The sequence below is a fragment of the Marinactinospora endophytica genome (assembly GCF_054780875.1).
In genome coordinates, this window is the sequence record NZ_BAAGVM010000004.1 from 113077 (window position 1) to 170747 (window position 57671).

Annotated in this window: 15 protein-coding genes (1 of these 15 running past the window's edge); 11 read left to right on the plus strand and 4 right to left on the minus strand. The window is 72.3% G+C overall.

Annotation, left to right across the window (positions count from 1 at the left end):
* The 5 genes from ACYVHU_RS09450 to ACYVHU_RS09470 all read left to right on the plus strand — a co-directional run.
* Positions 1-40385 carry the 3' portion of an ADP-ribosyltransferase gene (locus tag ACYVHU_RS09450; RefSeq protein ID WP_498948118.1) on the plus strand. The gene continues 4282 nt to the left of window position 1, outside the view, so 40385 of the gene's 44667 nt are visible here — the last part of the coding sequence; the start codon falls outside the window, past its left edge; its stop codon occupies positions 40383-40385.
* Between the two features lie 50 nt (positions 40386-40435).
* Complete coding sequence (locus ACYVHU_RS09455; RefSeq protein ID WP_144390074.1) at positions 40436-40948, plus strand: hypothetical protein; 513 nt, start codon at positions 40436-40438, stop codon at positions 40946-40948.
* 134 nt (positions 40949-41082) lie between these two features.
* The gene (locus ACYVHU_RS09460) at positions 41083-42726 is read left to right on the plus strand and encodes a hypothetical protein (RefSeq protein ID WP_078761493.1); all 1644 of its coding nucleotides are present in this window, start codon (positions 41083-41085) and stop codon (positions 42724-42726) included.
* Between the two features lie 112 nt (positions 42727-42838).
* Positions 42839-46168 (plus strand): right-handed parallel beta-helix repeat-containing protein, encoded by a 3330-nt coding sequence (locus ACYVHU_RS09465; RefSeq protein ID WP_078761494.1) that lies wholly within the window; start codon positions 42839-42841, stop codon positions 46166-46168.
* A 588-nt stretch (positions 46169-46756) separates the two neighbouring features.
* The gene (locus ACYVHU_RS09470) at positions 46757-47842 is read left to right on the plus strand and encodes a type I restriction endonuclease (protein WP_432936691.1); all 1086 of its coding nucleotides are present in this window, start codon (positions 46757-46759) and stop codon (positions 47840-47842) included.
* A gap of 39 nt (positions 47843-47881) precedes the next feature.
* Here ACYVHU_RS09470 and ACYVHU_RS09475 read toward each other — a convergent pair whose 3' ends face one another.
* Positions 47882-49369 (minus strand): carboxylesterase/lipase family protein, encoded by a 1488-nt coding sequence (locus tag ACYVHU_RS09475; RefSeq protein WP_432936694.1) that lies wholly within the window; start codon positions 49367-49369, stop codon positions 47882-47884.
* Positions 49370-49590: 221 nt separating this feature from the next.
* Here ACYVHU_RS09475 and ACYVHU_RS09480 point away from each other — a divergent pair, with 221 nt between their 5' ends.
* Complete coding sequence (locus tag ACYVHU_RS09480) at positions 49591-50343, plus strand: protein phosphatase 2C domain-containing protein (protein ID WP_078761497.1); 753 nt, start codon at positions 49591-49593, stop codon at positions 50341-50343.
* Positions 50344-50614: 271 nt separating this feature from the next.
* On the opposite strand, the gene ACYVHU_RS09485 is transcribed toward ACYVHU_RS09480, so the two are convergent.
* Positions 50615-51034: a hypothetical protein gene (locus ACYVHU_RS09485; RefSeq protein WP_498948119.1), complete on the minus strand. Its 420-nt coding sequence runs from the start codon at positions 51032-51034 to the stop codon at positions 50615-50617.
* Positions 51035-51385: 351 nt separating this feature from the next.
* Positions 51386-51856, minus strand: a complete 471-nt coding sequence (locus ACYVHU_RS09490; RefSeq protein ID WP_498948120.1) for an ATP-binding protein — start codon at positions 51854-51856, stop codon at positions 51386-51388.
* A 201-nt stretch (positions 51857-52057) separates the two neighbouring features.
* Here ACYVHU_RS09490 and ACYVHU_RS09495 point away from each other — a divergent pair, with 201 nt between their 5' ends.
* The 5 genes from ACYVHU_RS09495 to ACYVHU_RS09515 all read left to right on the plus strand — a co-directional run bounded on the left by ACYVHU_RS09495 (position 52058) and on the right by ACYVHU_RS09515 (position 56531).
* Complete coding sequence (locus tag ACYVHU_RS09495; RefSeq protein WP_498948121.1) at positions 52058-52915, plus strand: helix-turn-helix domain-containing protein; 858 nt, start codon at positions 52058-52060, stop codon at positions 52913-52915.
* On the plus strand, positions 52912-53127 hold the full coding sequence (locus ACYVHU_RS09500) for a DUF397 domain-containing protein (RefSeq protein ID WP_498948122.1): 216 nt from the start codon (positions 52912-52914) through the stop codon (positions 53125-53127). Before ACYVHU_RS09495 ends, ACYVHU_RS09500 begins: the two co-directional genes overlap by 4 nt.
* A gap of 232 nt (positions 53128-53359) precedes the next feature.
* Positions 53360-54169, plus strand: coding sequence for a Clp protease/crotonase-like domain-containing protein (locus ACYVHU_RS09505; RefSeq protein ID WP_498948123.1), 810 nt, complete (start codon positions 53360-53362; stop codon positions 54167-54169).
* A gap of 151 nt (positions 54170-54320) precedes the next feature.
* Entirely contained in the window at positions 54321-55376 is a 1056-nt protein-coding gene (locus ACYVHU_RS09510; protein ID WP_498948124.1) for an ABC transporter substrate-binding protein, read from the plus strand.
* A 198-nt stretch (positions 55377-55574) separates the two neighbouring features.
* Positions 55575-56531 carry a quinone oxidoreductase family protein gene (locus ACYVHU_RS09515; protein WP_498948125.1) on the plus strand — a complete coding sequence of 319 codons (957 nt, stop codon included), beginning with the start codon at positions 55575-55577 and terminating at the stop codon, positions 56529-56531.
* 7 nt (positions 56532-56538) lie between these two features.
* Here the strand turns inward: ACYVHU_RS09515 and ACYVHU_RS09520 are convergent, their stop codons facing one another.
* Complete coding sequence (locus ACYVHU_RS09520; protein WP_498948126.1) at positions 56539-57513, minus strand: LLM class oxidoreductase; 975 nt, start codon at positions 57511-57513, stop codon at positions 56539-56541.
* Between the last annotated feature and the right edge of the window lie 158 nt (positions 57514-57671).

Sequence of the window (57671 nt, forward strand, 5' to 3'; positions counted from 1 at the left end):
ACCACCTGCTCGGCAACGAGCTGCTGGAGCGCAACCGGGTCCGGCTGGACGTGCCGGACTCCTCGGGCCACACCGGGATCGACGCCGTCCTACAGCGGTTCGACGGGCACCTGACCGATGATCTGCGCGCCCGCCTGGCGTCGGACTACGCCAGAAACCCCTATCCCTTCTTCAGCGAGCGCGGTCACACCGTGCGCAGCGGGAACGATTCGGCCACCCTGAAGCTGCGCTCGGCGAACAACGACTGGCGCCGGTCGGATGACGTGCGCGTCCGGCCGGACGACTCGGTGCCGGAGCTCGCCAACGCCGACACCGCCGGCCGGGAGATCAGCCACACCGGTAGCCGGACGGCGGGCTCCCGCCGCACCCTGGGCGGCGGTGCCTACATCAACCCCATGCTGCCCATTCCGGACATGACCGTGGGGCCCGCCGTCAGCCCCGCGCTCGCGCTGGCGTTCAACCGGCCGACGGCGAGCGAGACGGTCGGTCAGGACACCTCGACCAAGACCGAGACGTCGGTCGGGGGCGGGCGGCACACCTACACGACCGACCTGGTCGCCGAGCTGTCCCGTGGCCCGGACGCCACCGACAGCGACAGGGATGGCGGCACGCCCCTGCGGGACATCCACCGGACCGACGTCCCCAACGGCCTGAACATGACCGTGGAACTCGGCGACCGCGCGTCCGAGGCGCCGGACCACATCAGGCTGCACGACCCGTTCGCCTCCGGCACGCGGCCAGACGGGGCTGGCGACATTGGCACCCGGGCGCCGGTCGGCCACACCGGGAAGGTGAACGGCGTCTTCCACGTCCCCGCCGAGGAAGGCGCGGGCGGCCCCCGGACGACCATGGCCGACTGGGTCGCGGACCACATCAACCAGGAGCGGCCGTCAACGGCGCAGCGGCTCAAGGACACCCTCATTCCGGATGCCCTGCGCAGCCACGCCAACGATCCGCGCCGCGCCGACCGGGTGCGCGAGCAGCTTTCCGACGACGCGCTGCGCGACCTGATGCGGGACGCCTCCCAGGGCCCCGTCTACTTGGAGCTCGTGGACAACCGCGGGCGGCCCCGCATCGCCAAGATCTGGACGGTCCCCACGGACCTGACCCGGATCCCGGACGCGCCCGCCAAGCTGGACGTCAAGGACACGACCAGCTCGGCGACGACGACCGACAGCAAGCTCACCCGCAGCGACGTCTTCAGCCCCGGGCTGGGTTTCGGCGCGGTGCTGCAGACGGTCGGCAGCCTGTTCCGGATCGAACTGCCCATGTTCGACTACCGGCACGACCGCCAGCGTGGCCTCGGCAACTCGCGGCAGTCCGGCGCCACCACCAGCATGGCCAGCGAAACCAGCGACTCGGCCATGTACCACGTGAACCGGAACTTCTACGTGCAGTTCGACGGGGAGGACACCGCGCACCGGTTCACCGGGAGCACGGTCGAAGCGCTGGGGATCGACGACGCCCAGCTGCTCGCCGACCCGCATCGCAACGACGCCGACGCCCGGGAGCGCGCGAAGCACGTCCCCGCCTACCCGCACCTGCGGCGGGACAAGCCCGAGCACCTGGGCGGCACGACCGTGCGGGGCATCACCTGGCGGGACGGGAACCGGTACGCCAGCACGCCGCCGGCCGACGGGACGGACGGGGCGGCCGGCCGGGACGGCTCCGGGGGCACGCCCCCGCCACGGACGGTGTTCGACGCCTACGCCCAGCAGGTGCTCGACGGGATCGCCCGCACGTACCCCGGCCTAGTGATTCCCGACCTTGGGCGGCCGAGGGACGAGTTCGCGTACCGGCCGGCGGGTGAGCACGATGACGCGTTCTTCTCCCGGGAGAACCACTTCCGCCGCAGCCACCCGGTGGCTGTGTACAACACCCTCAAGGTGCTGGACGCGATTTCCGAGCAGAGCCTGTCCGACCGGGCCCGGGCCGACGACTGGTTCAACCAGGGCGTCGACATCCACCTGTACGAGACCGCGCGGTTCAACCCCGACCTCAGCAACTTCGACCCCCGGGACCCGGACAAGGAGGGCTGGCTGCGCAACCACACCGTCACCGTGCGGCTGAAGGCGACCCCGCGCGACCGGGAGTTCGGCGGCACCGTCACCAAGAACCACACCACGGTCTCGACCGAGGGGAGTTCCGGGCGCAAGCGCCACGAGGAGCACAGCCGGTCGCACACGGGCGGGGCCCGGGTCCGGGCGGTGTACCGCGACTACTCGGGGCAGGACGCCCGGGGCATGCCGTCCGCCCAGGGCGGTATCGGGATCCGGGGGCACGTCACGCACACGTCCAGCCGGGGCCTCGACACCGGCGGTACCGACAAGAGCGCCGCGGAGTTCAAGGACAAGGGCGACACCGACGTCTGGCGGTACCAGCTCGACCTGCACGCCGAGATGGGCAAGTTCCGCAAGTTCGACGACCTCCCGCCGGACCAGCGCGAGGTGCGGACCGGCTCCGCCCGCGACATCTTCCGCTCACCGGACGAACGCGGCCCCAACCGCTACGACGGCCACCGCGTCAACCTCATGACCGACGCGAACGGCCAGCCCGTCCACCTCACCGCCCGCATGGAGCTGGAGGCCCCCGCCCAGCTCGACCCGCACGCCAGCGAGACCGAGCCCACCCCCCGGCGCACGCGTGCCCAGGATGACAGCACCGGCCTGCAGCGCGACCAGGCCCGCAACTTGATCAACGGCGGCCGGCCGGCCGCCCCGGCCCGGACGCCCCAGGCCGCCGGTCTCGACGCGGTCCCGACCTACACCCAGAAGATCAGCACCACGGTCGATGACGTCGACCTGCGGCAGCGGCTCTACGGCCTACTGGGCAAGGCCCCCGGGCTGGCCCGCTACCTGAAGGAGCAGCCGGCCTCGCACGACTTCCTGCCCACGCACTTCTCGGACGACGAGCTCGCGGCGCAGGCCAAGCACCTGCTGCCGCCCGCCTCGGGGCACCGGGCACGGAACTGGATGCGGGACTTCGTCTTCAGTGGCCGGCACACCACGGCGCTGTTCGCCGACCGCACCGGCGTCACCTTCTACGACCCGCGGCCAAACTCCTCCATCAGGATCCGCTCCCAGCACAACACGAACCTCAACCGCTCCCAGGGCTCCTCGTGGACCGGGGGCGTGGAGACCGAGGTTCGTGCGGCCGGCAACCCCAACCCGTCCGCCGAGAGCCTGCGCGCGTCCCAGGGGCAGGACCAGCTCCGCGCCAACCAGGCGAACGCGCCCACCATCCAGCCGATCTGGAACCCCCTCACCAAGTCGTGGACCACCGGCACCAGCACGGCCGACTCGGCGACGTACTCCCAGAAGCGGAGTTTCGAACCGCAGGGCGGCGCCATCCCGTACACCGCCGACCTGAGCATCACGAGCGCGGCGGAGATCCGGAAGGACTGGGATCTCGCGCTCAACGTCGCCCGGCACTCCAGCGGTACCGACTTCCGTGGTATGCGGTTCACCGCCGACCGCGCCGAGTTCGGTTACGTGCCGGCACGCTCCGCCTACCAGGCCGGTCTGGTCAACGACCGGTACGTGCCGCCCGCGGGTAACGAGACCACCGGCCGGGCCATGCCACATATCAACCCGCACCTCGACACCAGCCGGTTCCGGATCCGCCCCGGCTTCGAGGGGCAGGGCACGCGGCTGAGCAGCACGCCCCGGCCGCCGGATTCGGGGACCGGTCCCGTCTCGACCGGTGTGCAGCTCGACGCCCGGCTGCGGCAGGACAACTACGGACTCACCGGCGAGAGCCGCGAATCCGTCCTGGCCGAGATCACCGCGCACGTCACCGGCCGCCGTGCGCCCAAGACTCTCGACGTGAAGCTGTACCACCTCGAAGGACTGGCGAACAACAAGATCGACCACGGCACGGTCAAGGTCGAGACCGTGCGGGAAAGCCCGGTCATCACCGACCTCGGCGGCAAGGGCAAGTTCGGCGAGGACACGGCCCTGTCGGCCTCGCGGAGCGACACGGATTCCGGGTCACGGAGCACCGGAACCCAGATCGAGGTGTCGGGTATGACCCCGGCCCCCTTCCCTGGCCAGGACCAGCCCGGCAACCTGCCCGACGACCTGCCCCGCAACCGGTTCATCAACATGGCGCCGGCCCCCGGCTCCGGGGTGTCGTCCAGCACGAGCCGCACGGACACCACGACGGGCAAGACCGACACCACCTCGACCACCGAGCTCACCGGCCCCTACGCCATCGCCGAGACTCCCGAGCACATCAAGCTGACGGTCAGTTACGGCGGCCGTTCCTTCACCATCGAAGGCGACCACGCCACCGTCCAGGAGGCCTTCGAGGCCGCTTACCTCGACGTGCTGCCCGACCGCCGCGCCGGGGAGACCGAGGGCAGCGGCCGGCCGGTGACCACGCCCGCTCTCCCACCCCGGGTACGCAACCCGCAGGGCAACTTCGATAACGCGATCCCGGCCTGGCGTCCGCAGCCGCGAGAGGGTGCCGAGGCGCCGCCGGACGCGACGCTGACGCCGCTGACCATCCAGGATCACGGCCAAAGCGTTGTGGACGCGAGCTACGTCGCGGTGGCCCGCGCGCACGGCTGGCCGCACACCGGCGCCCTCCGGCCCGCCGACATCCAGCAGGCCAAGGAATTCGTCTACAAGAAGACGGGCATCCGCCCCGACAACGACCCCATCGCGACGACCATTCACGAGGACTCGCTCCGGGGCTACCTCAACGACGCCAAACGCGGCAACGGTGTCGGGCTCATCGACATTGGTGGCGGCACCAAGTGGCGGCTCGGCGCCCACCCGCACATCGACCGGGCCACCGTGCTCGACGTCGCCGTCGAGTCCTCCACCACGGACTCCCTGTCCCGGGGCACCTCCCGCGCGACCGCCGCCGGCACGACGACCACGACCAGCGGTGCCGTTCCGGTTCGCCCGGTGGGGATCACCTCGCCGGCGCCACCGGAGAACGACCCCACCGCCAGCATGCCCTACACGGTCGAGGCCGGGCAGGCCGGCTTCAACCCCAGCCACGAGCGCGGTGGGACCCGCACCGAGACCGTCACCGACACCGACCACGCGGTGCCCGGCCCGGACGCGAACTCCAAGCGCTCCTACCTGGTGTCCATCCCGGTCGACTGGGTCGTCTCCGCCGTGGTACCCCACCGCGCCGTCCCCGGATTCGGCCGGCCGCCCACGCAGGGCATGGCCGATGCCGCGTCGACCATCACCACCTGGGTCAGCGAGGCTGACGCCCGCGCTCTGGGCCTGCTCGACAACGTCCCCGCGAAGCCGTGGGACCGGGTCGCGGACGCCCAGGAGAAGCTGGGCGACGCGGAGAAGACCTACTACGAAGCGCGGGCCAAGCTGCCGCCGCTGGTCCGGCGGCTGCTCGACAACCCCGGCGACGAGGACGCGCGCACGGAGTACGCGCTCGCTGAGCAGGAGTACACGAAGGCACGGCGGAAGTTCGAGCAGCGGTTCACCGCCTGGCGGGACGCGCAGGACCGTGCCCGCGCCACGATCGGCAACCCCGAGGCGGGCCTGACCGGCTTCGAAACCCCGAGGTCGAGTGAGTCGCCCAACGTCTCCGGCACCCCCACCCCGCTGCGGGAGACGCCACCCGGCAACTCCGGTGCCGGCACTTCGACCACGACCTACTTCCCGCCCCCGAACCCGGCCACCGGCCGCAGCGGGAACAATGTCACCGTCATGGCGGTGCAGACCGGCCCGGTCACGCCGCCGCCCCGCACCACCACGGGCAGCCTCCCGCCGGAACCAGGCCCGGTGGAGTCGGCACGCAACCGCGTGGGCGACGCCCAGGCGAACGTCGTCCGGTTCGAAACCAACCTGGAAAACACGCGCAGCGAGCTCGGCCTCGCCGACGACGACCTGTCCTACCTCGGCGGGCTGATCGAGGCCGCCCAGCTGCGGGTCACCGCCGCCCAAGCCGAGATCGACCTCGCCCAGGCCCGCCTCCACGACGCACGCGGCAGCCGCAGCGGCACCGAAACCGCACGGGCAGAGATGGCCCGCGCCCAGACCGAACTCGACCGCGCGAACGCCGACCTCGCCCAGGCCCGCGACCACTACACCCAGGCCGGCGGCACCTACCGCCCCGACGGCACCCCCGACACCCCCACCCAGTTCACACCCCCCACGGCCACCGACGGCACGCCCACCCCGCCGGCCACCGCGGACAGGGGGAGCGAGACGGAGACCGCAGCGGCCGTCCCCACGTCACGGGACCAGGAGCCCGCCCTCGCGGAGTGGCGGAGCAACCCCACGCACCAGGTGAACCCGGCATTCATCGAGCCGCCCGCCGTCCCATTCCTCACCACGCCGCAGCCCGGCACCGTCGATCCGCTGCTGCAGAGCCAGATCGCCGCCGCGCTCGGGCAGCACATGTCGTCCGGCCTCCACCCCGGTCACGCGTACCCGATTCTGACCGCGTTCTACGACCACCACATCAATGGGGTGCCGATGCCCCACGTGGTCGCCAGGTTCACGGGCAACCCCGATGCCTACGCATCGATCGAACAGGCACTGCGCCACCAGTGGGGTCAGTGGCAGGGCTCCGGCCACCTGTTCTGGGCGTTCGACGCGCTCTACCAGTCCGGTGGCGTCTTCGTGCCCCGCAACTTCTGGTCCACACTGCTGCCCCCGCCACGCCCCCCGATGCCCAGCGGCGGCGAGGGCAGCGTGGGCATGACCTACCGCACCAACCGTCTCTCCGACGAGGAAGCCGGCTTCTTCTCCATCCGGGAGCTGGAAGGCCAGGACCGGGGCAGCCGTGTCCAGGACCTGCTCCCCCCGCACGAGGTCGAGGCCGTCCGCCGCTACGCCCGTGACGATTTCGACTTCGTGAATAGCGCGCTGCGCGGCCTGGACTACCTCCCTGATGCGGACCGCCCAAGTCTCCTCGACATGGTCGTCAATCTGGACAGCGCGCTCTCCCATCGGCCGTTCCCGCAGTCGTTCATCATGCAGCGCGGGGTCAACACCGACTTCATCAACATGCTCGGTGGCAACGTCGACAATCCGGCCGCCATGCGCAATCTGGTGGGCCAGGTCTACACCGACCCCGGCTACATGTCGGGCTCCCTGGGGGCCACCAGCCCGCTGGAACGCGATGTGTACATCGCGATCCGGGTGCCCGCCGGACACAACGGTCTCAGCACCATGCCGTTCGTGGAGACCGCCGCCGGGGAACGCGAGATCCTGCTGCCGCGCAACACCACGATGGTTCTCCACGCCGCCTACCAGGCCGAGGCCGTGCAGCCCGGGAGCGGCGAGCGGAAGCCCATATGGTTCCTCGAAGCCGAAATCGTCCCGCCCGGCTGGCGGCCCGGCCCCGACTGGCGCCCCTCCCCCTACGGCGACGTGCACGAGGGATACCAGGAAGGCTCCACCCGGGACTCTGACTCCGACCTCGACGACTCCGACGACGACGTCAACGTTTACACGGTGCTCACCGAGCCGTCCCCGGCCACCGTGCCGGCCCCGGAGCCCGGTGGCCGGGCGGTCGACGTGCCGCAGGCCCGTGCCGCCCGGGCGCAGGCCGACGTCGTCCGGTTCGAGACCGGTCTGGAAGCCGCCCGCAGCGAGCTCGGCCTGGCCGACGACGACCTCTCCTACCTGGGCGGACTCGTCGAGGCGGCGCAGCTGCGGGTGACCGCCGCCGAAGCGGAGATCGACCTCGCCCAGGCAGAGCTGGCCGACGCACGCGGCGGCCGCATGGGCACCGAAACCGCACGCGCCGACCTGGCCCGCGCCCAGACCGAACTCGACCGCGCGAACGCCGACCTCGCCCAGGCCCGCGACCGCTACACCCAGGCCGGCGGCACCCTCACCCCCGACGGCGCCCCGGTACACACCGCGCCCACGGTCCCCGGAAGCACGACGCCCGCGCCGGCAGCCGACGGCACGTCCATCCTGTCCCAGCTCACCTCCGCGCCGAGGGCCCCGCTCACCCCCGGCGACCTTCCACAGGCCCCGGATAGCGATCCGGTGATCGGCGGGCGCGACGGTCTGACGCCGGAGCAGGCCGCCATGGCGCTGGAAACGTACTACGCCCACTATGTCGAAGGGAGCAGCCGCGACAACCTTTTCCGGGGCGACCACGACACCGAACAGTGGTTCCTGCAGACCACCGCCTACTGGCGGGAGAGCGGCGCCTTGCTGGAGGCGCTGCAGGGGCTCGAACGCGCGGGTTTCCAGCCCCCGCGCGACGGCTGGGAGAGCGTCGTCAACCCGACCAGCCGTTCCGTGCCGATCAGCACGTCGATGGCGGAAAGGTTCGGCAACGTCCCCGGCCAGTCGCGAAGCTTCACCGTCACGACGGATGACGGGAGCGTGCTGCCCGCCCGCATCACCCAGCGCGGCGCTCGCTCGGTCCCACCACGGTTCGAGTGGCACCGTATCCACCGGGACGGCGGCGACATCGTGGAGGGGCGGTACCGGCTGATCCGGCACCGGCCGCCCGCCGGGCTGGACCCGGACACCGTCCGGCAGGCCGAACAGCGGCTGGTGGCGGACCTTGAAGCCCAGATCAATGATGGCCGGCCGGTCCCCGACGGGCAGGGCGGCACCCGGGAACGCGTCCCCTACACCCTGCGCGACGGCAGCGAGCTCCGGCTGAAGGTGGAACTCGTCGACCCCACGGACGTGCCCGACGACACCGCCTACCACGGGCACCTGCTTTGGGAGGATCCGGCGACCATCACGGGAAACCGGCCCGACCACACCGTGGCCGGTCCCGACGTGCTGGCGTGGTTCGGCTTCACCGAATCCACCGAGTCCCAGACCAGCCGGGAGTTGCAGCAGGCCGAGCGCACCGAGACCAACGCGCGGGACCAGCGGAGGCGGGCGAGGCAGGAGGAGGCCTGGGCCACCCAGGGTGTCCCCGAGCCCACGGACGATGGCTGGTTCGATTCGCAGGACTCACGGGAGGAGGCCCGGGTTGTAGCGGGTATCGCGCGCACCGCGCGGGAGCAGGCCGGTGACCTCCTAGCGAAGGGCGACATGTCCGGCGCCCTGGCCAAGCTGGCCGAGGCCCGTGACAAGGCCCAACAGGCCATGGCGTATCAGCGGGAAGCCCGGGACCTGCACCCCACCCCTCAGCCGGCCGCAGCTGGCAGCACACCATCGGCATACGACCGCGCCCGGCTGGCCGAGGCCGAGACCATGCGCGCCGAAGCGGTCGAGTACCGGGCCTTGGCCGACTCCCTGGATGCTGTGACGCAGGCGGTGCGCTTCCGCACGCCCGCGCACCAGGACGCGGTGCGCGATGCCGTGCCGCCACGGGTCACCGCCGCCGCCCTGTCCCGTATCTCCGAACTCACCACGGAGTCCAGCAGCAGACCCGCTCCGGTCCACCAGGGGCTCGTTCCCATCGCCGACTTGGAGGACCCGCGCAGCCAGGTGCCCGAGGCGCTTCGCCAGGCCTGGGAGGATGCCGTCCGCCAGGCCCCCGTAACCGTCGTTGGATCCCGCCCGGACGAATCCGGTGTGGACATCGGCAGCCGGGAGTTCAAGCTCTCGGCGCGTCCGGCCCGCCCCACCTACCCCGGTGACCCCAATGGAGTATCGATTCCGGGGCGCCCGGACGACGCTCCCGAACGCCTGATCCCCAGCGATCCGCGCAGATTCGTAATTTCGCCCCGTTTGGTGGTTCGCAGGATTCCCATTCCGGATGCACTCCGGAGGCCCGGCGGCCCCACCCACGTCATTGACGTCGCCGTCGTCGTCAAATTCGACCCGAACGGGAACGACCCCGCGCTGGCCGCCGAACGCCTGGCGGCGGTCATCAAGAAGGCGCATGAGGTCGTCAACCACCGGCACCGGATCCCCAACCCGGACGGCACCGTCGGCGATCAGATTCACTTCCGACTGCTGGACGTGGACGATCCCGGCGTCCCCTGGCCGGCCGGCTACAGGGTCAACTGGCGCGCCACGGCTCCCGATGGGACTATCCCGCGCAACAGCGCTGGCAATTGGTCCATGGACTCGCCCCCAGAGGGCCTGGTCCATGAGGTCAAGCACTTGTTCGGCTTCCGGGACGAGTATTTCAAGCGCTCCGATACCGACACCAGCGTGCTGCGGGCCCGCCCCGACCACTCCCGGGTCGATCCCTCCGCCGCGAACATCATGACGCAGCCGAGGACACCGTTCACCGGGCTGCGTGAGCACCACCTCGCGGAGATCGCCGCGCGAATCCGGCCCGCGCTGGACCGCGACAACGGCGGACCCGTCCCATACCAGACGCCCACTCGCATCGCTGACCTTCCCGACTCGGCCGTCACCCCGCTGCTCGGCCAGGGCGTACTCGGCGATCCCGAGACGGTGCGCGACATCCTCGGCGCCTACTACGACCACCACATCCTCGGGCGCAGTTTCGAAGATGTCACCGACTACCCCAGCGGCATGCTGGTGCCCGACAGCTCTGGTGGGGAGCGCAGCGCGAACGCGCAGGAGCGGGCGGAACTGCTCCGCACGGCATGGAAGCAGTGGCAGGACAGCGGCGTCCTGCAGCCCGTCCTCGACACGCTCCCGCAGCAATCCACGCCCGGTGCGGGCTGGAGCGCCACCCTCCCCCACCACGGCAGCGCGCCGTCCGCCGACCCGGGCGAAGCCCCGCAGGACCCCGGAGGCAGCGAGGGCACGGACGCGCAGCCCGGCACGGACACCACCCAGAACCCGCAGACCACCCGGCCGCTCGCCCCGGAACCGCAGCAGGTCCGCGACCTCGCGGCCGGCGTCGTCCAGCGGGTGGCCGACGTCGACGCCGCCCGCGCGGACGTGGAGGCCGCCGCCCGCCGGGTGCGGCGGGCCGCATCCTGGGCGAAGGACTCCGAAGACGCCTACCAGACGTCCAGGAAGAAGTACGACGACGCCCTCGCCGACGCGCGGAAGGCCCGGGCGGAGCAGCGGCGCCATGTTGATCGCGCCACCAGCCGCGCCGACGCGTCGCAGGCCCAGGCGGACCGGTCCTGGGCGGAGGTGCAGGCCGCCCGGGAGCGGGAGGTGGCGGCCAACGATGCCGTCCAGGCCGCCCAGGCACGGCGGCAGACGGCCGGCGCCGAGCACCGCGCGGAAGCCGCCCGCGCCCGGCAGCAGGCCGAGCAGGTCCTGCGGGACGCGCAGGGCGGAACCCCGGACCAGCTGGCCCGCGCCCGCGATGACGCGGCCCGGCTGCAGGCGCAGGCCACCGAGTCCGAGCGCGAAGCCGCCCGGCTCGAGCAGGAGGCCGCCGCCGACCTGCAGCGGGCTGAAGCGGCGGCCAGGGAGGCCGGCCGGGAAGCGGAGGAGCGCGCGGCCACCGCGCAGCAGCACGCGCGCACCGCGCAGCGTGACGCGGACATTCAGCGGGAGACCGTCTCGCGCTACCGGCCCGCCGTCACGGCCGCCGATGAGGCGCTCCAGCAGGCCCAGGACGCCATGGAGCGCGACAACCGCAACCGGTTGCGCGACCAGGTCGACCTCGCCCGCGCCCAGGAGGAGCTGAGGGCCGCCCTGGAACGGAGCCTCGCCGCCGGCCAGGCGTGGCGGGACGCTTTCCGGGCCTACCACGAGGCCCGGCTGGAGCACTACGCGGACACCTCCACAGCCGCCGACACCGCGCGGGACGAGGCGCGCGAGCGGCACGACCAGGCCCGGCAGGCCGTGGACACCATCCAGCACGAGCAGAACCGGATCCGCCGGCTCGCCGAGCAGCTGCGCACGAACCCGCCGGACCCGGACGACGCCGAGGCCGTCCGCGAGCACGGCGAGCGGAGCGCGCTCGTCCGGCAGCGCACCGACGCGCTGCTCCGGGAGAAGATCCGGGCCGAGCAGCAGCTCCGGCACGCCGAAGCGGAGCTGCGGCAGCGCGAGGAGGAGGCCCGGCACGCGCAGGCGGACTACGACACGGTCGAGCAGGAGTTCGACCGGGCCGGCACGTACGCCGAACAGGAGGGCAGGCGGTACCAGCAGGAACGTGAGCAGGCCAATGATCTGGAGCAGGCGGCCGAGCGGGCCGCCGCCTTCCAGCGGCAGGTGGACGCCGCGGAACGAAACTCCGGGAAGAGCCGCGAGGATGATCTCGGCACCTACTCCCGCCAGCTCGACCACCTGCTCGGCAGCGAGGTGCTGGAACGCCACCGAGTCCGGCTGGACGTCTCCGGCCCGGACGGACGGAGCCCGCTCGACCATCTGCTGGACCGGTTCCGGCCCGGCCTGCCCGCAGACCTGACCGGTTTCGACCGCTTCGCCGACCGGTTCCGGTCCGACTTCGCCGAGAACCCGTACCGGTTCTACAGCGAGCGCGGCCACACCGTGCGGATCGGGAACGACTCCGTCACCCTGAAGCTGCGCTCGGCGAACAACGACTGGCGCCGGGCGGGCGACCCGCACGCCCGGCCGAGCGACTCGGCACCGGACCTCGCCAACGCCGACACCGCCACCCGGGAGGTCAGCCACACCGCCGGCCAGGGCCTGGCCAGCCGGCGCACCGTGGGCGGTGGCCTCTACATCAACCCGATGCCGGCCGGACCGGCTGTGGTCGTGGGCCCGGCCGTCAACCCGTCGTTCGCTGTCGGGATGAACCAGCCCTCCGCCAGCCAGACGGTGGGGCAGCAGACGTCGACGCAGACGGAGACAAGCCTCGGCGGCAAGGACGTGAGCTACACGACCGACCTGGTCGCCGAGCTGACCGCCGCCCCGGGCCGGACGGACGGTGACGGCCAGGGCGTACCGCTCCAGTCGCATCAGACGGTCCAGGAACCCAACGGGCTGTCCATGACCGTGGAGCTCGGCGACCGCACCTCGGAGGCGCCGGACCACTTCACGCTGCACGACCCGTTCGCTCCCGGCGCGCGGCCGCTCGGCGCGCAGGACATCGGCGCCCGGCCGCCGGGCGGCCACACCGCGAAGGTGAACGGCATCTACCACGTGCCGGACAACGCCACGGGACCGGCCGGACGCCCCACGACCATGGCCGACTGGGTGGCCGACCACCTGAACCAGCCCCGCCGGCGGGGCTCGTGGGACGCGGCCAAGGACCGGCTGGTGCCGAACTTCCTGCGGCGGCACCGCCCCGATCCGTCCCGCGCCGACCAGGTGCGCCGGCAGCTGTCGGACGATTCGATCCGGGACCTGATCCGGGACGCCTCCCGGGGGCCGGAGTACCTGACGCTGGTGGACAACACCGGGCAGACCCGAATCGCGAAGATCTGGTCGGTCCCCACCGAGTTCACGCGGATCCCGGACGCGCCCGCCAAGCTGGACCTGAAGGACAAGACCAGTTCGGCGATGTCCACCGAGAGCCGGTTCCTGCGCCGGGACCTCTTCGCCCCCGGCCTCGGCTTCGGCGCGGTGCTGCAGACGGTTGGCAGCCTGTTCCGCATCGAACTGCCCATGGTCGACTACCGGCACGAGCGGTCGCGCGGCCTGGGCGACCGGCGCTCGGCGGGCGGCACCACCAGCATGGCCGTCGAGACGGGCGACACGGCCATGTACAACGTGCGGCGCAACGTCTACCTGCAGTTCGACGGGGAGGCCACCCCGCACCGGTTCACCGGAACCACGGTCGACGTGCTCGGCGTCGACGACGCCCAGCTGCTGGCCGAGCCGAACCGCAACAACGCGGACGCCCGGGACCGCGCGACCCACGTCCCCGTCTACCCGCATCTGCGGCGGGACCGCCCGGACCACCTCGGCGGCACCACCGTTCGTGGCGTCACCTGGCGCGACGGCCGCCGCTACACGCCGTGGACTCCCGCCGGGCAGCCAGCCACCGGCGGCGACGGAACCGCGACTCCGCCGCCCCGCACCGTTTTCGAAGCCTACGCCCAGCAGGTGCTCGACGGGATCGCCCGCGCCTACCCCGGCCTGGTGGTGCCGGAGATGGCGCGCACGGCGGACAACTTCGCGCACCGGCCGGCGGGTGAGCACGACGACGCGTTCTTCTCCCGGGAGAACCACTTCCGCCGCAGCCACCCCGTCGCGATCTACAACACGACCCGGGTGCTGGAGACGATCTCCGAGCAGTACCTGACCGACCCGGAGCATGTCGACCGGTGGTTCACCGAGGGCATCGACGTCCACCTCATCGAAACCGCTGTCCTCAATCCCGACCTGAGCAACTTCAACCCCCGGGACCCCAAGAAGGAAGGCTGGTTCCTCCCCGACATTGTCACCGTCCGGCTGAAGGCGACCCCGCACAACCGGGCGTTCGGCGGCACCGTCAGCAAGAACGACACGTCGAACTCGATCGAGGGCACGTCGGGGCGCGGCCTCGTGGAGGAGCACGGGCGGACGCACACCGGCGGCGTGCGGGCGCGGGTCGTGTACCGGGACATCCCCGGCCAGGACGCGCGTGGCATGCCGCGCAGCCAGGGCGGCGCCGGCGTGCGGGGGTACATCACGTACTCGTCCAGCCGTGGGCTGGAGACGGGTGAGACCGACAAGGCCACGGCGGAGTTCAAGGACAAGGGCGACACCGACATCTGGCGGTACGACGTCGACCTTCACGCCGAGATGGGCAAGTTCCGCAAGTCCAGCGACTTGCCGCCTGGCAGCCCGCCGGTGCGGTCCGGGTACGACGGGCACCGCGTCGACCTGATGACCACCGCGAACGGGCAGGGTGTCGACATCCGGGCCCGGATGGAGCTGGAGGCCCCTGCCCAGCTTGACCCGCACGCCCGCGAGAGCGACGCGCCGGCTCGTCCGGACCCGGACCAGGCAGAGACCGCGCTGAGCACTGCCGACGCCAGGAACATGATCAACGGCGGCCGGCCGGACGCCCCGGCCCGGACGCCGCGTGCCGACGTGCTCGACACGATCCCGACCTACACCCACAAGATCAGCACCACGGTCGGCGACACCAACCTGCGGCAGCGGATCTACGGGATCCTGGACGGTGCTCCGGGACTGCAGCGTTTCCTGAAGGAGCGCGCCGGGCACGACTTCTACCCCGTCCACTACTCCAGCAGCGAGCTCGCGTCGCACTCCGACCGGCTGTTCACGGCCCCGCCGGGGTACCGGGCGCGGAACTGGATGCGGAGCTTCGTCTTCAGTGGCCGGCACACCACGGCGCTGTTCGCTGACCGCACCGACGCCACGTTCTATGACCCGCGGCCGAACTCGTCGCTCAAGATCAGTTCGCAGCACGACACGAACGTCGGCCGCACCCACGGCTCGTCGTGGACCGGGGGTGTGGAGACCGAGCTGCGCGGGGTCGGGAACCCCAACCCGACCGCCGAGAGCCTGCGCGAAGCGCAGGGGCAGGATCAGCTCCGCGCCGACCAGGCGAACGCGCCCACCACGCAGGTCATCTCGAACCCGTTCACCGGCTCCCGGACCCTCCGCGGCACGTCGCGGGCGGAGTCGGCGACCTACTCGCAGAAGACGAGCTTCCAGCCGCAGGGTGGCGCCGTCCCGTACACCGCTGACTTGAGCATCACCGGGGCGGCCGAGGTCCGGAAGGACTGGGATCTCGCGGTCAACGTCCCCCGGCATTCGCGGGACGAGGGGTTCCGCGCGAGTCAGTTCAGCGTCCCGCAGGCGGAGTTCGGTTACGCGCCCTCACGGGCCCTGTACCTTGCCGGGCGGGTCCACGACCGGTTCGTCCCCGCCACCGGCGAGGCGGAAGCGCAGCCGAACCCGCAGCTTGGCACCGACCGGTTCCGGGTCCGTCCGGGGTTCGAGGGCGCGGGCCAGCACCTGGGCACCCTGCCACGGCAGGTCCCGGCCCCCGACGGGCAGGGCGGGCCCGACCACCGGCCCACCGGTGTCCAGCTGGACGCCCGGCTGCGGCGGGACAACTACACGCTGACCGGGGAGAGCCGGGAAGCGGTCCTGGAGGAGATTTCCGCGCACCTCACCGGGCGCGGGGCTCCCAAGACGCTGGACGTCAAGCTGGTGGCACTGGACAGCCGCGCCTCGCACGGGCCCGACGGCGCGGACCGGCGGGTCGAGGTCAGCAACCAGATCCGGCACGGCTCGATCACGGTCGAGACGGTGCGTGGCCGCCCGGTCATCACCGACCTCGGCGGGAAGGCGACGTTCGGCAGCGAGACATCGCTGGCGATCTCCGACACCCTGAGCACGCCCGGAACCACGAGCAGGGGCACCCGCTTCGAGGTGTCGGAGCTCCTCACCACGACGTTCCCGGGATCGAGTGACGAGCGGAACCTGCCGAGCGAGCTGCCGCGCGACCGTCCCACCAACGTCGCACCCGCCCCCAACGTCGCCCACACGTCCTCGACCACCCGTACCGAGAGCGACACCGACAAGACCACCACCACCTGGACCACGGAGGTGGACGGTCCGTTCGCGGTGGCCGAGACGCCGGAGCACATCCGGCTCACGGTCGAGTACGGTGACCGTTCCTTCACCATCGAGGGCGACTACGCCACGATCCGGGAATCCTTCCCGGTCGCCTACCTCGACCTCGTGGACGGCGCCGATCCCGAGGGGCAGAACGGGACCGGGCCGGAGACCGCCCCGGCGCCGCCGCCGCGGGTGGTGAACCCGACCGGGCGGCTGGAGGACTCGATCCGCGACTGGCGGAACGCCCAGCAGCCGGCCGGCACGGCGCAGCCGGAGGCGACGCTGACGCCGCTGACCATCCAGGACCACGGCGCGAACATCCTCGACGCCGGCTACGTCGCGGTCGCCCGCGCGCACGGCTGGCCGCACACCGGCGCCCTCCAGCCCGCCGACATCCAGCAGGCCAAGGACTTCGCCTTCGAGAAGGCGGGGGTGCGCCGCAACAACGACCCCATCCGGGCGACCATCAACGAGGACTCCCTCCGGGCCTACTTCAACGACGCGAAGCGCGGTGACGGCGTCGGGCTCATCGACATCCAGGGGCCCAGATGGCAGCCCATCACCAGCCTGCGCACCGACCCCTCCACCGTCCTCGACGTCTCCGGCCCCACTAAGTGGCGGCTGGGGGCCCACCCGCGCACCGACCAGGCCACCCTGATCGACGTCGCCGTCGACTCCTCTACCAAGAACAACCAGACGCACGGCACGGCGCACGCGTCGGCAGTCACCGAAACCGGCACCACGACCAGCTCCGTCCCGGTCCGGCCGGCCGGGACCACCGGTGAGGAGCCGCCGGAGGGCACCCCCACCGCCCCGACCCGCAGCGTCGGCTTGGCCGGTGGAGCCGACCCGGTGTCCGGCCAGGAGGGCAGCGGCACCCGCACCGTGACCGTCACCGACACCGACCACGCGGTGCCCGGCCCGGACGCGAACTCCAAGCGCTCCTACCTGGTGTCCATCCCGGTCGACTGGGTCGTCTCCGTCGAAGTCCCGCACCGGGTGATCCCCGGCCTCGGCCGGCAGCCCACCCAGGGCATGGCCGAGGCCACGTCCACGGTGACGGGCTGGGTCAGCGAGGCGGAGGCGCGCGCCCTCGGTGTGCTGGGCCAGACCCGGACCAAGGCGTGGGACCGGGTCGCGGACGCCCAGGAGAAGCTGGGCGACGCGGAGAAGACCTACTTCGAAGAGCGGGCCAAGCTGCCGCCGCTGGTCCGGCGGCTGCTCGACAACCCCGGCGACCAGGGCACGCTCGCCGACTACCGGGCTGCGGAACGCGAGTACGAGGCGGCACGGACGGAGTTCGAGAGGCAGTTCACCACCTGGCGGGACGCGCTGGACCGTGCCCGCGCCACGATCGGCAACCCCGGCGCCTGGTCCGGCTCGGCGACTCCGACCACGCCGCTGTCGTCGACGCCCACCACCCCGGGTGACGAGACGCCGCCCGGCGGGCCTGGCCTTTCGGATCAGCAGGGGTCTCTGCTCCCGAGGCCGCCCCGCGGCACCGGGAACAATGTCACCGTCATGGCGGTGCAGACCGGCCCGGTCACGCCGCCGCCCCGCACCACCACGGGCAGCCTCCCGCCGGAACCAGGCCCGGTGGAGTCGGCACGCAACCGCGTGGGCGACGCCCAGGCGAACGTCGTCCGGTTCGAAACCAACCTGGAAAACACGCGCAGCGAGCTCGGCCTCGCCGACGACGACCTGTCCTACCTGGGCGGACTCGTCGAAGCCGCCCAACTGCGACTCACCGCCGCCCAAGCCGAGATCGACCTCGCCCAGACCCGCCTCCACGACGCACGCGGCAGCCGCAGCGGCACCGAAACCGCACGGGCAGAGCTGGCCCGCGCCCAGACCGAACTCGACCGCGCGAACGCCGACCTCGCCCAGGCCCGCGACCGCTACACCCAGGCCGGCGGCACCTACCGCCCCGACGGCACCCCCGACACCCCCACCCAGTTCACACCCCCCACCGGCAGCACACCGGACCGCAGCTCCGGCTCGCAGCCCGCCGTGAGCTCCACCGACGGCTGGGGTCTGTCCGATCTCATCGCCAGCGTGAACGCCCCAAACGTCTGGGCGCTCTTTGACACGGTGACGAGTGCGCCGACCGTCGACTCCGCGGCGCGCGCCACCATGGACCCGCTCGCCGGATCGGTGCTGGACCGCAGTGTCCCGCCCTTCGAACGGCCGGCCGACCCGAACACCGACCCGAACCCTGACCCGAACGGCACCGTCGTCCGCGACTTCACGGTGACGGGCACGGAGCAGCCGGCGCCGCTGCCGGAGCCACTGCCGGAACCGGTGCGGCAGCGGCAGCAGGAGGCCGCCACCGCCCACACCGCCTATAACGAGCTGCGGCAGCGCCTGCAGGACGCGGCCGCGGACCTGGAAAAGGCCGAGACCCGGGTCAAGGACTCCCAGGAGGCGGCCACCTCCTCGGCGTCCAAGCACGAGAAGGCCGAGAAGGCCGCGAAGCAGGCGCAGACGGACCGGCAGACCGACGTGGACCGCCACTCGAAGCGGCTGGCCGACGCCGAGCGGCGCGCCACCGAGTCGGACCGGCGGGCCGAGGAGTCCCGCACCCGCCTCGGCCAGTCCACGGACGCGCTGCGCGACGCCGAGCAGGCCCGCGAGGAGGCCAGCCGGGACGCGGCCGATATCCGCTCCGCGGCGGAGACCGCGCACCAGTCGGCGATCGACCGGGCCGCCGCGGTCCGCGCCGCCGCCGGCGAATCCGCCGACCCGGCGGCGGAGAACGCCCGCGCCGACGAGGTGGAACGCCAGGCCCGCCAGGACCGGGACGCGGAGAATGCCCGCGCCGACCGCATCGTGCGGGAGGCCGACGATGCCCTCCGCGCCGCCCAGGGCCGGCGGCAGCGGGACGAGGAGCGTCTCGCGGACGACGTCCGCGCCGCCGGGCTCGACCATGACGCGGCGCGCCGGGAACGGCAGATCCTCGCGGAGCGGACGGCCCAGCACGACCGCGCCGTCCAGAAGGCCAACGAGGATCTGCGCAAGGCGCAGGAAGTCCGGGAGCGGGACGAGCGCAACCTGCTGCGCGACCAGTACGACCTCGCCCGCGCCGGGCAGGCCTACGGCGACCTGCTGCAGCGCACGGCGGACGCCGGCCAGCGGCTGGCCGGCATCCGGGACGGGCTGCGCGACGCCCTCATCGACCACTACCGGTCGGCCGCCGAGCAGGCACGCCAGGCCCGCGACGACGCGGCCGGCGTCCGGGACCGCGCGATACGCGACCGCGACGCCCTGCTGGCCGAGCAGTCCGAAGTGCCCGCGGCCATCGAGCGCGCGGTCCGGGACGGCGACGCCGCCGCAGAGGCCGCCGCCCGGGGCCGGGCCGAGGCGCTGCCCGGGGAGATCGCCACCGCCGAGCAGCGGGTCCGCGACGCCCAGAGCACCTACGAGCAGCGGAACACCGCGTGGGAACGCGCGGACGCCGCCGTCCGTGACGGCGAGCGGAACGCGGCGCAGGAGGCCGCCGACGACCGGGAGAAGGCGGCGTCCTTCGACGGCCACCGCACGGAGGGCCGCGAGCTGTCCGAGCAGGCCGCCACGAGCATCCGCACCCTGCAACCGCGGGTCGACGCCCTGGAAGGCGTACCCGGCAGGTCGCGGGAGGACGACCTCGGCACCTACTCCCGGCAGCTCGACCACCTGCTCGGCAGCGAGCTGCTGGACACGTACCGCATCAAGCTGAACGTGACCGACGGCGACCGCAGCGGCATCGACGCCGTCCTGAACCGGTTCGGCGATCTCGACGCGGACACCCGGGCGCGGTTCGCGGAGGACTTCGCCCGCAACCCGTACCCGTTCTTCAGCCACGACGGCCACACCGTGGACACCGCGGACGGCAAGGTGAAGCTGCGGCTGCGGTCCACGGACAACGACTGGCGGCGCGCGGGTGATCCGCGCGCCAAGCCCGACGACAACGCGCGGGACCCCTACAGCACGGACAGCACCTCGCGCGACACCAAGCGCACCACCACGCGCGGCGCCAGCGTGCAGCGCGGCCTGGGCGGGTCCGTCACGATCAACCCGATGAACGTGACGGGCATCGGCCGCGTGGGCCCCGCCATCGTGCCGATGCTGCAGTTCTCGTGGAACCAGCCGTCGGTGTCGGAGACGCCCAACCAGGGCGTCACCATGAAGACCGAGACGGCGCTCTCGGGCCGCGCGGTGGACTATTCGGCCTCGCTGACGGCCGAACTCACCGTTACGCCGCGCACGGACACCCCGGCGGCCACCGAGACCGCCGGCGAGGAGAGCATCCCGTTCTCGGGGACCACGTCGTTCCAGCAGGACAACGGCATCACCCTGACCGTGGAACTCGCGGACCGCACCGCCACCGAGGCGCCCGCCGAGTTCACGCTGCACGATCCATTCGCGCCGCGTGATTCGGGTACGGAGCCGGCCGGCAACCCGGTCGGCGCGCGGGCGGCCGGGATCCACGGCGCGGCCGTCAACGGCATCCGCCACACGGGCCCGGACTCCCAGACCCTCGCCGACTGGGTGGTCGACCACGTCAACCAGCCGCGGCCCCGGACGCGCTGGCAGCGGTTCAAGGACGCGGTGCTGCCGGACTTCCTCCGGCACTACAAGCCGAACCCGCGGAACGCCGACGACATCCGCAAGGCGCTGTCGGACGACTCGATCCGCGAGATGCTGCCGGACCTCACGCGAGGACCGGTGCCGCTCGTCGTCACCGACAACAGTGGCCGCGAGCACCTCGCCACCATGTGGTCGGTCCCCGAGCGGTACAGCCGGTTCGACGACCGCCCCACCAAACTCGACCTGGACCTCAAGACCGAGACCAGCAAGGACGCCGACAGCTCACTCCAGCGCTCCAGCGGGATGAGCGCCGGCCTGGGGGTCGGCGCGGTCCTGCAAATCCTCAGCAGCGTGCTGCGGCTCGACGTCCCGATGGTGGACTACCGGTACAACCGGGACCGGTCCGTGGGGAACTCGCGGAGCGCGGGCGGCATCTCCAACGCGATCACGAAGAGCGGCGACACGGCGATCTACGACGTGCGCCGGAACTACTACCTGCAGTTCGAGGGCGAGTCCACCCCGCACCGGTTCACAGGGAACACGGTCGAGGTGCTGTCGGTCGACGACGCCCAGCTGCTGGCCGACCCGCACCGCAACGACGCCGACGCCCAGGCGCGCCGCGACCACGCCCCCATCTACCCGCACCTGCGCCAGGACCGGCCCGACCATCTCGGCGGCACCACCATCCGTGGCATCACCTGGGCGGACGGCAGCCGGTACGCCGCCGCCCAGCCGGGCACCGAGGCGGCGGCCACCGCGCCCTCCGGGAGCGGCACCACCCGCCAGGACGGCCAGGAGCCCGGCAGCACGGACCCGGCCACCACCCCGCAGGACGGGGAGCAGACCGCCACTCCGCCACGGACGGTGTTCGACGCCTACGCCCAGCAGGTGCTCGACGGGATCGCCCGCAAGTACCCCGGCCTCGTGGTGCCCGAGATGGCGCGCGCCCGCAAGGACTACGCGCTGCGGCCGGGGAACGAGCACGACGACGCGTTCTTCTCCCGGGAGCACCACTTCCGCCGCAGCCACCCCGTCGCGATCTACAACACGGCCCGCATCCTGGAGACGATCTCCGAGCAGTACCTGACCGGCCGCAGCCAGACCGGCGACTGGTTCAACGAGGGCGTCGACATCCACCTGTACGAGACCGCCCTGGTCAATCCCGACCTCAGCAACTTCAACCCCTGGAACCCGGACAAGGAGGGCTGGTTCCTCCCCGACATCGTCACCGTGCGGCTGAAGGCGACCCCGCACGACCGGGAGTTCGGCGGCACCCTCAACAAGAACCGCATCGGTGACACCGGTGCCGGGACCTCGGGACGGCAGCGCAGCGAGGAGCACGAGCGCGGCCACACGGTGGGCGTGCGGGTGCGCGCGATGTTCCGGGACATCGCGAACCGGGACACCCGGCTGATGCCCCGGCTGCAGGCCGGCGGCGGCGTCCGGGCGCAGGGGTCGCACTCCCGGACCACCGGCCTGGAGACCGGCCAGACCGAGAAACGCACGACGGCGCTCAGCGACAAGGGCGACACCGACGTCTGGCGGTACCAGCTCGACCTGCACGCCGAGATGGGCAAGTTCCGCAAGTTCGACGACCTCCCGCCGGACCAGCGCGAGGTGCGGACCGGCTCCGCCCGCGACACCTTCCGCTCACCGGACGAACGCGGCCCCAACCGCTACGACGGCCACCGCGTCAACCTCATGACCGACGCGAACGGCCAGCCCGTCCACCTCACCGCCCGCATGGAGCTGGAGGCCCCCGCCCAGCTCGATGCGACCAGGCGGGAGGCGGAGCCGCAGAGCGACGCCAGCACGCCGGCGCGGAACGACTCCGTCAAGCTGGCCCCGGACGCGGTCCGCCGCATGATCAACGGCGGCCGGCCAGACGCCCCGGACCGGACGCCGCTAGCCAGCGCGCTGGACCAGCTCCCCACCTACACGGCGAACATCAGCTCGGGGTCCAGCGACCGCACGCAGCGGCAGCGGATCTACGAGCTGCTGTCCGGCGCCGCCGGGCTGCAGCGCTTCCTCAAGCGCGCGGCCGGGCACGACTATTACCCGACCTTCTTCTCCGGGGAGACCCTGGCCGGCCACGCCGACCGGCTGTTCTCGACGTCGCCGGGGCACCGGACGCGCAACTGGCTGCGTGGGTTCTTCTTCAGCGGCCGGCACACCGTCGCGCTGTTCGCCGACCGCACCAACGTCCGGTTCCACGACCTGCTGCCGAACTCCACGCTGAAGTGGACCACACAGCTAGAGGCCGGCATCACCCGCAGCAAGGGCACGTCCACGAACGTGTCCGTCGAGGGCGAGGTGCGTGCGGTCGGCAACCCGAACGAGAGCGCGGCCTCCGCGCGCAGCCGGCAGGCGCCGAACGACCCCAACCGGGGACTGCTGCGCGCCAACGACTCCGGCCTCCCCAGCATCCAGGGGGCGCTGAACCTGTTCAGCGTCGGCCGTGGGCGCAGCAACGGCCAGTCCGAGGCCGCGACCTTCACGGAGAAGACGAGCTTCAAGCCGCACGGTGGGGTGCGCGCCTACAACTCGGACGTGCGGCAGACCGAGGTCGCCGAAATCCGGCGCGACTTCGACTTCGCGGTGAACGTGCCCCGCCACGCCAGGGGGGACCAGCACCGCGGCTTCCAGCACACGATCAGCAACGAGGAGTTCGGGTACGCCCCGCTGCCTGAGCTGTACGACGCGGGGCTCGTCAACGACCGGTACGTCCCGCCCGAACCGCCGCAGAGCCCGGCTGAGACGGACGGCGCGGAGCGGACCGAGGGCACCGAGCGGACCGAGGGGACGGAGAACCGTTCCATCGGCCGGACCGAGCCGCAGCCCAACCCGGAGCTGCGCCCCGACCGGTTTGCGGTGCGGCCGGGCTTCGAGAATCAGGGCCAGCGGCTGAAGAACGTCCCCCGGACTCCCCCGCCGGAGGCCAGCAAAGACCCGCTCGGCGTGCAGCTCGCCGACCGGCTGAAGCAGGACAACTACGTCCTCACCGGGGACAGCCGCGAGGCGGTCCTGGCCGAGATCAACGCGCACTCCACCGGGCGGAAGGCGCCGAAGGACGTCCTGGTCAAGCTGTACGCCGACGAGGGCCGGTTCTCCCGGGGAGAGGGAGACGACCGGCGGAAGCGTCCGCGCGTCGAGTTCGACAACCAGACCCGCGAGGCGACCATCCGGGTGGAGACCGTCCGTGGCCGCCCACGGCTCACCCGGGCCGGCGGCGGGGCGACGTTCGGGCACGAGATCAGCCTGGCCGACAAGACCAAGGAGAAGGAGGGCGAGAGCAGCAGCCTCGGCACCCGCGTCGAGGTCGCGCCGCTGATCCCCACGCCGCTGTCCGGCGGGGACGAGCCGCGTAACCTGCCGGGCGAACTGCCGCCGAACCGCTTCACGAACATCACTCCGGCGCCGCGCATCGGGTTCTCCAGCTCGGAGGGTGAGAACACCAGCACCGGGGACAAGGACACCACCAACTGGGTCTCCGAGCTGGTCGGCCCGTACGCCATCGCGGAGACCCCGGAGTACATTCAGCTGACGGTCGAGTACGGCACCCGCCGGTTCACCCTTGCGGGCGACTACACCACCGTCAAGGAGGCGTTCCACTCCGCCTACCTCGTCGCGAAGGACGACCCGGCCGACACTGGCACCACCGGCTCGCGCAGCGGCGAACAGGCCGGTGACGGCGGCACGGGCGAGCAGCCGGCTGAGCGCCCGACCGCCACCGAGCGCGAGGACGCCCAGCAGGACGGGCAGGTCACCGCTTCCACCCCGGCACCACGGCAGGAAACCGCCCCGGCCGCGCTCGACGGCGCCATCCGGGACTGGACCCCCCAGAACGGGCAGCCCGCAGCCGGCCAGCCCGCCAGGTTCATTCCCCTCTCGGTGGAGGCCGACGGCCAGGGCATCACCGACGCCGGATACGTCACGATGGCGCGGGCGAACGGCTGGTCGCACTCCGGCGACCTCGACTCCGACGCGCTGAAGCAGGCCAAGGCCTACGCCATCAAGAAGACGGGGATCCGGCCCGACAACGACCCGATCCCCGGCAACCTCAACCGGGACTCCGTCCGGGCCTACTTCGAGGAGGCCAGCAAGGCGGACGGGGCCGAGTTGCTCAGCATCGGCCGCAACGAGTGGAAGCTCGGCGCGAAGCCGCGGTACCGCGAGGCCACCATCATCGACGTCGCCGTCGACGGCCAGGCCAAGGGTCTCCACTCGCACAGCACCAGCAACTCCCGGGCGGTCCCCACGTCCGGCTCCACCACCGGGGGGCTCGCGCTCCGGCCGGCCGGTCTCTTCACCGAGCAGAACTCGGGGGCCGGCCAAGGCGGGGCCACCGGCACCACCCCCGCCGACGGCATTCGCGGGGACACCGTCGTGCTGTCCGGCCAGCTCGGCGGGGACATGGGCGCCGGCGACCGGGCCACCCGCACCGGTGAAAGCACCGACGGCGGGCACTCCGACAACACGCCCCCGGCCGACTCCAAGCGCACCTATCTGGTCTCGGTCCCCACCGACTGGGTCATCGCCGCGCAGCACCGCAACCGCAACATTCCCGGGCTGGGCCGTGGGACGACCCTCGGCATGGCGAGCGTGCCGTCGAGGGTCATCGGCTGGATCAACGAGTCCGACGCCCGTGAGCTCGGGCTGCTGCCCCAGGATCCGGAGGACGCCGCGGAGTGGACGCGGGCCTGGGAGGCTGTCGGGAAGGCGCAGAAGGATCTCAGCGACGCCGAGAAGACGTACTACACGAAGCGCGGCAAGCTGCCGGATCTGGTCAGCCGGCTCGTGGCGGCCGACCGCGCCGTCGCGGACGCGCGGGCGGGACTCGCCGCGGCGAGCAGGTTCTCCGACCAGGCGCGCCGGGACGGTGACGAGTCGGAGCGTGACGTACAGGCCGTCGCCCGGGCGCGGGACGCCCTCCGGGACGCCGTGGAGGCCGCCCGCACGGCCCGCACGGAGTACGAGGCGGCCGAGAAGGCGTACGGCGAGGCCCGCGCGGACTTCGAGAAGAAGTTTGACACCTGGTGGGACGAGCTGACGAAGGCGCGGCGGCACATCGCCGACCCGTCCGTGCGCACCGCCCCGGACGACGACACCTCGAAGGACACCTCGAAGAGCACGTCCAGGCCGCGTCCGCCGCAGCTGCCGGACTTCACCGAGGCCGGCCGGGTGAACCCGGCCACGGCCCCGGCGCCCACGAACCGGCAGATCGACACGGTCACGGTCATGATGATGGAGACCGGCCCGGAGGTGCCGCACCCCGCGCCGGACGGACCGGTCAGCCGCGCGGTGACCGACGCGCGCACGCAGGTGGCCCGTGCCCAGGTGGAGGTCGTGCGGTTCGAGACCGACCTAGAGGACACCCGGGTCAACCTGGACCTCGCCGACGACGACCCCTACTACCTGGGTGGGCTGGTCGAGGCGGCCGAGCGTCGGGTCACCGCCGCCCAGGCCGAGATCGACCTCGCGCAGGCCGAGCTGGACGACGCCCGGGGCAACCGGACCGGCACCGACCTGGCGCGGCGGGAGATGGCGCGCGCCCAGACCGAGCTCGACAATGCCCGGTCGGCCCTCGACCAGGCGCGCGAGCGCTTCATCCAGGCCGGCGGCACCTTCACCCCCGACGGTGCTCCGGTGCGCCCCGCGCCCACGGTGCCCAGCGACACCGGCCAGCCCCCGGCACCCGAGACGTTCCCGCCTGCCGTGCGGCCGGAGAAGTCCGGCGGCGAGGAGCCCGGCCCGCGCCCGGCGGCCACCAGCACCACCGAGGAGACGCGGCCCGCTACCCCGCCGCCGCCCACCACCCCGGCGCCCGCTGTGTCCAGCGACCTGCTGGCGCAGTTCTCGGCGGCCCTGGGCCCGCAACGGCCGGACGCCACGGATGGCACCACGCGGGGCCAGGACGGCACCGGCGATGGCGGCACGCCCACGGCCGGTGCGGAACGGCCCGGCCAGGCGGCCGAGCGCGCCGGCACACCCGACGCTGACACCGTCCGGGCGCCCGAGCCGGTGTCCACCGGCGACCAGGCCGGAGAGCCCGCCCGCGACGGGCAGGCCAGCCCCCGGCCCACGCCGGAGCGGCCGGGCGAGGAGCCGGAAACCCGGCCGGTGCCGCCCACGCCGTCCGAGGACGGCACGGACTCCGACGGCCTGTCCTCGACGACGGAGTCGGTTGACTGGGACTGGGCCGATCCGCCGTCCCCGGCCTGGACGCCGTGGGCCGGGCAGGCCGGGCCGTCCACGCGGCCGGGACAGGGTACGCCGGCCGGGCAGCCCGGAACGCGCGGCAGCGGAGACGGCGCGGTGGACAGCCCCACCACCGGGCTCGGCACTGAGGACTCCGCCAGCGACGTCTCGTCGCTGGACAGTGACGACTCCCGCTCGGAGAGCGCCGGCTCCGTCAGCACCGCGGCCACGTCCGTGCTCTCCGACGGTTCCGCGACCCTGGCCGGCAGCGACGACGCCGCGTCCTTCGTCTCCGACGATTCGGCGACGCTGATCGGCAGTGACGACGGTGTCATGGCCGACACCGCCTCGGACGTCTCGGACGAGTCCGTCCCGTCCCTAACCGAGGACTCCGGATCGGACAGCGACCGGTCCGACACCGACTCCGAGCCGGACACCGACGCCCACCCGCTGGCCAGCCAGGCGACGCTCCCCTGGGACGGCACGTTCACCGTCAACACGGCGCGCACGGACGGCGCTCCGGACGACGGCCGCGCCGACCGGTCCGTGGACGCGGCGCGGGCCGAGGTGGCGCAGGCTCAGGCCGGCGTCGTGCGGTTCGAGACCGATCTGGAGGACGCGCGCCGCAACTTCGGCCTGCCCTACGACGACCTGTACCACCTGGGCGGGCTCGTGGAGGCCGGGCAGCTGCGGGTGACCGCCGCCCAGGCCGAGATCGACCTCGCGCAGGCCCGCCTGAACGACGCGCGCGGCAGCCGCATGGGCACCGAAACCGCGCGGGCAGAGCTGGCCCGCGCCCAGACCGAACTTCGCAACGCCCAGACGGCCCTCGACCAGGCCCGCGCGCGCTTCGCCCAGGCCGGCGGGACCTACCAGCCGGACGGCAGCCCGGAGCGTCCCACGCCAGCGGTTCCGGACGGGAACGGCCAGCCGGCGGACGCGCCGCGGGCGCAGGCCCCGGTCACCACGACCGGTCCAGCCGCCGTCTCCAGTGGCGGCAACGGCACCGGCCCGGACAGCAGCGTCCCCGCCTCCATGGACACCACCGCCCGCGACCGGGAGGCCGACGCCCACCTGCGGGAGTGGCGGGCCAACCCCATCGTCGACGTCAACATGGCGCACGTCGACCTCGGCTCCGCCCGCCCGCAGAACGGGGAGTGGCCGTCCGGCGACATCCGCGCCTACCTCCCGCCCGCGCCGCGCTGGGAGGGCACGGCGGAGCAGCCCGGCAGCGCCGGTATGGACGGCGCCACCCGGTTCGACGACGACCGCGCCGCCGTCGAGTGGGCGAACCAGCACATGCCCACCGATGGGATGGACGGGACACGGCCGTGGCGGCTGCTCACCTTCCCGCAGCAGCGGGCGGTGGAGGACTTCACCGGCACGGGCTACGAGCTGGCGGACGCCGGGCTGCGCGACGGCGACGTGCCCACCCACCGCGAGCACGAGTTCGTGCGGATGGTCGACCAGCTCGACCAGGCCATCGACCGGTCCCGGGTGCCGGGGCCGCTCGTCCTGCACGCCGGTGCGGACCGCGCGCTGCTCGGCCGGCTCCTCGCCACGGTTGACCCCGGCAGCCAGGGCATCCCCACCCCGGAGAACGTGCGGAACCTGGTCGGTACCACCTTCACCGAGCCCAGCTACCTGTCCGCCAGCATCGGCTCCCACTTCCCCGGAGGCCGGGACGTCTACCTGCTGCTGCGCGTCCCCCAGGGCCACCCCGGGCTCAACGTCATGCGGCTCTCCGTCTTCGGCGACGAGGAACGCGGGATCCTGCTGCCGCGCAACACCAACCACGTGATCCACGCCGTCTACCAGCGCCGGATCGACACTCCGCTGAACGGCGGCACCCGCGACGCGTGGTTCATCGAGGCCGAGGTGGTCCCCACCGGCTGGGAACCGCCCGCCGACTGGCGTCCCGCCGCCGTTGGTGACGCCGACCGTGGCTACCCCCGCCCCACCGGCGAACCCGCGCCGTCCACGTGGCCGGCCTACGTGCTCCCGCAGGTCCCCGCGACCGCGACCACGGCCGATGGCCCCACGCCGGACGCCACACCGGCCACCGACGGTCCCGGCACGGACACCGCCGGGCCGGAGCCCGGGCCACAGCCCGGTGCCGGGGACGACAGCGCCTCCGGCACCTCGTCGCACCCGGACGACGCCGGCTCCGAGGACTTCGGCAGCGAGGCCGGCCCCGCCCTGTTCGACTCCGACGGGGACAGCGACACCGACGCCACGTCGCATCCGGACGACGCCGCCTCCGTCCTGTCCGACTCCGAGGACAGCGACACCGCCTCCGCCCTGTTCGACTCCGACGGGGAGAACGACACCGACGCGACGTCGATCGCACCGTCGCTGTTCTCCGACAGCGACGTGTCCGACGCCGAGTCCTGGGACTCCACCCCGCTCTTGGACCGGGGGCTGTCGGATGACGACTCCGACGACGACGCGGGCCCGTTCGCCGGCGGCCACGGGATGGCGGGCCCGGCGTTCCCCGCCACGCTCGCGGTGCACACGGCGCTCACCGACTCCGCCCCCAACGGCCGGCCCGACGGGGCGCGGCCGGACACCGAGGGTCCCGACGGCCAGTCCGTGGACGCGGCGCGCGCCGAGGTGGCCCGCGCCCAGGCCGATGTGGTCCGCTTCGAGACGAACCTGGAGAACACCCGCAGCGAGCTCGGCCTCGCCGACAATGACCTCTCCTACCTGGGCGGGCTCGTCGAGGCCGCCCAGCTGCGAGTCACCGCCGCCCAAGCCGAGATCGACCTCGCCCAGGCCCGCCTCGACGACGCACGCGGCAGCCGCAGCGGCACCGAAACCGCACAGGCGGAAATGACGCGCGCCCAGACCGAACTGCGCAACGCCCACACCGGCCTCGACCAGGCCCGCGACCGCTACACCCAGGCCGGCGGCACCAGCGACCAGGCCGTCTTCGCTCCCCCCACGGAGACCTCCCTCCGGGACACGGACAGTTCCCCCGCCACCCGGGGTGACCACGCCGTGCCCACCACCGGCAACCTGGCCGCCACGGCCACCACTGACCCGTCGCAGCGGCCGGCCGGGGATGACCCATCGTCCGCCACCCCGGTGGTCGAGGACCCGTTCAGCAGGCGGACCTCCCCGCCCGCCTCCGACTCGGACGGCTCGGACGTGGACATGGACAGCGACTCCGACGACGCTATGGACGTCGACGCGTCCAGCGACCCGTTCGACAACGTGGACACGGACCCGCTGCTCGACGGAATCGACGACCTCGAGGCGGACGACGCCGCCGAGATGCTGCGCACCTACTACGACCACCATGTCAAGGGCGAGGGCCTCGACTCGGTGTTCGGGGGCGACCGCGACATGGAGGAGCAGTACCTGAACTACACCAGGTACTGGCAGGAGAACGGCGCCCTGCTCGAGGCACTGAACAATTTGACCGACGTGGGCATCACGCCGCCGCCGGGCGGCTGGGAGCGGGTCGCCAACTCCCCCCTCCGCACCGCCGCGCTGTCCGACGAGCTCGCCGATCGGTTCGGCAGCCGCCCCGGGCAGACCCGCGACTTCGCCGTCCCCACCGACAACGGCGCCGTGCTGCCCGCACGCGTCATCCAGCGTGATGGCCTGCTCGGCTCTACCCATCCGCGCTTCGAGTGGAACCGGATTCCACGGGTGACGCCGGACGGCCGCGACACCGTCGAGACCGTGGTGCGCCTCGAACGGGTGCAGAGCTTCGCCGGTCCACGCCCCGACGTCATCGTCCGGGCCGAGAACGAGCTGGTCCGGGCCATGGAAGCCCAGATCAACGACGGGCGCACCATCACCCACGGCAACGGCGCCAGCGAGCGGATCCCCTACACGCTGCGCAACGGCGCCGAGCTCCGGCTCCGCGTCGAACTCGTCGACCGCGGCCAGGCCGACCGCTACCGGCTGCACGGTCACCTCGTCTGGGGCAAGCCGTTCCGGGCCGGAGCCGGGCCGCAGCCGAACCACACGATCGCCGTGCCCGACGTGCTCTCCTGGTTCGGGCTCACCGAGTCGGGCGCGTCCCAGGCCGCGCGGACCGGCGCTCAGAGCACCCCGCCGGCCCGGGTCACCGCCGTCTCGCTGTCCCGGATCTCCGCCCTGACCGCGGAGCCCATCAGCGCACCCGCTCCCGTCTACGACGGCCTGGTCGGCCGCGTGCACTGGAAGGACGCCCGCGACCACGTCCCCGTCACCATCATTGGTGCACCGGATGACGCCTCCGGCGTGGCACGCCAGCGCGGTCCGGAGATGCGGACCACGGCCGTCCCGGCCCGTCCCACCACGGCTAGCGACCCCAACGGTGTCCGCGTGCCGGGCAATCCGGACGGCGTGCCCGAGTTCGTTCTGCCCGCCCGCCGGCACCGCTACAACATGGTGGGCTACTTCGAGGTCCGCCGGATCCCGATTCCGGACGAGTTCCGCACGCCCGGCGGCCCTTCGCACGTCCGTGAAGTCACCCTCCGCATGCAGTTCGGCTTGGACGGGGTTGACCCCGACGTGGCCGCCCAGCGCATGCGGGCGTTCCGCGAGAAGCTGGATGAGGCCATCAACTACCGGCACCGGCTTCCGAACCAGGACGGTTCTCCCGGCGACCAGCTGCACTACACGGTCGAGGAGGCGGGCACTCCCGGCGTTACCGGCCCCATCCACCGGCCGGTCACGTGGGTCGGCGAAGGCCGGCGGGCCAACATGGGGCAATGGCCGGTGGACGCGCCTCCCAGTGCCCTCGTCCACGAGATGTTGCACATGTCCGGGCTCGCGGACGAGTACTACCAGAGCGACACCCCCGCGGTGTTCCGGACCCGCCCCGACCAGTCACGGGTGGACATGGCGCCCGGCAACCTCATGGCCTGGTCGAGTACTCCCTTCGCAGGGCTGCGCGAGCACCACCTCCAGCAGCTCGCCGCGCTCACCCAGCCCGCGCTCGACCGTGACACGGGCGGCCCCACCCCCTACGAACCCCCGGTGCGGATCGCGGACCTCACCGAGGAAACGGCGGAACGCATCGGTACCCCGCTCCAGCAGGCGGCACCCGACGTCGTGGACGACCATGACGAGGCGCTCGCCTTCCTCGGCGCCTATCTGGACCACCAGCGCGGCGACAGCGTGGAGCAGGTCACCGAGAATCTGGGCCACTACGAGCAGTCGACCGACGACGGCGGCACCCGCCCCATGACGCCGGACGAGAAGTGGCAGATGCTGCAGGAGGCGTGGAACGCCTGGCGGGCATCCGGGGCGCTGGACACGGCCCTGGCGGACCTCGCGGCGCTGAACACCTCGCCGTTCTCCACAGCGGGTAACCCGGCTGCCGCGCGACCGGCCTCCGGCAGCGCCTCGGACTCCGCGCGGTCCAGTGACGGCTCCGACATGGACATCTCGGACGGTGAGGATCCGCAGGCGTTCCAGAAGCCGCCCAAGCCGTCCGGCGCGAACCCGGCGCACGCCGGCAACCCCACCGGTGACGTCTCCGGCCGTCAGCTCACCGCCGACGACCTGCTCCGGGAATGGCAGGCCAATCCCACGCTCGACGTGAACATGGTGCACGCCGTCATGGGCGACTCCCGCCCGGCGGACGGCGCCTGGCCGGCCGGGGACATCCGCAGCCAGCTCCCGCCCGCACCGCGCTGGCAGGCCACCCCGGACGAGCCCGGTGGTGTCGGGATGTCGGCCACCCGGTTCGACGACGATGCCGCCGCCGTGACGTGGGCCAACGAGACGATGCCGGTCGAGGGGCACGACAGCTCGAACCCGTCCGCGCAGCTGCTCACCCCCGAGCAGGAGCAGGCGGTTCGGGACTACACCAGCCTCGACTTCGACATGCTGAAGAAGGGGCTGCGGCACGGAAACGTGCCGCCCGGGGAGGAACAGCGGTTCCGTCAGCTCGTCACCGACCTCGACGCGGCGATCGAGCGTGGCCAGCTGCCCACGGCGTTGAACCTGCACTGGGGCATCAACGATGAGGTGGTCGGGCAGCTGGTGGCGTCCCTGGTGCCCGGCCACCAGGGGCCGCTCACGCCGGACATCGCGCAGCGGATGGTCGGCAGCACCTTCACCAACAGCAGCTACACCTCGGCCTCCATCGGCTCGCACTCGGCCGTCGCCCGCGACGCCTACGTGCTGCTGCGCGTGCCCAGCGGCCACCAGGGGCTCAACGTCATGCGGCTGTCCGAGTACGGGATGGACGAGCGGGAGATCCTGCTCCCGCGCGAGATGAAGTCCGTGATTCACGGCGTGTACCAGCGCCGCATCGACCTGCCCAACGACCTCGGCACCGTGGACGCCTGGTTCATCGAGGCGGAGGTCGTCCCGACGGACTGGGAGCCGCCCGCGGACTGGCGCCCGGCCCCGCTGGGTGACGCCGACCGGGGTTACCCCCGGCCGACGGGCCGGATCGGCCCGTCGGGTGGGTACGGCCCGAACGCGATGCCGGGCCAGCCCGCGCCGTGGGGCGGCCCGTGGCAGGTCAACATGGTGGTCACGGATCCGGCCACGCCCAGCTCCGGGAACGATCCTCAGCCCGGCGCCGATCGCACCGGTGGCGCCCCCGCCACCACCGGCCCGGACCGGAGCGGGCGCACGGTGGACGAGGTGCGCGCCGAGGTGGCCCGCGCCCAGGCCGATGTGGTCCGCTTCGAGACGAACCTGGAGAACACCCGCAGCGAGCTCGGCCTCGCCGACAATGACCTCTCCTACCTGGGCGGGCTCGTCGAAGCCGCCCAGCTGCGAGTCACCGCCGCCCAAGCCGAGATCGACCTCGCCCAGGCCCGCCTCGACGACGCACGCGGCAGCCGCAGCGGCACCGAAACCGCGCGGGCAGAGCTGGCCCGCGCCCAGACCGAACTGCGCAACGCCCACACCGGCCTCGACCAGGCCCGCGACCGCTACACCCAGGCCGGCGGCACCTTCACCGACGACGGCGCCCCCAGCACACCCACCCCGTTCGGCCCCCGCTCCGGCCAGGTCCCGGCTCCGTCACCCACCACCAGCACCGGGGACAGCAGCGCGGTCCCCGCGCCCCCATCCGGCGACACCACGCTGCGGGCCTGGCCGAGCGACCCGACCGTCCAGGTCAACCTGGCGTTCACCGACCCGCCGTCTCCGGCGAGCCAGGCCGGGCCGTCCACGTTCCCCGGTGCGCAGCAGCCGCCCGCCGGGTTCCGCCTCACCGACCTTCCGCACCAGGTGCAGGCAGACCTCGCGCGGCACTTGGCTGCCAACCTGCGCCCGGGCGTTCCCGAACAGGCCGCCCTCCCGTTGCTCGCCGCCTACTACAACCACCACGTCAACGGCGCAGCACTGGCCGACGTGGCCGCGCCCTTCGCCAACGGCCGCCCGCCCGAGCAGATCGCGCCGGTCATGCGCGACCAGTGGAACCAGTGGCGTCAGGACGGCTCACTGTTCTGGGCGGTCAACACCCTCTCCACCCACGGCGTGCCCGTACCCACAGACACGTGGTCACGGTTCCTCCCCGACGACTCGCTGGACGACGCGGCGAACGTGCCGGACTCTGGGAGCGACGCGGCAACGCCACAAGGTCCCGCCCGCGTTCCCACGCCGCTACAGCGGGAGATCGCGCAGCACCTGGATTTCGACACCCACCCGCGCCTCAACACGAGTAGCACGGTGCCCCTGTTCACCGCCTACCTCGCTCACCAGCGCGGCGTTCCCATGCCGGAGATCGTTTCGCACTTCCACAGCCGCTCGCTGAGCCCGGTGGAGGTCGAACAGATCATTCGTGAGCAGTGGGCGCTGTGGCACCGCTCCAACACCCTGAACAACGCCCTGGACGTCTTCACCGACAACGGCACCGACGTGCCGTGGACCATGCGCATTCCTCCCGCGTTGCCGTGGCTGGGCAACGGCGAGGAGCCCGATGGCGTCGGCATGCAGCACGCCCGCCGCTTCGACAACGACCAGGAGGCCATCGACTGGGCACAGACCATCATGCCGTCGCCGAACCTGATGGAGGACTCGTACGACGCACTCGAAACGTACGCGGCCGACGGATACGAGTTCATTAAGGCGGGCCTGCGAGAGGGCAAGGTCGTCGTGCAGCCGGGACAAACCCGGCAGGAGGCCGAGCAGTCCCTCACCGAGTTGGTCGCGAACATCGACGCCGGGATCGCCGAATCGACGTTGCCGGAGTCCGTCATCCTGCACCGTGGGGTCAACTGGGACTACATCGAGCGGATGTTGCGGGACCGCCACCCCAACATGGATCCGCGTGCGGCCGCGGCTGACCCCAGGATCCTCCAGAGCCTGGTCGGTATGACGTTCACCGATACCAGCTACGCCTCGACGTCCATCGGCACGCACTCCCCCATGCAGCGCGATGCCTACTTCATGATCCGGGCACCCAAGGGGCACCCCGCTATCAACCTCATGGACATCTCCAAGGTTGGGACACCCGAGCGGGAGATCCTGCTGCCCCGGGGAACCAAGTTCATCATTCACGCCGTCTACCCGCGGCGGGCTCCGCTTCCGCAGAGCCTGCTGATCCGGCCGCAGCTCTTCTTCGAGATCGAGATTGTGCCCACCAGCTGGAATCCGCCTCCTGGCTGGCGGCCCGCCCCGCTCGGTGACGCAGATCGCGGCTACTGGAACGCCGACCGGGTTCCGGACGACAATCCCATCCCCCAGTTGATCAGCGATGCCACCCTGGATCAGTGGCAGGGCGCCGGCGGAACCGTCCAGATCCACACGGCGCTCACGGACCCCGGGGACGCGACCCAGCCGGACAGCGGCGGCCGCGACGACCGGGGGCCTCGGGTGCCGGTGGATGAGGCTCGCTCTCACGTGAGCCGTGCCCAGGCCGACGTCGTCCGGTTTGAAACGAACCTGGAGAACACCCGCAGCGAGCTCGGCCTCGCCGACGACGACCTGACCTACCTGGGCGGGCTCGTCGAGGCCGCCCAGCTGCGGGTCACCGCCGCCCAAGCCGAGATCGACCTCGCCCAGGCCCGCCTCGATGACGCGCGCGGCAGCCGCATGGGCACCGAAACCGCGCGGGCAGAGCTGGCCCGCGCCCAGACCGAACTTCGCAACGCCCGCACCGGCCTCGACCAGGCCCGCGAACGGTTCATCGAGGCTGGCGGCACCATCGACCGGACTCCGTCCGCTCCCCCCACGGCGCCCACCCTAGGAGCGGACGGCGGCTCCACCTTCCGGGGCGACGGCACTGGCGACGTCATGGTCAACACCTCCATCGACCCGCCGCAGCCGCCTGCCGGGGCAGGCCAGTGGTCCGCCACCCCGCTGGGCGGGGACCCGCTCAGTAAGCGCGTCTCGTCCGCTTCCGAGGCCTCGGACGGCTCGGACGTCATCATGGGCAACGACTCCGACGACGCCATGGACGTCGATCCCTCCGACGGCCCGTTCGACACCGTGGACGTGAGCCCGCTGCTCGACGGAATCGACGACCTCGAGGCGGACGACGCCGCCGCATTGCTGCGCACCTACTACGACCACCACGTCAATGGCCAGAGCCTGGACACGGTGTTCGGGGGCGACACGGACAGGGAGGAGCAGTACCTGAACTACACCAGGTACTGGCAGGAGAACGGCGCCCTGCTCCAGGCTTTGCACAACCTGAGCGACGCGGGGATCATCGAGCCGCCGGGCGGCTGGGACCGGGTCGCCAACTCCCCCCTCCGCACCGCCGCGCTGTCCGACGAGCTCGCCGAGCGGTTCGGCAGCCGCCCCGGGCAGACCCGCGACTTCGCCGTCCCCACCGGCCATGGCGCCGTGCTGCCCGCGCGTATCACTCAGCGCGGAAGTTTCCCCGACTCCACACATCCGCGCTTCGAGTGGAACCGGATTCCACGGGTGACGCCGGACGGCCGCGACACCGTCGAGACCGTGGTGCGCCTCGAACGGCTGCAGAGCTTCGCCGGTCCACGCCCCGACGTCATCGTCCGGGCCGAGAACGAGCTGGTCCGCGCGATGGAAGCCCAGATCAACGACGGGCGCATCGTCACCTACAGCAACGGCGCCAGCGAGCGGATCCCCTACACGCTGCGCAACGGCGCCGAACTGCGGCTCCGCGTCGAACTCGTCGACCGCGACCAGGCCGACCGCTACCGGCTGCACGGTCACCTCGACTGGGGCCAGCCGGCACTGGCCGGGACCGGGCCGCAGCCGAACCACACAACGGCCGTGCCCGACGTGCTCTCCTGGTTCGGGCTCACCGAGTCGGGCGCGTCCCAGGCCACACGGACCGGCGCTCACGACGCCCCACCGGCCCGGGTCACCGCCGTCTCGCTGTCCCGGATCTCCGCCCTGACCGCCGAGTCCACCAGCAGGCCCGCCCCCGTGTACGACAACCTGGTCGACCGTGAGCACTGGAAGGACGCCCGCGACCACGTCCCCGTCACCGTCATCGGTGCGCGGGCCGGCTCGTCCGGTGTAGAACGCCAGCGTGGTCCGGAGCTCCTGACCACGTCCACTCTGCCGGGTCTCACCACGGCCGACGATCCCGATGGCGTCCCCGTGCCGGGCAACCCGGATGGCGCACCCGAATTTGTGCGGCCCGCCGACCTGCACGACTATAAGGTTTTCGCTCATTTTGAGGTCCGCCGCATTCCCATTCCCGAGGAATTCCGCACGCCTGGCGGCCCCTCGCACGTCCGCGAGCTCACCGTCCGCATCAAGTTCCGCTCGGATGAGGTCGACCCCGACGTGGCCGCCCGGAGTCTGCGTGACTACCGTGAGACGCTGGAGGCCGCGTGGAACTACCGGCACCGGCTCCCCAACGAGGACGGTTCCCCCGGCGACCAGCTGCACTTCACAGTCGAGGAGGCCGGCGCCCCCGGCGTCACCGGCCCCACCCACCGATGGGTCAAATGGGTTCCGTCAGTGGACGGCGAAATTCCACGGGCCACCATGCGAATCTGGCCCGTGGACGGTCCCCCCATCGTGCCGCTCCACGAGACGGGGCACATGTACGGGCTCGTCGACGAATACTTTGAAAGCGATAACCCCGGGCTGTTCCGGATTCGCCCCGACCAGTCACGGGTGGACATGGCGCCCGGCAACCTCATGTCCTGGTCGCACCTCCCGTTTGCGCGGCTGCGCGGGCACCACCTCGACGAGCTCGCCACGCTCACGCGTCCGGCGCTCGACCGTGACACGGGCGGCCCCACTCCCTACGAACCCCCGGTGCGGATCGCGGACCTCACCGAGGAAACGGCGGAACGCATCGGTACCCCGCTCCAGCAGGCGGCACCCGACGTCGTGGACGACTACGAGCAGGCGCTCGCGTTCCTCGGCGCCTATCTGGACCACCAGCGCGGCGACAGCGTGGAGCAGGTCACCGAGAATCTGGGCCGCTACGAGAGCCCAGCCGATGATGGCGGCACTCGCCTCACGACGCCGGACGAGAAGTGGCAGTTGCTTGAGCAGGCGTGGGACGCCTGGCGGGCATCCGGGGCGCTGGACACGGCCCTGGCGGACCTCGCGGCGCTGAACACCTCGCCGTTCTCCACAGCGGGTAACCCGGCTGCCGCGCGACCGGCCTCCGGCAGCGCCTCGGACTCCGCGCGGTCCAGTGATGACTCCGACGTGGAAATGTCGGACGGCGAGGCTCCGCGCGCGTTCTCGAAGCCGCCCAAGCCGTCCGGCGCGAACCCGGCGCACGCCGGCGACTCGACCGGCCACGTGTCCGGCAACCGGGTCGATACCGACGCCCTGCTCCGGGAATCGCAGGCAAATCCCACGCTCGACGTGAACATGGCGCGACTGTCCACCACCGCCGCCGGAAACCGGCAGGACCTGCCGGCCCAGGAGCCCAGCGGGCCGCCCTCCGGCCGCAGCACGTCCAGCCGGGGCATGCGCACTGGCCAGCCGCCGTTCACCAGCGACGACGCCCGCACCTGGCTCGACCGGCGCTTCCCCGTGCCGCCGCTGACCGACGACCAGCGGGCCTACCTGCGCTTCTACCGGGCGCACGGCAGCGACACCATCAACAAGGCGCTCCAGTCCGATCACGAGCCGACCGACAGCCTGCGCAAGGCGGTCGACAACCTTGACTCGGCGTTCCAGCACTGGGGGCTGCCCGAGTCGGTGATTCTCTTCCGTGGGGCGAACTCCGACCTGGCCCACCGGATGGGCGCCTCGGTGAATGACCCGGCGTCCATGCACGGGCTGGTAGGCAAGGTGCACACCGAGCCCGGCTACCTCTCGACGTCGGCCATCCCGCACTCCGACTACACCGCGCGGCGGATCTACGTCATGTTCCGCGCCCCGGCCGGCTACCCGGCGCTGAACGCGGAAAAGGCGGTGCGCAACGGCCAGGACGAGCAGGAGGTGCTGCTCCGGCGCGACAGCAGTTTCGTCATCCACGCTGTCGCCGAGCGTCCCGACCCCTACGGCATGAAATCGTGGTTCATCGAGGCGGAGCTCGTCCCGGACGGGTGGACGCCCCCGCCCGGCTGGACCCCCACTCCCTACGGCGCGAACCTGGACATCGAGGGGCAGCTGGTCCTGTCGCCGAACGGAAGCGGGCCGGCGGCCGGGACCGGTCCGCTGACCGTGAACATGACGGTCACGGACCCGGCAACGCTGGAGACCGGGAACGGCACCCGGCCGGACGCCGGCCACCACGACGGCGCCTCCACCACCACCGGCCCGGACCCGAGTGAGCGCGCCGTGGACGAGGCGCGGGCCGAGGTGGCCCAGGCGCAGGCCGACGTCGTCCAGTTCGAGACCGACCTGGAGACCCTCCGCACGAACTTCGGGATCGCCGGTGACGACCTGTACTACCTGGGCGGGCTGGTCGAGGCCGCCCAGCTGCGGGTCACCGCCGCCGAAGCCGAGGTCAACCTCGCCCAGGCGCGGCTGAATGACGCACGCGGCAGCCGCATGGGAACCCAGACCGCGCGGCAGGACCTGGTCCGCGCCCAGACCGAGCTCCGCAACGCCCACGACCACCTCGGCCAGACCCGCGACCGGTTTGTGCAGGCCGGCGGGGGCATCCGCCCCGACGGCAGCCCCGACCGGCCCGCGCCCGCGGTCTTTGACGTCGATCCCGGATTCCCGTGGTCTGGATCCGGCGGACCCATCAGCCAGATGGCCGCGCCGGGAACCATGCCGCCCCCCGTGACGCAGCCCGGGCAGGACAACGGCGAGGAGGACGAGGCTGTCCCCAGCGCTGGTGAGCCGCCGCTCGGTGACCCCGGCCGTGACGGCTCCGGGGCCGGCCCCGAGCCGGCGGAGACCGAAACGGCAGAGACCCAGCCGGCGGAGTCCGAAACGGCGAAGCCGGAGCCGCCGAGCATGGCCGAAATTTTTCGGCAGGCCCTGAACGGCGGGAACAGCGGAAACTGACGGCTCCGCATACCACATGCCTCTTGAAGACCGGTAGAACGGACACCAAGATGACAGAACAGACGAACCCGGCCGCTTCCGGGGCCGTGGCGGAGCCGGAATCCGCACCGGAACCGGAGCCCGCGGCGCAGCCGGACCCGGAGGTGCGGACGGCACCCGCCTCCGAGCCGGAACGCGCGGCGGACGGCCCGTTCCGCCACCCCCGCTGGCACCCCGACGGCTCCACCGTCCGGGTCGACCACGTCCCCGACCAGTACGCCTGGCAGTACCAGTCGCCGGTACTGCGGGCGCCGCTGGCAGACGAGGACGGGGTCCAGCTCGGCTGGGTGTGGACGGACGGGCACCAGGCGGCCGGATGGAGCGAACCCGCCACACCCCCGGCCGGGTTCGAGGAGGGGGCCGCCCGGGTGCGAGCCGGAGCGCACGTCTGGGCCGGGCTGCGCGACGCCAAGGGGCGGGGCGAGCCGGCCGCGAGTGTGCTGCGTCCCGACCTGTACGCCCCCTACCAGCTGGGCGCTCCGCAGAGCGCCACACGGCCGGACGCGCCGGAGCCCCGGCCGTGAACCACCGCAGGCGCCGCCCGGCACGGACGGCCGCCATCGACCCCACCCCCGTCGTCTGAGCACTGCCACCCCGTCCCCGCCGCGAGCCGAGCGCGGCCCCGGCGATTCCCCCTGGGTTGTGGAAAGGACCGTCAATGACCGAGAAGATCGAGGGCGGCCAGGAGAAGGCGCTGACCCCCGCCACCTCGCCAGACCAGCCGCCTTCCCCGCCGCCTGCGGTCAGCGGCCGGACAGACGTCCCCGAGGCGTCCAGTGCGGCGTCCCCGGCCGAACAGGCGGAGGCGGCCACCGCCACCGCGACGGCGGCCGCCCACCCCCGCGCGTTCGACGCGGTGGGCGCCGTGGCCCGCGCTCCCCTGGACCCGGTCGAGCCCAGCCCGCAGCTGGGCCGCCCCGGCCCGCCCGTGCTGGCGGGCGCCGCGATCGCCGGGCTCGTCCTCATCGCCGCGCCGTTCGCGGTGTCCGCGAGCACTCAGAGCAGCACGCTGGAGACGGTGCCGCTCACCTCGGGCAGCCTGATCGCCGGCACCAGTGACCGGGAGGGCAGCGAGAACGCCGCGGGCTCGTCCGCTTCCGGGAGCAACGGCACGGCGGAGGCGGCCACGACCGGCAGCGTCAACGACACGGCCTCGGACGGCTCGGGCGGCTACGTGCCCGAGGTGCGGGAGGAGCCTTCGGGCAGCGCGGCCACTCCGGACCCGGGCACCGGGGAGACCGGTGAGGAGGAGCGCAGCGACCCAGCGCCGGACGGCACCTCCGGCGAGACGACCACCACGAGCGGCAGCGGGGACCAGTCGGGCGGCTCCGGAGACGCGCCGGAAGCCCGCATCTCCGACGAGGACGCGCCCGGCATCATCGGCTCGCTGCCGGAGGTGGGGTCGCGGAGCTCCACCGGCGAGGACGACGGCGACGGCGAACGCTCGTCGCGGCCGGACGACACCGAGGACAGCGGCGGCAGCGGGGACACCGGGAGCGCCGGCAGCACGGAACGGTCCACGGACTCCGGGCAGCAGAGCGCCGACGGCGACGGCGCGAGCACGCTGGCGCAGGCGGCGTCGGCCAGCGAGCGGGAGGAGCGCTCCGCAGCAGAGGGCGAGACGTCTCAGGGCGAGGAAGGCACGGCCGAGGGCGGGGAGCAGTCCGGCCAGCGGACGCCGGAGAACGAGGAGAACGCCGACGTCCCGCCACCCGCGCCGGCCGCGTCCGAGGAGCCCGCGGAGTCGCAGCCGTCCACGCAGGCCTCCCCGGCCGCGTGGAGCTTCTCCGAGATCGTCGGCCCCGGCTGCGCCTCGGACGAGGCCGCGTCCTACGGCCGCGCCGGCGCGTGGCACGAGGGTGACGGCACCGCCTCGTGGGCCGTGCGCGAGGGTGCCGACCCCCAGGAGGACTGCACCGCCGCCTACGACGCGATCCCCGTCTCGGGCGACCCCGAACGCGGCGACGGCCAGTACGCCTACTGGACGTTCACCCCGGGTCGGCCGGGGGTGGCCTGCGACATCTACGTGCACGTCCCCGACGACGAGAGCCCGTTGTGGGTGGCGGAGCGGGAGGCCAAGTACCAGGTCTTCCCTGGGCCGACCTCCGAGGGCGAGGCGATCGGTGTCTTCGGCGTCGAGCAGTCCGCCGTGCGCGGCGGCTGGGTCCAGGTGACCGGGTTCACCTCGCCCGCCGAGAGCTTCACCGTCCAGTTGACCAACATCGGCGAGGACACGGTGGGCGGAGAGGGCGAGGCCCGCTCGCACGTCGCCGCGTCGGTGGTCCGGGCGACCTGTTCGTGACGTGGTGGGCGGGACGGCCTGGCCGTCCCGCCCCACCGCGTACCGGGCCGGCCAGGCCCGGGACCGAGAGAACCCCCGGATTCGGGGGACCCAGAGGAAAAGGGAAGACGAGATGGCGAGGCAACTCCTCACGGTAGCCCCGGATGGACACGCGACGATCGGGGCCGCGGTGGCGGCGGCCGAGAACGGCGCCCTCATCAGCATCGCACCGGGCCGTTACGAGGAGAGCCTGGTGCTGATGAAGGTCGTCACGCTGGTGGCGCGGGACGGCCGCGGCAGCGTCGAGGTGGTCGCCGGGTCCGGCAGCGTGGTCGTCTCGGCGGCCGAGGCCGTCAAGTTGTCCGGGATCGTCCTGCGCGGCCTCGACGGGGACCGGCCCGCGGTCGACATCGCCGCCGGCCAGGCCGAGATGGCCGACTGCGAGGTGTCCGGGGCGGCGTGGACGGCGGTCGTGGTGCGCGACTCCGGCGCGCTGGCGATGCGCGAGAGCAGGGTGACCTGCTCGGCGGGCGCGGGGGTGGTCATCACCTCGCCCGAGCGCAGCGTGATCGAGGACTGCCTGATCGAGGACGTCCAGACCAGCGCCCTGGTCCTCGGCGAGCAGGGCGCTCCGACGGTGCGTTCGTGCGTCTTCCGCGACGTGCGCGGCAACGGGGTGTTCGCCAGTGGCCGCTCCGGCGGCCTGGTCGAGGACTGTGAGATCTCCGGGTGCGCCAAGCCCGCCGTCGCGTTGGAGGACGACGCCTCGACGTCGCTGCGCGACCTGCGGGTGCACGGCACCTCCGACGACGGCCTGGTGCTGTCGACCCGGTCCCGTGTCGACGTCGAGGACTGCCGGTTCGAGGACATCGGCGGACGCGGCGTGGCCGTGCACAACGGCGCCGACCCGCAGCTGCGCCGGGTCACCGTGGAGCGCTCCACCGGGGCGGGCATCCACCTGTGGGGCAAGGCCCGGGGCATGTTCACCGACTGCGAGGTGATCGACGCCGGCGGGGACGCGGTGCGCGCCGAGGAGCGTTCGACGACCTCCTTCGTCGGTCTGATCGTGCGCGGCGGCAACGGGGTCTCGATCACCGGCGGCAGCACCGTGGAGTTCGACCGGGGGCTGGTCTCCGGCACGAAGGGCGCCGGCTTCGTGGTCGAGGCCGCCAGCCCCTTCCTGCGGGGCCTCGCCGTCACCGACACCAAGGGCCAGGGCATCCGCTTCGTCAAAGACGGGCAGGGTCGCCTGGAGGATGTGACGGTCGAGCGCACCGGCAAGAACGCGATCCAGGTGGACGAGGGGTCGCGTCCGCTGCTCACGGGTGTTCAGATCCGCGAGAGCCGCGACGCCGGCGTCGCGGTGGGCGCGGCGGCACGCGCCGACCTGCGCGACTGCGACATCTCCGACTGCACCGGGGACGGTGTCGCCGTGCTCAACGGCGGCGAGGCGTCGCTGCTGCGCACCCGGGTCTACAACGGCCGCCGCAACGGCGTACTGGTGGCCGCGGGCGCGCGGGCGAACCTGCGCCGCTGCGAGCTGTTCGGCAACGGCGGTGACGGCGTCCTCGTGCACAGCGCCGAGGACGTCGTGGTCGAGGACTGCTCGGTGCGCGACAACGCCCGTGCCGGTCTGCGCCAGACCGTGCGCAGCGAGCGGATCCGCGCCCAGGACCTTCTGAGCAGCGGGAACGGCGCCCCCGACGCCTACGGCGAGAACGCCGACGGCGGCGGCCAGGACGCGATGCCCTCCCCCCTGCCCTCCCCCTCCTTCTCGGCCGAGGCCCCCGAGAACGCGGAGCCCGAGTCCGAGGGCCCCCTGGCGGAGCTGGACGCGCTGGTCGGCCTGGCCAACGTCAAGCACGAGGTCCGGACCCTGATCAACCGCACCCAGATGGCCAAGCGCCGCGCGGAGATGGGGCTGCCCACGCCCTCGATGAGCCGGCACCTGGTGTTCGGCGGGCCGCCCGGTACCGGTAAGACCACGGTGGCGCGGTTGTACGGCCGGATCCTCGCCGAGCTGGACGTGTTGCGCTACGGGCACGTGGTGGAGGTGGCGCGGGCCGACCTGGTGTCGCAGTACGTGGGCGGGACCGCGATCAAGACCACCGAGGTGTTCGAGCGCGCCAAGGGCGGCGTGCTGTTCATCGACGAGGCCTACACCCTGTCGGGCAAGCAGGACGGCGGCAGCGGCCCCGACTTCGGCCGGGAGGCCATCGACACCCTGGTGAAGCTGATGGAGGACCACCGCGACGAGGTCGTGGTGATCGTCGCCGGCTACACCGAGGAGATGCAGGGCTTCCTGGCCGCCAACCCGGGCATGGCCTCCCGGTTCAGCCGCACGATCGAGTTCCCCAACTACGAGGTGGACGAGCTCGTGCAGATCGTGGAGGGCATGTGCGAGGCCCACCACTACCAGCTCGCCGAGGAGACCCGGACGGCGCTGCGGGCGCGCTTCGACGGGATGCACCGGGGTTCGACCTTCGGCAACGGGCGTGACGCGCGCAAACTGTTCGAGGAGATGATCGACCGCCAGGCCTACCGGCTGGGCGGCGAGCCCCCGGACAACCCGGCCGACCTCACCCTGCTGCTGCCGGTCGACCTAGGCGTGGAGACCCCGGCCGAAGGGGCGTCGGACAAGCCCGTGGACGAGGTGGCAGCGCTGCGCGCCGAGATGGACGCCATGGTGGGGTTGAGCGGGGTCAAGGCGACGGTCAACGACCTGGCCAACCTGCTGGTCATGTCCCAGCAGCGCAAGGCGATGGGCCTGCCCGTGCCGTCGATGAGCCACCACCTGGTGTTCGCCGGCGCACCCGGTACCGGTAAGACGACGGTGGCCCGGCTGTACGGCAGGCTGCTGCACACGCTGGGGGTGCTGCCCAGCGGCCAGGTGGTGGAGGCGGCGCGGTCGGACCTGGTCGGCCGCTACATCGGGCACACCGCGCAGATGACGACCGAGGTGTTCGAGCGGGCCAAGGGCGGCGTGCTGTTCATCGACGAGGCCTACACGCTGACCCCCCGAGGGGGCAGCGGCGCGGACTTCGGCCAGGAGGCGGTGGACACCCTGGTGAAGCTGATGGAGGACCACCGCGACGAGGTCGTGGTGATCGTCGCCGGCTACACCGACGAGATGCAGCGCTTCCTCGACTCCAACCCGGGTCTGGCCTCGCGGTTCAGCCACCGGATCGAGTTCGCGAACTACAGCGACGAGGAGCTGGTGACGATCGTCGCGAAGATGGCCGCGTCGTCGGGGTACGAATGCGCCGAGGACACCCTGCACGCCCTGGCGGAGCACTTCTCCGCGGTGCCGCGGGACGCCTCGTTCGGTAACGCCCGCTACGCCCGCCAGGTCCTGGAGCGGATGATCACCCGGCAGGCGGGCCGGCTGGTGGAGCTGGGCGGCAACGTCGCCCGCGAGGACTTCACCACCCTGCTGCCGGCGGACGTCCCGGCGCCGGCCTGACCCACGGTCGGCGACCCCGGGCGGCCCGAAGCGCCACAGGGCGGGGTGGTCCCCTCGAAAGGTCTCGAAGGGGGCCACCCCGCCCACGCTCCATGAGAAGCCGGAGCCACGTCGGGCGCCGCCCTCCCTTCTCCGCCCGACTCGGTCCCGGATCCGCTTCCAGGAACCGGCCGACATCGGACAAACGGTCTGGACCTTGGGACGAGGACGCGGGCAGGCGGCCGAACGGCACGTTCCCGGCCGGCGGCCCCATATGCCGTCACGCCGTGGCCGCCCTCGGCTTGGGACGGGATGGGCGGTCCAGCGGAAACGCACGGTGGAGGCCGTCAGCCGACTGGAGTTTCACGCGTTCCCGCTTCGTCGAACAGTACGGTGACGGCCGGCGGATCGGCGCGTCTCCTCACCGAGACCGCTATCTGCCACTGGAGCCGAGAAGCCACCTCTTATTACCAATTCACACCTTTCACCCGTTTCTCTATGGAACACTGAGACGCAACACACACCCCTATCGGAGTTCACCCTTCGGTTCGGAGGCGTGCCCGGCAAGCAACGCGAACGGTCCACCGGGCGGCCAGAGAGGAACGGGACATGGAATTCACCGAGAGGATCGCCGCGCTCGCCGCGAAAGTGCAGAACCAGCACGGCGCGATCCAGACCGAAGAGGCGACGAAGAACGCCTTTGTCATGCCGTTCATCTCGACGATCCTCGGTTATGACGTGTTCGACCCGCTGGAGGTCGTCCCCGAGTTCACCGCCGACGTGGGGGTGAAGAAGGGGGAGAAGGTCGATTACGCGATCATGCGCGACGGCGAGGTGCAGATCCTCATCGAATGCAAGAAATCAGGCGAAGTACTCAAGATCGAGCACGCTTCGCAGCTGTATCGCTACTTCTCCGTCACGAACGCGCGGATCGCCGTCCTCACCAATGGCGGTGCCTACCACTTCTACACCGACCTCGACGCTCCGAACCGGATGGACGCCAAGCCGTTCCTCGTCTTCGACTTCGGTGACATCGACGAGACCCTCCTCCCGGAACTTCGCAAACTAACGAAAGAGGACTTCGACCTCGATTCCGTCATCAGCGCGGCGGGAGAGCTCAAGTACATCGGCGAGATCAAGCGGACCCTGGCGGCGCAGTTCAAGGACCCCGACGACGAATGGATCCGCTTCTTCACCTCACGGGTCCACGAGGGCTCCTTCACCAAACGGGTCCGTGAGCAGTTCGCGCCGCTCGTGCGCAAGGCCGCGGCACAGTACCTGAACGACCAGGTCAACGAGCGACTGAAGACGGCGCTCAGCTCGGGACAGGACACGGAGTCCACGGCTGGGGCCATCAGCAGCGACGAGGTCGCGCAGGAGGATCTGGACCGGGACACGACGATCGAGACGACCCTCGAAGAACTAGAGGGGTACCAGATCGTCAAGGCGATCGCGTGCAGCGAGGTGAAACCGCAGCGCATCGCCCACCGTGACTCGAAGTCCTACTTCGCGATCCTGCTCGACGACAACAACCGCAAGCCGATCGCCCGGTTGCACTTCAACGGCAAGTCCAAGAAGTACCTCGGCCTGTTCGACGCCGAAAAGCGGGAGACCCGTCACCTGCTGGGCTCCCTCGACGACATCTACCTCCACAGCGAGACGATCCGCGCCTCGGTGCGCGGTTACCTGGACTGAGCACCGGACCACCGGGGCGGCCGTGGAGCCGCCCCGGGGTCACCGTGTCCGGCCGTCCCAGAGGCGGCGGGTGCGCGCGCCCGGGTCGGAGACGACCTCGCTCACCGGGTGGTCGAAGCGCATGGTGGCGCGGGTGTCCGGGTCCCAGCGCGGCCACCCGGGGTCGCCGGTGACCGCGAAGCGCACCCACGCGGCGTGCATGTCCTCGGCGAGCCCGCGCGGCGCGTCCGGACCGGTCAGCGTGGGGGCGGAGGTGCCGAAGACGAACGGGAGCTCCAGGGCGTGGCAGGCGCCGAGGCGCCCGCCGAGGACGGGCGTGCGCCAGGCGAACTCGTAGCCGAACGTCGCCGCGGGGGCGTCGGCCCGGGCCTCGGCCATCCGCTGCGCGGGGATGCGGAACACCTGGTCGGTGCTGACCGCCGCGAAGAGGTCGCCGGCGGTGACCGCGCCGGTGGCCTGCCGGTAGACCTCGGCGGCCTCGGGCCCCAGGCCGGCCTGGGTCAGGAGGCCGACGGCGAACTCCTCGGGGATGAGGTCGATCAGCCCGCCGGGGACGAGGAACAGCCGGTGCTCGTCGGTGGTGGTGCCGAACAGCAGGTCCACGTCGTGCCCGGCGCCGGCGCGGATGGCGTCGATCGGCCGCTGGGTGATGAGCTCGCCGTCGACGACGGGGGCGAAGGGCAGGAACAGCACTCCGGCGGCGATGCGCTCGCCCCACACCGCGGGGTCGGGGAGGCCTTGCAGCTCCAACGAGACCTGCGCCTGGGCGTGGAGCATCCGGTCCTGGGGGACGCCGGCGAGTCCCTCCGTCGTGGGGGCCACCCCCAGGCGGTCGGCGAGGACCCGGGTGACGACGGCGGCGTCGTCGCGCTGGTTGACCGCGTTGGCCGCGCCGGACTGGGCGATGGCCCGGTGGAACAGGCCGCGGGCGCGGGGCAGGCTGAGCAGCGTCGCGACGCTCATCGCCCCGGCGGACTCCCCGAAGACGGTGACGCGGTCGGGGTCGCCACCGAAGGCGGCGATGTTGTCGCGAACCCATTCGAGCGCGGCGATCTGGTCGAGCAGGCCGAGGTTGGCGGGCGCGTCCTCCAGGACCGCGAACCCCTCGACCCCGAGCCGGTAGTTGAAGGTCACGGCGACGACGCCGTCACGGGCGAAGGCCGTCGCGTCGTAGACCGGTTCGCTTCCCGAGCCGTTGGTGAACGCCCCGCCGTGGATCCACACCATGACCGGCAGCCCTGTGGCGCCGGGGTCGGGCGTCCACACGTTGAGGTTGAGGTAGTCGTCCCCGGGGATGAAGCGCTCGGAGATGAGCGCGTCCATGTTCTCGGGGTAGCGGGAGCGCGGCGCGGTCGGGCCGAACGCCCCGGCGTCGCGGGTCCCCTCCCAGGGTCGTGGGGAGGTGGGCGGGCGGAACCGGGCGGGGCCGACGGGTGGGGCGGCGTAGGGAAGGCCGCGGAACACCACGACGCCGTTCTCGGCGACGCCGCGGACCCTGCCGTCTCGGGTGTCGACCTCGGTTCGCATGTCCGTACCTCTTCTCTGGGCTCACCCCGTCCTATAGAGACCGACCGGTCGGTGTCAAGATGGCGGCGTGGTAAGGCGCCGCCGGCCGGCCCGCCGGTGGCACCCCGTTACCCGTGGTCCCGGAGCATGCCCGTGGCCCGCCCTCCCCCGCTTGCCTGGCCGGTCCTGGCTGCGATGGATCCTGGCTCCTTGCGCCCGCCGGGTCACTACAGTGGGCTCTCGTGCGAGTGACGTATGCGAGCGAACGCGGTGTCGGGGCCCGCAACGAGGACTACGCGGCGGCGGCGATGGACTGGGCGTTCGTGCTGGACGGCGCGACCGCGGCGCCGGGGGTGGACTCCGGCTGCCGGCACGACGTGCGCTGGCTGGTGGAGCGGTTGGGCGCGGCGCTGGCGTGGGAGTTGTCGGCGGCGCGCCGCCCGACGCTGCCCGACGCGCTGGCGGGCGCCATCGAGCGCGTGCGCGCCGACCACGGCGGCGGCTGTGACCTGGGCAACCCCGACAGTCCTTCGGCGACGGTGGCCGTCGCCCGCCGCGCCGAGGATGGCGCGGGGGTGGAGTACCTGGTGTTGGCCGATTCCGCGGTGCTGCTGCCCGACCCCGACGGGAAGGTGACGGTGGTCTGCGACGACCGCCTCGACCACCTGCCGGGCGGGCGCCCCTACTCGCGCGAGCTGGTCAGCGCCTCGCGCAACGTCCCGGGTGGTTTCTGGGTGGCGAGCACGGTCGCCGAGGCCGCCCACGAGGCGGTCACCGGCTCGGTGCGCTGCGAAGACCCCCGGTTCGCGCTGCTCACCGACGGCTGCACCCGCCTGGCCGAGTACTACGGGCATCCCTGGTCGTCGGTGTGGGAGCACCTCGACGAGCACGGCCCCGATTCGCTGATCTCCTGGGTGCGCGCGGAGGAGCGCCGCCACGGGGTGCCGCGCGGCAAGCGGCACGACGACGCGACGGCGCTGTACGCCCGGCCGTGACGCTGCGGGCGCCTCTCCCCGCACGATGGTCCACGAGTCGCATCGCCGGCGCTCCGTCGCGCCATGGCCGGGCCGGCCTGGTGAGCGCCGCCCATGCCGCCGCCGAGGACAGCCCCGTCCGGCTCGGTTCACCCCACTCTTCGACGACCTGGGCGAACACCTGACCACCGATCCGAATTGGCTGCCCAAGAGTGGTCCCGATCCGGCACCGCGCAAGACGTCATGGGCGAGACCCGTAGCGCATGCCACGAGCCCGCCCATGACGACGGTTTCAGGCGACCTGATCCAAAGGCGGCAGGTAGGGGCGGACCAGGGTCTGCGTGGCGTAGTCGTCGGCGTCCGGGCCGTGTCCCCCCTCCACTCCGGGGTCGGCGGGCACTTCCAGCGCGCGCGATCCGTCAAGGACCCGGCGCAGCAGAGCGGTGTCCGCGGAGGTCGCGGTGGGCCGCCTGCGGCGGTGACGCCCGATGTAGAGCGGCGGATCCGCGTGCCGGCCGGCCTCCCCCTCCGAAGGACTCCGGCGCGGTCCGGACGGCAGCCGCTCTCCACGGGAGGATGACGCCCCTTCCAGGACGGGCGCCTCCTTGTTCTCCGGCATCACCAGCGCCGCACGGGTGGCCGGATCGCGGTGGGCCGTCATACCGAACAGCCACAGCACCATCTCCTCCAGGACACGGCGGACAGTGGTCATTGGTGTCGGGCGGGTCCTAAGCTTGGTCATGTCCTCCACCTGTCGCTCAGGTCGGGGTCCACGCTCCGGGGATGGTCACGACATCCGCCGGAGCCTTCTCACGTTTGCCGTGCCGTCCGGCGCAGCATGAATCCCGCACAGGCCGTCGCGCGCGGGACATCGGGGTCTCCTCCGGCCAGGTCCAGGTTCCGGCGGAGCCCAGTCGCCAGGTACCGTCCGGGCAGATCGCCGGCCCCAGGCGGGTGTGCTCCGGAACGCCACGGCGCACCAGTGGCAGGGCGCCCACATGCCGGCGCTCCCGATCCCAGGTGACACGGGCGGCGGCCTCCCGGTGCCGAGCGTGGCCGCTCATCACACTCGCCCGTGCGCGGTCTCGGCGCGGATCCGTTCCTTCACCAGGACCGCCACCACCTCCGGCGGCGGGATGGGAGACGCCCCTGCCGTTTCCCGGGCGAGGGGCAGGGCGAACCAGACCGACTTGCCCACCGGTAGGACCTCCACGCCACAGCAGCCCCGCGCCAGCCGGGTGACCAGGGCCAGCCCCCACCCGCCCTCGGACAGCGGATCGACGTCGGCCGGGTCCTTCGCCGAGGGCAGCTCCGGCATCCCCCGTCCGGCGTCACGGACCTCCACCACCGCACAGGCCGACCCCGCCGGCCACACCACGACGTCGACCGGATCCGCACCATGCCGTACGGCGTTGGCCACCAGCTCACCGACGATGAGCTCGGCTTCCGGCCATCGTTCAGGCGCCAACCCCAGGTGCCGCAGCCATCCCAGAGCGGCCCGGCGGGCCGCCCCTGCTCCCTCCGCGCCTTTCACCGCTCATTACCCCCCGGCGACACAGTGAGTCACGAATCACTCTCCGACGGTAACAATGATCTGCGCTCTGCATATGCAATGCAAGTGCAGAGCGAAAATTCAGTGAGGGACTTCCTCGTGGCCGTGCAGAATGGAGATGCTTTGATCGGTCTTTCGGCAGACTGGCCCTTGGACCGCACCATCAGCCAGGAGGAACAAGAGATGCCTCACGGGCCTGCAGTCGGACGCCGACGCCTGGGCATCGAGCTACGCAAGCTCCGGCGTGCCGCCGGCCTGACCGGAGAAGAGGCCGGGGAACGGATCGAAGTGTCCGGCTCCAAGATCTCGCGCCTGGAGAACGGCAAGGGTTCCCTGAAGAAGCTCGAACTCAAAGCCCTCTTGGAGGTCTACGGAGTCACCGACCAGGCTGTCATCGACAGGTTGCACACGATGGCCCGAGTGGCTTCGGAGGCGAGCTGGTGGGACGAGTACAGCGATGTGCTCCCCAGCGGCCTGGACACCTACGTGGGACTCGAAGCCGAAGCAGCCGCCCTGCACTCCTACACCAACCACCTGGTCCACGGCCTGCTACAGACACCCGAATACGCCCGCGCCTCACTCAAGGCCCAGCGTCCCCGCGACCGGTCCGACACCATCGAGCGGCTGGTCGAACTCCGAATCCGCCGTCAGCAGATCTTCAAGCGGGCAGCACCGTTCAAGCTGTGGGCCATCACCGAGGAAACCGTCTTGCGCCGACCGGTCGGCGGCTCCGCGGCCATGGCCGCCCAACTGGACCACATCCTGCGGATGACCGATTCAGGACGGTTAACACTGCAGATCCTTCCCCTGAGCAAAGGAGCGCACGCCGGGTCAGCAGGACCGTTCACGATCATCGAGTTCCCCGAGACCGGTGACCGCGACGTCGTCTACATCGACAGCCCCGCCGGCAATGTCTATCTCCAAAGCCCCAAAGACGTGGCGGACTACCGGGAACGCTTCGGGCTCCTCATGGGCAGCGCCCTGGATCAAGACGAATCGATATCTTTGGCGCAAAAGATCCGCAAGGAGCTGCAGGCATGAACGACCGGACCACTCCCTCCCCCGACGGGTTGAGATGGCTCAAAGCCACAGCCAGCGAAAGCGCGCACGGCTGCGTCGAGGTCGCCCACACCGACCGGGGAACCTACGTCCGCGACTCCAAGAACCCCGAAGGCGGACGACTCTTCTTCACCCCGCACGAATGGGAGTGCTTCCTCGACGGAGCCCGCAACGGCGAGTTCCACCGCCCCTGACCCCCGGCCACCCCACCGGCACCCCCTGAACAGGCCCGCCCCATCGTCCACGAAACGGGCCTTCGGCGTCCGCCGAGGATCCCGGGCGTCCCGGCCCCGCCATTCCTCCCCCGTGGCCGCCGCCCGGAAGGCGGCCGGACATCGCATGGCGAAAACGGTCATTCGCCATGAGGTGGGCCACATGCCGCCTCGTAGGATCGCCCCACCCGATCCGCGGCGACGAGGAGCGACCATGTCCGAGACCCCCGACTGGGCCAGGGATCCGCAGCGCCAGGTGCTGAGCGAGCGGCGTGACGGCGTGCTGCTGCTGACCCTGAACCGTCCCGAGCGGCTCAACGCCTGGACCCCCGCGATGGAGGAACGGCTGTTCGACCTCCTGGAGGAGGCCGACGGCGACCCGCGGGTGCGCGCCATCGTCGTCACCGGTGCCGGGCGGGGCTTTTGCGCGGGCGCCGACATGGAGGCGCTGGCCGCGCTGGACCCGGCCTCCTTCCGGCACGGGCGCCGCCCCATGTCGATGCCGGTCGGGGTGCGCAAGCCGGTGATCGCCGCGGTCAACGGCGCGGTGGCCGGGGTCGGCCTGGTGGCGGCCCTCTTCGCCGACCTCCGCTTCGTCGCGCGGGACGCCAAGATCACCACCGCGTTCAGCCGTCGCGGGCTGATCGCCGAGTACGGGATCGCCTGGCAGCTGCCCCGGCTGGTCGGCACGAGCCGGGCACTGGACCTGCTGTTGTCGTCGCGGATCGTGCTGGGCGAGGAGGCGGAGCGCATCGGTCTGGCGGATCGGGTGCTGCCGCGCGAGGAGGTGCTGGAGGCGGCGCTGGAGTACGCCGGGGAGCTCGCGCGCTCCTGCTCGCCGATGTCGATGGCGACGATCAAGGCCCAGGTCTACCGCGGGTTGGAGACCGGCCTGGAGGAGGCCGCGCGCGAGGCGGCCGAGCTGATGCCGGGGGCGTTCGCCTCGCCGGACTTCCACGAGGGGGTGGCGGCCTTCCTGGAACGGCGCCCGGCCGCGTTTCCCGGGCTGCCGGCCGGGGAGTAGCGCCGTCGTGAGGCCGCGGACCGGCCGGGTCGGCCGGTCCGGGGTACCCCCCACCACCTCGAAAACAGATTTAGGTTAGGCTAACCTCTCAGTGGGATTTTGTCCCCTCATGTCGCTTTTTGTGTTTTTCGAGGATTGGATACCCGACCCGATGTCCCCCTTCAGCGAAGACGCTCCGTCCCCCGCCGGTGACGGCTCCTTGACCACGCGGCGTCGCGTCACCGCGAGCCTGCGGCTGACCGCCGTCGCGGCGGCCGGCCTGCTGGCCCTGACCGCCTGCGGCTCGGGCGGCTCGGGCGAGTCCACCGCCGAGGCCGACAACGCGGCCCCGGCCACGCGGACCGTCTCCACCGAGATGGGCGACGTCGAGATCCCCAGCGAGCCGCAGCGCATCGTCTCGCTCAACCCGACCCTCACCGGCGACCTGCTCTCCCTCGACGCCTCCGTGGCGAGCACGGCCGTCGGCATGAGCGGCGGCGTGCGCTACGACGAGGACGGCTTCCCGGTCCACTGGAACGGCGCCGCGCAGGAGGCCGGCGTCGAGATCTTCTCCACGACCGCCGACATCTCCCTTGAGGCGCTCGCCTCCGCCGAACCCGACCTGATCGTCGCCGGCGGCGTGGGCCGGCCTATGGCCACCGCCCGCGACATGTACGACCAGCTCAGCGCGGTCGCGCCGACGATCTTCATCGACTCCTCCGACTCCACCTGGCAGGAGCAGCTCACCACGCTCGGCGAGATGCTGGGCGCCGAGGACAAGGCCGCCGAGCTGCTCGACGGCTACGAGACCCGTGTCGCCGAGGTGACCGAGGGCGCCGACCTGCCCGAGCAGCCGACCAACGTCGCCTCGTCCGGCGAGAACGGCATCCAGACCCTCACCAACGAGTCGCCCGGCATGCGGCTGCTCACCGACTTCGGGTTCGAGCCCGCCGAGGAGGTCGCCACCCCCGAGGAGGGCAACAAGGAGTGGGCCCCGGTGAGCGAGGAGGAGATCGCCGACGTGTTCACCGGCGAGACCCTGCTCGTCTATGAGAGCCAGACCAACACGCCGGTGTCGGAGCTGGCCGAGGACGCGCTGTGGAGCAAGCTGCCCGCGTTCGAGAACGACAGCGCCTTCCCCATCCCGACCGAGGTGCGCCGTCCCGACTACCTGGCGGCCATGTACGCGGCCGACTGGTTCGAGCGGGAGTTCGGCGCGCGGTCGTAGTTGCGCGCCCGCTCCGGTGCCCCGCCGTCTCCCTCTTACGGCGGGGCACCGTCGTCTCCGACGCCGGGCGGCCCGGCCCGGTTCCCGTCCCGTCCGAGGAGCGCGGGGAGGGGGGTCCTGGGCGGGTACGACCACACGCGGCGTACCACCTGGTCGGTATGCTCGGGTCGCCGGTTCCCGATCCGAGAAGGACGACAGATGCGCGCCATCCAGATCACCCAGTTCGGCGGTCCCGAGGTCCTGCGCCCGGTCGAGCTCCCCGACCCCGTTCCCGGCCCCGGACAGGTCGCGATCGAGGTCACCCGGGCCGGGGTCAACTACGCCGACACCCACCAGGCCGAGAACTCCTACCTCGCCCCCGCCACCCTCCCCCTCGTCCCGGGGAGCGAGGTCGTCGGCCACACCCCCGACGGGCGACGGGTCGTGGCCATGCTCGGCAGCGGCGGATACGCCGAGCGCGCGGTCGCCGACCCGAACCTGACCTTCGACGTCCCCGACGACGTCGACGACGCCGCCGCGCTCGCGCTGCTCGTCCAGGGGGCGACCGCGTGGGTGCTGCTGCGCCGCAACGTGCGGCTGGAGGCGGGGGAGTCCGTTGTCGTGCACGCGGCGGCCGGGGGCGTGGGGTCGCTGGCGGTCCAGCTCGCCCGCGCGTTCGGGGCCGGTCGTGTCATCGCCACCGCGAGCAGCCCGCAGAAGCGGAAGCTCGCCCTGGAACTCGGCGCCGACGTGGCCGTCGACTCGCGCGCCGAGGACATGACGGCCGCCCTGATCGAGGCCAACGACGGTCGCCGGGTGGACACGGTGCTCGACATGACCGGCGGCCGGGTCACCGACGAGAGCCTGCGGGCGCTCGCGCCGTTCGGCCGGCTGGCCTTCTACGGGATGGCCTCCCGCGAGGAGCCCCGGCCCGTGCGCCCGGCCAACCTGATGCGTTTCTCCACGACGGTCAGCGGCATGTGGCTGCCGCACGCCTTCCTGCTGCCGGGGAACGTCGTGGGGCGGGCCATGACGGAGATGTTCGGGCTGGTCGGCGCGGGGAAGCTGCGCCCGGTGCTGGGGGGCGAGTATCCGCTGTCCCAGGCCCGCGCGGCCCACGAGGCGCTGCGCTCGCGCGCCACCACGGGCAAGCTCGTCCTCGACCCGACCCGCTGACCCCGCGTCAGGAGCGCAGCAGGGGCAGCAGGTCGGTCCCGGCCCGGGCGAGCTGTCCGGCCGTGTCGGGTCCCGGCAGCAGCACCACCGCGTCGGCGCCGGCCCGGTACAGCTCGCCGATCCGGGCCGCGCAGTCGCGTGGGGTGCCGACCACGGCGAGTTCGTCGATCCAGGCGTCCGGCAGCGCGCCGGCGCGCTCCTCCTCGGGCAGGTCCGCGAGTTCGCGGGCCTGCCCGGTGTAGCCCAGCGGTTCGAGGTGGGCCGCCCAGGCGGGGTCGGTGACCGCGGCGGCGATCGCGGGGCGCAGGGCGTCGCGGGCCTCGCCCAGGTCCTCGCCCACGTGGAACCAGGTGTAGGCGGCCAGACGGTGCGGCCGACGCGGATCGGTGTGGCCTTCGGCGATGGCCCGGCGCGCCGCGGTGATGTAGGCGGGCGAGGCGGGTTCGGCCAGGAGGGTGCCGTCGGCGTGCCGCCCCGACACCTCCAGGGACTTCGGTCCGCGCACGCCGGCCAGGACCGGCGGCACCGCCTCGGGCGGGAACTCCAGTCGCACGCCGTCCAACCGCACGTAACGCCCCTGGACGGTGACGGTCTCCCCGGCGAGCAGGGCCCGGACCGCGTCGAGGTGCTCGGCCAGCGCGGTCAACGGCGAGGCGGGCGCGGCCCCGACCTGGCGCATCCAGTCGCGCATGCCGTGTCCGAGACCGGCGATGAGGCGACGCGGATGGAGTTCGGCGAGCGCGGCCAGCTCCATGGCGGTGAACGCGGCGTTGCGCACGACCGCGGGCAGGATCCCGATGCCCACGACGACGCGCTCGGTGGCCGCGAGGACGCTCGCGGCGGTGGCGACGCCGCCGGCGTAGCAGCAGTCCTCCACGATCCACACCTCGTCGAAGCCGGCGTGTTCGGCGTCGCGGGCGAGGGCGACCAGCCGGGAGGGCGGCAGCCGGCAGGGAAGCTGGAGACCGATGTCGGGACCCACGGCGTCCTCCTCGACTGGGCGTTGCCGGCAGCCTAGTCAGCGAGCGCGCGCCCGGCCGGGGTGGGCGCTCTCCACCATTCGGCGTTAAGGACCCGTCAACGTCGCGCGTGCCCGCGTCAGGACCGCGTTAACACGCCCATTAACGCCACAAATGCGCA

Excerpts from the sequence above, each read along its gene's own strand:
- ACYVHU_RS09455 (WP_144390074.1), top strand. The coding sequence starts at position 40,436 with ATGACAGAACAGACGAACCCGGCCGCTTCCGGGGCCGTGGCGGAGCCG.
- ACYVHU_RS09460 (WP_078761493.1), top strand. The coding sequence starts at position 41,083 with ATGACCGAGAAGATCGAGGGCGGCCAGGAGAAGGCGCTGACCCCCGCC.
- ACYVHU_RS09465 (WP_078761494.1), top strand. The coding sequence starts at position 42,839 with ATGGCGAGGCAACTCCTCACGGTAGCCCCGGATGGACACGCGACGATC.
- ACYVHU_RS09470 (WP_432936691.1), top strand. The coding sequence starts at position 46,757 with ATGGAATTCACCGAGAGGATCGCCGCGCTCGCCGCGAAAGTGCAGAAC.
- ACYVHU_RS09475 (WP_432936694.1), bottom strand. The coding sequence starts at position 49,369 with ATGCGAACCGAGGTCGACACCCGAGACGGCAGGGTCCGCGGCGTCGCC.
- ACYVHU_RS09485 (WP_498948119.1), bottom strand. The coding sequence starts at position 51,034 with ATGACCACTGTCCGCCGTGTCCTGGAGGAGATGGTGCTGTGGCTGTTC.
- ACYVHU_RS09495 (WP_498948121.1), top strand. The coding sequence starts at position 52,058 with ATGCCTCACGGGCCTGCAGTCGGACGCCGACGCCTGGGCATCGAGCTA.
- ACYVHU_RS09500 (WP_498948122.1), top strand. The coding sequence starts at position 52,912 with ATGAACGACCGGACCACTCCCTCCCCCGACGGGTTGAGATGGCTCAAA.
- ACYVHU_RS09505 (WP_498948123.1), top strand. The coding sequence starts at position 53,360 with ATGTCCGAGACCCCCGACTGGGCCAGGGATCCGCAGCGCCAGGTGCTG.
- ACYVHU_RS09510 (WP_498948124.1), top strand. The coding sequence starts at position 54,321 with ATGTCCCCCTTCAGCGAAGACGCTCCGTCCCCCGCCGGTGACGGCTCC.
- ACYVHU_RS09515 (WP_498948125.1), top strand. The coding sequence starts at position 55,575 with ATGCGCGCCATCCAGATCACCCAGTTCGGCGGTCCCGAGGTCCTGCGC.